52 protein-coding genes, 1 tRNA gene and 1 other RNA gene (1 of these 54 running past the window's edge) are annotated in these 57,671 nt (G+C 39.3%); 29 read left to right on the forward strand and 25 right to left on the reverse strand.

Annotated features, from left to right (window positions below):
* Positions 1-676 precede the first annotated feature (676 nt).
* Both EXE30_RS15900 and gdhA read left to right on the forward strand, forming a co-directional pair.
* Positions 677-838 carry a hypothetical protein gene (locus EXE30_RS15900; protein ID WP_005197745.1) on the forward strand — a complete coding sequence of 54 codons (162 nt, stop codon included), beginning with the start codon at positions 677-679 and terminating at the stop codon, positions 836-838.
* 603 nt (positions 839-1,441) lie between these two features.
* Positions 1,442-2,788, forward strand: coding sequence for an NADP-specific glutamate dehydrogenase (gene gdhA, locus EXE30_RS10255; protein WP_130162297.1), 1,347 nt, complete (start codon positions 1,442-1,444; stop codon positions 2,786-2,788).
* 62 nt (positions 2,789-2,850) lie between these two features.
* Here the strand turns inward: gdhA and EXE30_RS10260 are convergent, their stop codons facing one another.
* The 6 genes from EXE30_RS10260 to EXE30_RS10285 form a co-directional block, all read right to left on the reverse strand.
* Positions 2,851-3,957: an META and DUF4377 domain-containing protein gene (locus EXE30_RS10260; protein WP_130162298.1), complete on the reverse strand. Its 1,107-nt coding sequence runs from the start codon at positions 3,955-3,957 to the stop codon at positions 2,851-2,853.
* Between the two features lie 179 nt (positions 3,958-4,136).
* On the reverse strand, positions 4,137-4,910 hold the full coding sequence (locus EXE30_RS10265) for a DODA-type extradiol aromatic ring-opening family dioxygenase (RefSeq protein ID WP_130162299.1): 774 nt from the start codon (positions 4,908-4,910) through the stop codon (positions 4,137-4,139).
* Positions 4,911-5,017: 107 nt separating this feature from the next.
* The gene (gene rlmH / locus EXE30_RS10270; protein ID WP_130162300.1) at positions 5,018-5,497 is read right to left on the reverse strand and encodes a 23S rRNA (pseudouridine(1915)-N(3))-methyltransferase RlmH; all 480 of its coding nucleotides are present in this window, start codon (positions 5,495-5,497) and stop codon (positions 5,018-5,020) included.
* A gap of 321 nt (positions 5,498-5,818) precedes the next feature.
* Complete coding sequence (lon, locus tag EXE30_RS10275; RefSeq protein ID WP_130162301.1) at positions 5,819-8,248, reverse strand: endopeptidase La; 2,430 nt, start codon at positions 8,246-8,248, stop codon at positions 5,819-5,821.
* A 145-nt stretch (positions 8,249-8,393) separates the two neighbouring features.
* A complete protein-coding gene (locus EXE30_RS10280; RefSeq protein ID WP_130162302.1) occupies positions 8,394-8,981 on the reverse strand; it encodes a 5-formyltetrahydrofolate cyclo-ligase in 588 nt (195 codons plus the stop codon).
* Between the two features lie 254 nt (positions 8,982-9,235).
* A complete protein-coding gene (locus EXE30_RS10285; RefSeq protein WP_130162303.1) occupies positions 9,236-9,622 on the reverse strand; it encodes a MerR family transcriptional regulator in 387 nt (128 codons plus the stop codon).
* Positions 9,623-9,733: 111 nt separating this feature from the next.
* Here EXE30_RS10285 and EXE30_RS10290 point away from each other — a divergent pair, with 111 nt between their 5' ends.
* From EXE30_RS10290 to EXE30_RS16085, 3 genes are all read left to right on the forward strand, one after another.
* Entirely contained in the window at positions 9,734-12,253 is a 2,520-nt protein-coding gene (locus EXE30_RS10290) for a heavy metal translocating P-type ATPase (RefSeq protein WP_130162304.1), read from the forward strand.
* Positions 12,254-12,413: 160 nt separating this feature from the next.
* Positions 12,414-13,667, forward strand: a complete 1,254-nt coding sequence (locus EXE30_RS10295) for a putative solute-binding protein (protein WP_130162305.1) — start codon at positions 12,414-12,416, stop codon at positions 13,665-13,667.
* A gap of 229 nt (positions 13,668-13,896) precedes the next feature.
* Positions 13,897-14,229, forward strand: coding sequence for a four-helix bundle copper-binding protein (locus EXE30_RS16085; RefSeq protein WP_130162306.1), 333 nt, complete (start codon positions 13,897-13,899; stop codon positions 14,227-14,229).
* Positions 14,230-14,460: 231 nt separating this feature from the next.
* On the opposite strand, the gene EXE30_RS10305 is transcribed toward EXE30_RS16085, so the two are convergent.
* The 4 genes from EXE30_RS10305 to EXE30_RS10320 all read right to left on the reverse strand — a co-directional run bounded on the left by EXE30_RS10305 (position 14,461) and on the right by EXE30_RS10320 (position 16,595).
* A complete protein-coding gene (locus tag EXE30_RS10305) occupies positions 14,461-14,949 on the reverse strand; it encodes a pyridoxamine 5'-phosphate oxidase family protein (protein WP_130162307.1) in 489 nt (162 codons plus the stop codon).
* A gap of 529 nt (positions 14,950-15,478) precedes the next feature.
* Positions 15,479-15,664, reverse strand: a non-coding RNA gene (ssrS, locus tag EXE30_RS10310) — 6S RNA.
* Positions 15,665-15,750: 86 nt separating this feature from the next.
* Positions 15,751-16,038 carry a cell division protein ZapA gene (locus tag EXE30_RS10315; protein ID WP_130162308.1) on the reverse strand — a complete coding sequence of 96 codons (288 nt, stop codon included), beginning with the start codon at positions 16,036-16,038 and terminating at the stop codon, positions 15,751-15,753.
* Positions 16,039-16,040: 2 nt separating this feature from the next.
* Positions 16,041-16,595 carry a hypothetical protein gene (locus EXE30_RS10320; protein ID WP_130162309.1) on the reverse strand — a complete coding sequence of 185 codons (555 nt, stop codon included), beginning with the start codon at positions 16,593-16,595 and terminating at the stop codon, positions 16,041-16,043.
* A 66-nt stretch (positions 16,596-16,661) separates the two neighbouring features.
* Here EXE30_RS10320 and EXE30_RS10325 point away from each other — a divergent pair, with 66 nt between their 5' ends.
* From EXE30_RS10325 to EXE30_RS10345, 5 genes are all read left to right on the forward strand, one after another.
* A complete protein-coding gene (locus tag EXE30_RS10325; RefSeq protein ID WP_130162310.1) occupies positions 16,662-17,294 on the forward strand; it encodes a UPF0149 family protein in 633 nt (210 codons plus the stop codon).
* Positions 17,295-17,363: 69 nt separating this feature from the next.
* Positions 17,364-18,683: a Xaa-Pro aminopeptidase gene (pepP, locus tag EXE30_RS10330; RefSeq protein WP_130162311.1), complete on the forward strand. Its 1,320-nt coding sequence runs from the start codon at positions 17,364-17,366 to the stop codon at positions 18,681-18,683.
* A 186-nt stretch (positions 18,684-18,869) separates the two neighbouring features.
* Positions 18,870-20,081, forward strand: coding sequence for a 2-octaprenyl-6-methoxyphenyl hydroxylase (ubiH, locus tag EXE30_RS10335; RefSeq protein WP_130162312.1), 1,212 nt, complete (start codon positions 18,870-18,872; stop codon positions 20,079-20,081).
* Positions 20,078-21,310 carry an FAD-dependent monooxygenase gene (locus EXE30_RS10340; protein ID WP_130162313.1) on the forward strand — a complete coding sequence of 411 codons (1,233 nt, stop codon included), beginning with the start codon at positions 20,078-20,080 and terminating at the stop codon, positions 21,308-21,310. The genes ubiH and EXE30_RS10340 overlap by 4 nt, the downstream gene beginning before the upstream one ends.
* Before the next feature lie 173 nt (positions 21,311-21,483).
* The gene (locus EXE30_RS10345) at positions 21,484-21,735 is read left to right on the forward strand and encodes a hypothetical protein (protein WP_005197695.1); all 252 of its coding nucleotides are present in this window, start codon (positions 21,484-21,486) and stop codon (positions 21,733-21,735) included.
* Between the two features lie 21 nt (positions 21,736-21,756).
* Here the strand turns inward: EXE30_RS10345 and EXE30_RS10350 are convergent, their stop codons facing one another.
* Positions 21,757-22,206 (reverse strand): MerR family transcriptional regulator, encoded by a 450-nt coding sequence (locus EXE30_RS10350; protein ID WP_130162314.1) that lies wholly within the window; start codon positions 22,204-22,206, stop codon positions 21,757-21,759.
* A gap of 61 nt (positions 22,207-22,267) precedes the next feature.
* On the opposite strand from EXE30_RS10350, the gene EXE30_RS10355 reads away from it, so the two are divergent.
* Positions 22,268-22,906, forward strand: coding sequence for a cation transporter (locus EXE30_RS10355; RefSeq protein WP_130162315.1), 639 nt, complete (start codon positions 22,268-22,270; stop codon positions 22,904-22,906).
* A 64-nt stretch (positions 22,907-22,970) separates the two neighbouring features.
* Here EXE30_RS10355 and EXE30_RS10360 read toward each other — a convergent pair whose 3' ends face one another.
* Complete coding sequence (locus EXE30_RS10360; protein ID WP_130162316.1) at positions 22,971-23,573, reverse strand: LysE/ArgO family amino acid transporter; 603 nt, start codon at positions 23,571-23,573, stop codon at positions 22,971-22,973.
* Positions 23,574-23,679: 106 nt separating this feature from the next.
* Between EXE30_RS10360 and EXE30_RS10365 the strand changes: the two genes are divergently transcribed.
* A complete protein-coding gene (locus tag EXE30_RS10365; RefSeq protein WP_130162317.1) occupies positions 23,680-24,570 on the forward strand; it encodes a LysR family transcriptional regulator ArgP in 891 nt (296 codons plus the stop codon).
* A 92-nt stretch (positions 24,571-24,662) separates the two neighbouring features.
* Here EXE30_RS10365 and rsmI read toward each other — a convergent pair whose 3' ends face one another.
* Positions 24,663-25,499: a 16S rRNA (cytidine(1402)-2'-O)-methyltransferase gene (gene rsmI, locus EXE30_RS10370; protein ID WP_121929587.1), complete on the reverse strand. Its 837-nt coding sequence runs from the start codon at positions 25,497-25,499 to the stop codon at positions 24,663-24,665.
* A 16-nt stretch (positions 25,500-25,515) separates the two neighbouring features.
* Here rsmI and EXE30_RS10375 point away from each other — a divergent pair, with 16 nt between their 5' ends.
* The 6 genes from EXE30_RS10375 (at position 25,516) to EXE30_RS10400 (ending at position 30,505) form a co-directional block, all read left to right on the forward strand.
* Positions 25,516-26,448 carry a penicillin-binding protein activator gene (locus tag EXE30_RS10375; protein WP_130162318.1) on the forward strand — a complete coding sequence of 311 codons (933 nt, stop codon included), beginning with the start codon at positions 25,516-25,518 and terminating at the stop codon, positions 26,446-26,448.
* Between the two features lie 12 nt (positions 26,449-26,460).
* Positions 26,461-26,865 carry a YraN family protein gene (locus EXE30_RS10380; protein WP_130162425.1) on the forward strand — a complete coding sequence of 135 codons (405 nt, stop codon included), beginning with the start codon at positions 26,461-26,463 and terminating at the stop codon, positions 26,863-26,865.
* 69 nt (positions 26,866-26,934) lie between these two features.
* Entirely contained in the window at positions 26,935-27,624 is a 690-nt protein-coding gene (locus tag EXE30_RS10385) for a BON domain-containing protein (RefSeq protein ID WP_130162319.1), read from the forward strand.
* Positions 27,625-27,627: 3 nt separating this feature from the next.
* Positions 27,628-28,500, forward strand: a complete 873-nt coding sequence (locus EXE30_RS10390) for an alpha/beta hydrolase (RefSeq protein WP_130162320.1) — start codon at positions 27,628-27,630, stop codon at positions 28,498-28,500.
* A 112-nt stretch (positions 28,501-28,612) separates the two neighbouring features.
* Positions 28,613-29,194: a TetR/AcrR family transcriptional regulator gene (locus EXE30_RS10395; protein WP_130162321.1), complete on the forward strand. Its 582-nt coding sequence runs from the start codon at positions 28,613-28,615 to the stop codon at positions 29,192-29,194.
* An 87-nt stretch (positions 29,195-29,281) separates the two neighbouring features.
* Complete coding sequence (locus EXE30_RS10400; protein WP_130162322.1) at positions 29,282-30,505, forward strand: MFS transporter; 1,224 nt, start codon at positions 29,282-29,284, stop codon at positions 30,503-30,505.
* Positions 30,506-30,554: 49 nt separating this feature from the next.
* Here the strand turns inward: EXE30_RS10400 and nudC are convergent, their stop codons facing one another.
* From nudC to dnaQ, 3 genes are all read right to left on the reverse strand, one after another.
* Positions 30,555-31,307 carry an NAD(+) diphosphatase gene (nudC, locus tag EXE30_RS10405; protein WP_130162323.1) on the reverse strand — a complete coding sequence of 251 codons (753 nt, stop codon included), beginning with the start codon at positions 31,305-31,307 and terminating at the stop codon, positions 30,555-30,557.
* Positions 31,307-32,953, reverse strand: coding sequence for a chemotaxis protein (locus EXE30_RS10410; protein ID WP_130162324.1), 1,647 nt, complete (start codon positions 32,951-32,953; stop codon positions 31,307-31,309). The genes nudC and EXE30_RS10410 overlap by 1 nt, the downstream gene beginning before the upstream one ends.
* Before the next feature lie 395 nt (positions 32,954-33,348).
* On the reverse strand, positions 33,349-34,707 hold the full coding sequence (gene dnaQ, locus EXE30_RS10415) for a DNA polymerase III subunit epsilon (protein ID WP_130162325.1): 1,359 nt from the start codon (positions 34,705-34,707) through the stop codon (positions 33,349-33,351).
* Between the two features lie 279 nt (positions 34,708-34,986).
* On the opposite strand from dnaQ, the gene EXE30_RS10420 reads away from it, so the two are divergent.
* The 6 genes from EXE30_RS10420 (at position 34,987) to EXE30_RS10445 (ending at position 44,921) form a co-directional block, all read left to right on the forward strand.
* The gene (locus EXE30_RS10420) at positions 34,987-38,034 is read left to right on the forward strand and encodes a LysM peptidoglycan-binding domain-containing protein (protein ID WP_130162326.1); all 3,048 of its coding nucleotides are present in this window, start codon (positions 34,987-34,989) and stop codon (positions 38,032-38,034) included.
* A gap of 8 nt (positions 38,035-38,042) precedes the next feature.
* A complete protein-coding gene (locus EXE30_RS10425) occupies positions 38,043-39,887 on the forward strand; it encodes an extracellular solute-binding protein (RefSeq protein ID WP_130162327.1) in 1,845 nt (614 codons plus the stop codon).
* 27 nt (positions 39,888-39,914) lie between these two features.
* A complete protein-coding gene (locus EXE30_RS10430) occupies positions 39,915-40,982 on the forward strand; it encodes a microcin C ABC transporter permease YejB (protein ID WP_130162328.1) in 1,068 nt (355 codons plus the stop codon).
* A complete protein-coding gene (locus EXE30_RS10435; protein ID WP_130162329.1) occupies positions 40,982-41,992 on the forward strand; it encodes an ABC transporter permease in 1,011 nt (336 codons plus the stop codon). Before EXE30_RS10430 ends, EXE30_RS10435 begins: the two co-directional genes overlap by 1 nt.
* Entirely contained in the window at positions 41,970-43,562 is a 1,593-nt protein-coding gene (locus EXE30_RS10440) for an ABC transporter ATP-binding protein (RefSeq protein ID WP_130162426.1), read from the forward strand. Before EXE30_RS10435 ends, EXE30_RS10440 begins: the two co-directional genes overlap by 23 nt.
* A gap of 114 nt (positions 43,563-43,676) precedes the next feature.
* The gene (locus tag EXE30_RS10445) at positions 43,677-44,921 is read left to right on the forward strand and encodes an NADH:flavin oxidoreductase/NADH oxidase family protein (RefSeq protein ID WP_130162330.1); all 1,245 of its coding nucleotides are present in this window, start codon (positions 43,677-43,679) and stop codon (positions 44,919-44,921) included.
* An 84-nt stretch (positions 44,922-45,005) separates the two neighbouring features.
* On the opposite strand, the gene EXE30_RS10450 is transcribed toward EXE30_RS10445, so the two are convergent.
* The 3 genes from EXE30_RS10450 to pyrC form a co-directional block, all read right to left on the reverse strand.
* Positions 45,006-45,081: transfer RNA gene (locus EXE30_RS10450), tRNA-Glu, on the reverse strand.
* A gap of 19 nt (positions 45,082-45,100) precedes the next feature.
* A complete protein-coding gene (rnt, locus tag EXE30_RS10455; RefSeq protein ID WP_004670511.1) occupies positions 45,101-45,763 on the reverse strand; it encodes a ribonuclease T in 663 nt (220 codons plus the stop codon).
* The gene (gene pyrC / locus EXE30_RS10460; RefSeq protein ID WP_130162331.1) at positions 45,748-46,782 is read right to left on the reverse strand and encodes a dihydroorotase; all 1,035 of its coding nucleotides are present in this window, start codon (positions 46,780-46,782) and stop codon (positions 45,748-45,750) included. Before pyrC ends, rnt begins: the two co-directional genes overlap by 16 nt.
* Before the next feature lie 162 nt (positions 46,783-46,944).
* Here pyrC and EXE30_RS10465 point away from each other — a divergent pair, with 162 nt between their 5' ends.
* On the forward strand, positions 46,945-48,222 hold the full coding sequence (locus EXE30_RS10465; RefSeq protein ID WP_130162332.1) for a GGDEF domain-containing protein: 1,278 nt from the start codon (positions 46,945-46,947) through the stop codon (positions 48,220-48,222).
* A gap of 56 nt (positions 48,223-48,278) precedes the next feature.
* Here the strand turns inward: EXE30_RS10465 and EXE30_RS10470 are convergent, their stop codons facing one another.
* Entirely contained in the window at positions 48,279-49,517 is a 1,239-nt protein-coding gene (locus tag EXE30_RS10470) for a L,D-transpeptidase family protein (RefSeq protein WP_130162333.1), read from the reverse strand.
* 195 nt (positions 49,518-49,712) lie between these two features.
* Here EXE30_RS10470 and hemE point away from each other — a divergent pair, with 195 nt between their 5' ends.
* The 4 genes from hemE (at position 49,713) to EXE30_RS10490 (ending at position 54,225) form a co-directional block, all read left to right on the forward strand.
* Positions 49,713-50,786 carry a uroporphyrinogen decarboxylase gene (hemE, locus tag EXE30_RS10475; RefSeq protein WP_130162334.1) on the forward strand — a complete coding sequence of 358 codons (1,074 nt, stop codon included), beginning with the start codon at positions 49,713-49,715 and terminating at the stop codon, positions 50,784-50,786.
* A 31-nt stretch (positions 50,787-50,817) separates the two neighbouring features.
* Positions 50,818-51,612 carry a DUF817 family protein gene (locus EXE30_RS10480; RefSeq protein WP_130162335.1) on the forward strand — a complete coding sequence of 265 codons (795 nt, stop codon included), beginning with the start codon at positions 50,818-50,820 and terminating at the stop codon, positions 51,610-51,612.
* 181 nt (positions 51,613-51,793) lie between these two features.
* Positions 51,794-52,264 carry a DUF3015 family protein gene (locus EXE30_RS10485; protein WP_121929604.1) on the forward strand — a complete coding sequence of 157 codons (471 nt, stop codon included), beginning with the start codon at positions 51,794-51,796 and terminating at the stop codon, positions 52,262-52,264.
* A gap of 80 nt (positions 52,265-52,344) precedes the next feature.
* Positions 52,345-54,225, forward strand: a complete 1,881-nt coding sequence (locus tag EXE30_RS10490; RefSeq protein ID WP_130162336.1) for an Lnb N-terminal periplasmic domain-containing protein — start codon at positions 52,345-52,347, stop codon at positions 54,223-54,225.
* A 32-nt stretch (positions 54,226-54,257) separates the two neighbouring features.
* Here the strand turns inward: EXE30_RS10490 and EXE30_RS10495 are convergent, their stop codons facing one another.
* The 5 genes from EXE30_RS10495 to trpC all read right to left on the reverse strand — a co-directional run.
* Positions 54,258-54,620 carry a cupin domain-containing protein gene (locus tag EXE30_RS10495; protein WP_130162337.1) on the reverse strand — a complete coding sequence of 121 codons (363 nt, stop codon included), beginning with the start codon at positions 54,618-54,620 and terminating at the stop codon, positions 54,258-54,260.
* Positions 54,621-54,643: 23 nt separating this feature from the next.
* Positions 54,644-55,192 (reverse strand): GTP cyclohydrolase I FolE, encoded by a 549-nt coding sequence (gene folE / locus EXE30_RS10500; RefSeq protein ID WP_005197658.1) that lies wholly within the window; start codon positions 55,190-55,192, stop codon positions 54,644-54,646.
* A 90-nt stretch (positions 55,193-55,282) separates the two neighbouring features.
* On the reverse strand, positions 55,283-55,972 hold the full coding sequence (locus EXE30_RS10505; protein WP_130162338.1) for a Smr/MutS family protein: 690 nt from the start codon (positions 55,970-55,972) through the stop codon (positions 55,283-55,285).
* A gap of 227 nt (positions 55,973-56,199) precedes the next feature.
* The gene (locus EXE30_RS10510; protein WP_130162339.1) at positions 56,200-56,718 is read right to left on the reverse strand and encodes an NUDIX domain-containing protein; all 519 of its coding nucleotides are present in this window, start codon (positions 56,716-56,718) and stop codon (positions 56,200-56,202) included.
* Positions 56,719-56,938: 220 nt separating this feature from the next.
* Positions 56,939-57,671: the 3' portion of an indole-3-glycerol phosphate synthase TrpC gene (gene trpC / locus EXE30_RS10515; RefSeq protein WP_130162340.1), read on the reverse strand. Its footprint extends 74 nt past the window's final position; 733 of the gene's 807 nt are visible here — the last part of the coding sequence; the start codon falls outside the window, past its right edge; the stop codon is at positions 56,939-56,941.

The raw sequence follows: 57,671 nt of genomic DNA on the forward strand, positions 1-57,671 counted from the left end.
CAGTATGTAATATTCACTATTACAACCTTTGCATTTATTTTTATGATTTATGCATATGTGGTTGGTAATTATTTTAAATAGATAAAATATTTTTTATTATTCGGTGATATATTAATATTAATTGTCTCTTTTTTAAATGATAAAATTTTAGTTTTTATGAATATATACTGCCACTTGTTGTGGCACCATTTATGTTCACTTTTCTATTTATATTTAGTATGTTTTTCTTTTCTAGTGACCTCAAACAAGCTTGCCGACTATCCGAAAAAGTTTTTTTGGTACTTGGTTTTGAGGATGTTAAAAATCAAGATTTCTTTGGAACTACAGATCATTTTAAGGAAAATGGGCATACTTTCAAACGTAGTGTAATGTATTACCGTAGAAGTTTAAAAGGTACAGACCCATATCCAGAAAGTTACTTTGATAAGCTATGAAAAATATAGAAGTACATCTAATAAGTATTAAGGTGGTAGGATTAAAATAAGTGAATTGTAACCTTATATACATGTGTTTTTAATAAACTCTTTATTTATTAGATTATTAAGCATTCCAAAAAACTATATTTTATTCTGCTTACAACTGGACACATCTTATTGATATCAATATTTGAATTAAGCGCCTATGGTTGATAAGTGCTAGATAATTATCTACACATCATTATAAAGGAGAGACAATCATGTCTCAGAACCAAGATAACTCTAAACAACAACCTAATCAGCAAAATCAATCACCTGGTCAACAACAACAGTCTGAGCCAAATGCTAAGCCTCCAGCACAACAAGACCAAAAACAGCCAACTCCAAAGCAACCTAGCGAAAATAATGGACAACAGAAATAATCATTATTTTTATGCTTTTAATAATATAATCAGCTAAATCCAAATTTATAGGAAACTAATTTATTTAGTTTCCTATATTATTTATAAGGTTGATTTTATATAACTTTAATCATGGGTCATTGATTAATTTAAATAGATCACTGATCAATTTTAGGATGTTATATTTACTCAGTTTTAGTATAAGCATTCATATTTTTATAATTTTGCTTCTTTTTGTTGATATCGTAAAGTTAAGCATCGATATTATTTATAATTTTAGAATAAAAATGATTGGGAAAGCAGCAAGCAAGATAGAAAGAGCATAGATCATTAGGTGTTCTTGCTCCCAAACAATGCTTATCTTGTTCTCTTTGGTGCAATAAAAGAAAATGCTTGTTAGGACTAAGCGGTAGCAATGGCAAAAATAATTGAAAAGTGTTTATTTTATCTATATTTACTATAAAAATAACGAATATATATAAATTTATCTGTATGATTTTTAAGGTTTAATTGGAATTTGATTGAAAGTCGTATAAAAGTTGAATAGTAATCTATGTTCGTTGTGTGAGATATTCTATTTTGGTGCATTTCTAGCACCAAAATAAATCACTGACTCGGGGGTGAATGTTGAAATACGATAGCTTAAATGACTTTCTGGCTTATGTGAAAGCTAGAGATCCTGATCAACCTGAATTTTTACAAGCTGTTGAAGAAGTAATGTTGAGCTTGTGGCCATTCATTGAAAAAAATCCAAAGTATTCACAGTATGGTTTATTAGAGCGTCTAGTTGAGCCAGAACGAGCAATTCAATTCCGAGTTTCTTGGATGGATGATCAAGGGCAAACACATGTTAACCGTGCTTTCCGTATTCAATATAATTCAGCTATCGGTCCATATAAAGGCGGGATGCGTTTTCATCCATCGGTGAACTTATCAATTCTAAAATTCTTGGGTTTTGAACAAACTTTTAAAAATGCATTAACCACCTTACCCATGGGTGGAGGAAAGGGCGGCTCAGACTTTGATCCAAAAGGAAAGTCTGAAGCTGAAATCATGCGTTTTTGCCAAGCGTTAATGTTAGAGCTATATCGTCATTTAGGTCCGAATACCGATATTCCCGCTGGTGATATCGGTGTTGGTGGCCGAGAAGTTGGCTTTATGGCTGGTATGATGAAAAAGCTAAGTAACGATACTGCTTGTGTGTTTACAGGAAAAGGGGTTTCCTTTGGTGGAAGTCTAATGCGCCCTGAAGCGACAGGATATGGTGCAGTGTATTTTGCTGAGGAAATGCTAAAAACGCGCGGTGAAAATTTTACTGACAAAACAGTTTCAATCTCAGGTTCAGGAAACGTTGCTCAATTTGCAGCAGAAAAAGCCATGTTCTTGGGTGCAAAAGTGGTCACTCTTTCAGACTCGAATGGCACAGTTTACTTAAAAAATGGTTTTACTGATGAGTTGCTTGCCGAAGTGATGGAGCTTAAAAATATTAAGCGTGGGCGTATTTCTGAGTTTGCTTCAAAACATGGCTTTGAGTATTTTGAAGGCAAGACACCTTGGCATATTCCCGCTGATATTGCTTTGCCTTGTGCGACTCAAAATGAGTTAGGCGAACAGGATGCGGAGTTATTGCTTGCAAATGGTGTGATCTGTGTCGCTGAAGGTGCCAATATGCCATGTACATTAGATGCTGTAGAAAAATTCATTACCGCAAAAATTCTTTATGCACCAGGTAAGGCTTCAAACGCAGGTGGTGTTGCGACTTCTGGGCTTGAAATGTCACAGAATGCTTTGCGCCTCGGTTGGATGCATGGGGAAGTAGATGAGCGTTTACATGCGATTATGAAAGATATTCATGCGAATTGTTTAAAATACGGGACCAAAGAAGACGGTACAGTGAATTATGTGGATGGTGCAAATATTGCTGGATTTGTGAAAGTTGCAGATGCAATTTTGGCTCAAGGTATCTATTAATATTTTGCTGAACAAAAAAAATCCGATGCAAAAACATCGGATTTTTTATTTACAGCAACGTATTAAGGTTTTTTAACAATTTCTTGTTCAACAACCATGTCTAATACGTCAGCTAGGCTAGATTGGTCAGCCGCTGGGTTTTTAATTTCAAAACGTTTCACACGAACAATGACACGTTGGTTTGGATTGTGTTCAAAACCTTCGATTTGGCCGTAGTAAAGTGACCAGTCTTTATCTGCGTAAGTTTTTACACCTTTGTCATCATATTTAATTTCACGAACTTGCATACAAGTCTGCGGCGCTACACCTACACATGACTTAGTTTCAGGTGAGATTTCCATGAAAACAGTTTTAGGTTCTGTTTGGTATTTTGCTTCAGGTGTCATTTTACCAACGAAGCTATATTTTTGACCTTTTGCATCAGTAATCACGAGTGTTGGTTGATCAAGGTTGCTTGCATTAACTTCAAATGGAATTTGACGTTTTTGTAAAAGGTCACCAGCGAATTGCTCTTGTTTCATAAGCGCAGGTTCACATGCCATAAGTGTAGAAGCCATATCGCCTGTAACGATTGCATCATTCTCAACTTTCCAAGAGGTATTTTGACGATTACAGCCTGTATCCACAGATAAACGATCATTTGCCAGGAAACTTAATACGATTGGTTTCTTGCTATTGGTTGGTTGATAAGACCATGTGTAGTTGGTTAGTACATTGTTATCAGACACTTTAGCACCAGTAAATACGTGTTTTTGACCTTTGCTATCAGTCACAGTCAAGATTGCTTGCGCATTTGTTGTGCTGATTTGGAACGGTACTTTCTTATCGCTGAAAATCTCAGCAGACAAATGCTCTTGCTTCATTAAGTCATCAGCACACGCCATCATGGTCGATACAAGTGCTGAAGTGACAATAGTATTGCCCTCAACTTTCCACGTACCACCTTGTCCATTACAACCCGTTTGAATCGAAAGTTGTTGATTGTCATTAAAGTTTAAAACCAATGGCTTTGATGCTGTAGATGCTTGATAAGTCCAACGATAATCAGTGAGATTTTTCGCGGCAGTCGCATTGATTTCGGTCGTTACATGATCAGCAACGTTTTGTACTGTTTGGCACGCCATTAAAGAAAAAGGGAGTAAGGCAAGAATTAAATATTTGATTTTCATATTCAAAGAACACATATAATATCGCAGCCATAAGCTTAAAGGATTCTTAAAAAAAGAGCATGCAGCCAGTTTAGGTATTAAGTTCGTTAAATGTATTGATTTGTAATTTAAGATAAAAGTATAGGATTTTTAAAGGCTTGGTGCTCATTTATTGGTCTTTTTAGCACCGAGAATATTATTCAGTCGAAACGGTAGATATCCATGCCCAAGGAACCCATTGAAAAACTGCTGTGCACGATATTAAAACGATGACCTGTACCCATTGCAAAAAAGAGTGGAGCAAAGTGCTCAATTGTCGGATGGTTGCGTTGCACATAAGGGAGCGATGGCCAATCTAATACAGCATCATAGTCCTGATGTGTAAGTTTGTTGACGACTGCATTACGAAAAGTGCTTGCCCATATAGGAACATTGGCATCTGTTTGCCAAGAAAGTTCAGCTAGGTTATGGGTAATACTACCTGAGCCGATGAGCAAAATTTGTTGTTCTCGCAAAGGCGCAAGAATTTGTCCGATGTTATAAATTTCATCGGCATTCATATGCATCGGGAGCGAAATTTCGATCACAGGAATATCTGCTTCAGGATACATATGTAATAGCGGCATCCATACGCCATGATCGCGTGGTCGAGTACTGTTTGCATGAGCAGAAATTTCTGCTTCAGCAAATAAAGTCAGTATTTCTTCTGCCAGTTCCGGTGCTCCAGCAGCAGGATAACGAATTTCGTAGAGCGGCTGAGGAAAACCACGAAAGTCGTGCCATGTTTGTGGTCGGATAGAAGTACTGACTTCGAGTGCTTGGCTTTCCCAATGCGCAGACATCACAATGATTGCCCGTGGTTTAGGCAGATTTGTACGCAAACGATATAAGGCAGGTCCAACTTGTTCTGGGTCAAGTGCAAGCATTGGCGAACCATGAGAGATAAATAACCCTGGTAAAGTTTGCAAATTCATAATGAAGCACCTGACTAGAAATACATGAGTATCGTGACAAATTACGCTAAAAAAGAACAGCGCTTAAAGCTTAACAGTTTGTTCTAGAATCAGAACAATCTCTTAAATTAGGCTCGATGGTATGGATGATTATGATTGATGCTCATGGCCCGATAGAGTTGTTCGATGAGTAACACACGAACAAGTGGATGGGGCATGGTCAGTTTGGACAAGGACCAGTGCCAAGCAGCAGCTTTTCGTACCGCATCAGACAGCCCATCAGGACCACCTATGGCAAGTACGATATCGTTGCCTTCGAGCATCCATTGCTGCATGGTATCAGCAAGTTTCTCGGTACTCAGCTCACGTCCACCCACTTCTAAAGCAATCAGAGTTTCATTGGCTTTAACAGCATTTAGAATGCTGTCACCCTCGATTTGACAGTATTTTAAAATGTCAGCTTCTGAATCATTTTTCCCACGTTTCGCCATCGGTAACTCAATCACTTGAGTTTGTACAAAGGGCTGAATACGTTTGAAATAATCTTCAAATCCAGTCAGCACCCAAGTTGGCATTTTTTGACCAATCGTCACGATACGAATTTTCATAAGACAATACGTGTAAATAATATGAGCGCATTATAAACGTTGAGACTCATTCATGTGGACTCTAATGGATTTATTGTGCTTTAAGTTATGCAGGGTGGCGCTTTATTCCGCAGCATAAAAAACGCAGCTCAAAATGTGTATGAGCTGCGATCAAAGCGTCATCCGTCTGGAGTTCAGATGACACTAAAAAATGAGTTCACAAGTCAAGTTTAGCTTTTGTTTTTATCGACTCTATTTCATTATGCAAGATATTGGTTGTTTTTCAACCAAATTGTGTAACAAAAAAAGAGAGCCGAAGCTCTCTCTTTTTTTAGACATTAATTAGTGACGTGCAGCCTTTGTATCTTCTACTGGTTTAACAATAGGTGTTTTAGCCAAAGGTTTCGGTGTATCCGTTAATGCTAAAGGGAGGATTTCATCAATACTTTTCACAGCTTTGATTTCTAAACCTTCTTTAACATTTTCTGGAATCTCCGCCAAATCACGTACGTTATCTTGTGGAATAAATACCAATTTAACTCCACCACGATGTGCAGCAAGAAGTTTTTCTTTCAAACCACCGATACGCATCGCACGACCACCAAGACTTGTTTCACCTGTCATGGCAATATCTGGACGGATCGTGATACCTGTAAATGCAGATACCAGTGCCGTCGTCAATGCCAAACCTGCAGATGGACCATCTTTCGGCGTTGCACCTTCTGGTAAGTGAACGTGAACATCAGTTTCTTCAAAACGAGAAGCTTCGATCCCAAGTTCATCAGCACGCGTACGAACTACAGTCATCGCAGCAGTGATAGACTCTTTCATGACATCACCGAGCGAACCAGTGGTAATGAATTTACCTTTACCTTTCACTGCAGCAACTTCAATGGTCAACAGTTCTCCGCCCACAGAAGTCCATGCTAAGCCGTTTACACGACCTATTTGAGCTTCATCTTCAGCAATACCAAAGTCAAATTTATGGGGACCTAAGTAATCTGGAAGATTTGCAGAGGTGATATCAAGCTGTAAGTTTTTCGATTTCTTACTCACCGCTTCTTTCACAACTTTACGTGCAATTTTAGATACTTCACGTTCCAAACTACGCACACCCGCTTCACGAGTATAACGTTGTACGATGTCACGAATCGCTTCTTCATGCACAGTCAGTTCTTTTGCCCGCAGACCATTGTTCTTAATGGCTTTTGGAACAAGATAACGTTGAGCAATATTCACTTTTTCATCTTCGGTATAACCCGGTAGACGAATCACTTCCATACGATCTAATAACGCTTCTGGAATATTCATACTGTTTGCAGTACAGATGAACATCACTTCTGAAAGGTCAAGATCAAGGTCTAAGTAATGATCGTTGAACTTGCTGTTCTGAGACGGATCAAGCACTTCTAGTAATGCAGAAGCAGGATCGCCACGGTAGTCTTGTGCCATCTTGTCGATTTCGTCGAGTAAGAACAATGGGTTTTTCACACCAACTTTTGTCAAAGATTGCACAATTTTACCTGGCATCGCACCAATATAAGTACGACGATGACCACGGATTTCCGCTTCATCACGTACGCCACCGAGTGCCATACGGACAAATTCACGACCTGTTGCTTTAGCAACTGATTCACCGAGTGAAGTTTTACCTACACCAGGAGGACCAACTAAACAAAGAATCGGGCCTTTAAGTTTTTTCACGCGAGATTGAACCGCTAGATATTCAACAATACGATCTTTCACGTCGTCTAAGCCGTAGTGATCTGCATCCAGCGTTTCTTGCGCTTTACTCAAGTTAATGCTGACTTTGCTGGCTTTATTCCATGGCGTATCTAAAATCACTTCTAGATAGTTACGGACTACAGCGGCTTCGCTAGAAGCAGGTTGCATGGCTTTGAGTTTACGAAACTCTGCTTCGGCTTTTTTGCGTACATGTTCAGGCAAATCTTCTTCAGCAAGACGCTTTTCAATCTCAGCTACATCATCTTCAGCACCGCCATTCATATCGGAAAGCTCACGCTGAATAACTTTCATTTTTTCATTGAGAAAGTATTCGCGTTGATTTTTTTCCATCTGACGTTTTACGCTGTCGTGCAGTGTCTGCTCAATTTGCTGTTCAGCAGATTGATTGGTCAAATAACTCATCAACTCTTGTAAATGTTCTTCAAACTCATCGTGCTCTAAGAACTTTTGCTTTACTTCAATGTTCAAAGGTACACGTGTTGCAACGAAGAACATCAATTGTAATAAGTCTTCGATTTTGTTGGCAGCTGCAACGAGTTCGCGTGCATTACGTAATTTTGCTTCAGCATATTGAGCAAAAAGAGTACGTAATTCATTCAAGCGAGTCTCTTGGGTCTCTTGATCCAATGCAACAGTCATCGGGCTTAAATGATGTTCAGCGGTTAAGTATTCTTCACCGTCAATAATCTGTTCTAGTTTTGAACGGTGTAGGCCTTCAATTAGTACTTTAATGCAGTTTTCATCATTTTCATGATTCACGACTTGTACGATTTTAGCTACAGTTCCATATTGATACAGGTTATCGTGATCAATTTCTTCTGTAAGCGAATCTTTTTGCGCAACTACAAATACTAAATTATCACCGTTACGAGCTACGTCCACTGCATTGATCGATTTTTCACGACCCACGAATAGCGCAATTTGCATGTGCGGATACACCACAACATCACGTAATGCTAAAAGTGGTAATACACTCGGAACTTGCGGCTCTAAGATAGTTTCATCATTCATAATAAATTCGGACATGAGCACTCCTAATGAGTGACAACGGTGTTGCCATGCTTTTTATAGTGATGTGCATTTTAAAAATTACAAGGGTTTTATCTCAGAAAATATTAAAAAATAACTAAATTAGTCGGAATTCGGGCGAAATATACTAAATTTCATAGATTCAACGGCTAAAACGATATTGTCGTGTGGGTGTGAGCAGGCTATCGAGTGGTTGATCCCATTTTTGACGAAATAAAGGCTCCTCCACATATTGAAATGAATGGGCGAGTCCTAAGCGGTAGGGGCGGTATTTAGCTGTTGCTAGTGTTCGATCATAAAATCCTCCGCCCATCCCAATTCGAGTCCCATTATGATCGCAGGCCAGTAAGGGCATAATCAGTAAATCTAATGTTGATATGTGCTTGCCTCGGCTTGCCATAGGTTCTTTCATCCCCAATGGGTGATGTGAAAAACGTTTATTGAAATATTGATTTGCACTAATTTTCACCCAAACAAGGGTCTGATTCATATTGCAGATCATTGGTAGGTAAACTTGTTTTTTTTGTTGGAAACAGAGTTCTAACAGTTTTTGGGTATGTACTTCCCCAAATGCATGTAAATATAAACCAATCTTTGTTGCTGATTTAAATTTGCTCAATCGTCGAAGCTGATGTAAAACTTGAAGTTCAGCTTTTTTCTGTTCATAACGAGAAACTTGTTTTCTTTTTAAACGGAGCTGTTTTCTTAATGCGTTTAATGCGTTGCTCATAAAGCTTTAGAAAATGGTTTTGATAAAAGAATCATACTTGATTTGTTTGTTATTAGCTTGATCGACTTCTTTGTTTTCTTAGAAGAATTATGAATGTAAAATGACTATTCGTTTCGACTAGTTTGATTTACGTCATTTATCTATTGGCTATCTTTTGCTAAATTTGAATTAATCCCACAGAGGACTATATCTGTGGGATTAATTTTATGGGCGCTACGTTATTAAATTTATTTAAAAAATCATTGAGGTTCAGATTAGGCTTGCTGCTTTAACTCAATTAAAATAGGACAGCAATCATTTTCAGTGCTTTTACAGTCATCTAACCAAGTTGCAAGACGTTGTTTGAGTCCTTGTAACTCCTGAATTCTCTCATCAATCTTGCTTAAACGTTGCTCGATGACCTGACGGACTTGGATACGATCGTCTAAATTTAAGGTCAATAATTCTTTAATTTCATTGAGTTGTAAGCCTGCATCTTTGGCTTTTTGGATGAAACTCAATGTCTCCAAATCTTGTTGATGATAATAACGATAGCTTTGCTTGGTTTCGGGCACGCGCATTAAACCAATCCGTTGATAATAACGAATCGTTTCGACATTGATATCACATGCCTTTGCTAATTTACCGATAGTAAGGTCCACGCTATGCTCCTAAAATCATGCATTTAAAAATCATTCTCAAAAGTGCTTGACTCTGTACCTAGGTACAGACTTTATCCTACACTTATCGAGTAATAAAAGATAGGTCGAACCATGACTCAACATGAGACTTCATCATGCTGTTCAAAAGACAAGCAAGTTAAAAAAAATGCTAGTGACGATGCTAAAACAGCGCAAGTAAATGAATCCGTCACGGCTTCATCTTGTTGTGCACCTAAACCTAATGAACCAAAGAAAAGTTCATGTTGTGATTCTAAAACTGAATCACAACCTATTAAAGAACAAGTAAAAAAATCATCCTGTTGCGGTGGAGGACAAAGCCATCACCACCATGTAGCCGCCGATGGCCAAACCGAGATCGATCCAGTCTGTGGCATGTCAGTCAAGACCACGACTGATTTAAAAACGGAATATGAAGGGAAAACTTACTATTTCTGTAACCCATCTTGCTTAGAGAAATTTAAACATGATCCAGCGTTTTATTTAGTCCCTGTGGACCAACGCCCAGTACCCGAAGGGGCAATGGATATGGATTATACCTGTCCAATGGACCCAGAGATTGTGCAAAAAGGGCCGGGTACTTGTCCGATTTGCGGTATGGCGCTTGAGCCGATGCAACCGACTTTAGATGAAGGTCCAAATCCTGAACTGGTTGATTTTAGTCGACGTTTTTGGACAACTTTGCCTTTAAGTTTATTGGTGATGATCTTAGCGATGGGCTCACATATTCACGCTTTTATCTCACCACATATTCAGCCATGGATTGAGTTGGTGCTCAGTTTACCTGTGGTGTTATGGGCAGGTTATCCAATTTTACAGCGTTGCTTAATCTCCTATAAAACGGGTCATCTCAATATGTGGAGTTTGATCGGTGTCGGTGTGTTCGCGGCATTTATTTATAGTGTGGTTGCAACAGTCTTTCCATCAGTCATTCCTGTTGAAGCCAAAACAGGGCATGGTGTCGCTGTATATTTTGAAGCAGCCTGTATGATTGTGTCTTTGAGTTTGCTGGGACAGGTTCTTGAGCTAAAAGCACGTTCCCAAACGGCCAATTCATTAAAAGCACTGTTACGTTTACAACCTGCCAAAGCCAAATTGGTGCAGCACGATCAAGTTGTGGATGTTGATATTGCCATGGTCAAACAAGGCGATATTTTGCAAATTTCATCGGGTGAGCAAATCCCTTTAGATGGCGTCGTGGTTGATGGAAAAACCTATGTCGATGAGTCGATGATGACAGGTGAACCTGTGCCTGTGAAAAAGCAAAAAGATGATCAAGTGATTGGTGGAACGATTAATCAGCAAGGTTCTATTCGTATTCAAACAACTGCTGTTGGAACCAATACCACTTTAGCCAAAATGATTCAGACTGTAGCAGATGCACAGCGCTCTAAAGCACCGTTGCAACGTATCGCGGATGTCGTGGCGAAATACTTTGTGATTGCGGTACTTACGATCAGCGTGTTGACCTTCATCGCATGGATGGTTTTTGGTCAAGCACAGTTTGATTTGGCTTTGATGTGTGCGGTAGCCGTTTTAATTATTGCCTGTCCATGTGCTTTAGGCTTGGCAACACCAATGTCAGTGATGGCAACCACAGGTCGTGCAGCCCAAAAAGGGGTGCTATTTAAAGATGCTGAAGCGATTGAAGCATTAAGCAAAGTAAACACCTTGATTATTGATAAAACAGGCACACTGACTGAAGGTAAACCTAGCTTAAAAGAAATTCAGCCATTATCGACGACTTATACTCAGGCACAAATTGAGCTATGGATTGCCTCGATTGAGCAATATTCAAGCCATCCGATTGCTCAGACTTTGACTAAATTGGTAGATGCAAATCAATTACTTAATGTGACTGACTTTGAAGATGTGACAGGTTTCGGCGTCAAAGGCAATATTGATGGCAAAATGCTATACATTGGTAGCCAAAAATTGGTTGAGCAGCTCGATTTAACATTCAGTGACGATTTAACCAAAACGCTAGACCAAAAACGGTCACAGGGTGATGTCATTAGCTTCCTGATGTCAGAACAAGAACTAATTGCTTATGTTTCGATTCATGATGCGATTAAACAAAATGCCAAAGCTGTGATTGATCAACTCCATGCAGATGGTGTTGAAGTGATTATGGCGACAGGTGATCATGAGAAAAATGCAAAAATGGTCGCTGATGCTTTAGGAATCAAGCAGGTTCATGGCAATCTTGATCCGAAGCAAAAACTTGAGATCGTCAAACTGGCGCAAGCGCAAGGCAACATCGTCGCAATGGCAGGGGATGGAATTAATGATGCCCCCGCACTTGCACAGGCTAATGTCGGGATTGCAATGGGTACAGGCACGGATATCGCTAAACAAACGGCACAAGTCACCTTAGTCAAAGGCGATATGCAAGGGATTGGTCAAGCGCTGCATATGGCGAAACTTGGTGTGAGAAACATGAAGCAGAATCTTGCATTTTCCTTTGTTTATAATGGATTGGGTGTGCCCGTTGCAGCAGGGATCTTCTTTCCATTAACTGGGCTATTACTCACGCCGATGTTTGCAGCAGTAGCGATGTCGCTGAGTTCATTGTCTGTTGTGGTGAATGCCTTGCGCCTAAACCGCTCTTAAGCTTTCCTTTTCATTGCTGTAAGTTCGCTGTCTAGTTTTAGAGCTGGACAGCTTTTTTATGGGCTAATATGACTATTCTGCCCAAAGCTAGAGTCATTGGGTCAATTTTATTTGCTTCTGATTTGCTTAGTGTGAAATGATAATTCACAGGAGTGAAAAGATGTTTGTGCAACAACAAAAAAAACTGCAATACAACAACTGGATCCGATCATTCTCGCTTGCATCTACATTGGCAGCTTCATTGTTGATCTCATCTAGCCTACACGCTGCGCCAGCCGAGAAGCTTGATCTTACTTTATCTCAGCATTCGCAAAATAAAATCAAAACCTTGCTCAACGACCCAAAAATTTGGAAGCAGATTCCAAAACAAGTAACTTTATGTGTGTATTCACCGAATGGGGAACATGGTGAAGCATTTCAACAAGCCACCAGTTATATCAGTGAATTGCCACGTATTGTCAGAATCGCTAAACAATATGGGGTCAATATGAATATTACTCGACCTTCCAATTTACAGCTCAAGATTGATCTGGACTATCCAAAATTAAAACAAAATGCATCGACCATGGTGACACTCAAAGTTTATACCAATGAAGCTGTGTTAACGGAGGACTTTCGCAGCAAACGTTGTGATGGTGCAGGGATTAGTAATTTAAGAGCAAGACAATTTAATCCGTTTGTGGGTAGTATTGATGCGATTGGTGCATTACAAAATTACAAGCAACTTACCTCAGTGATTCAATTATTAGCACACCCTAAATTTGATGACAAAATGATTAACCATGATTATGAAGTCGTGGGCGTTGTACCGCTTGGTGCTGCTTATATCATGGTAAGTGATCGAAATATTAATACACTCGCAAAAGCCGCTGGGCGAAAAATCGCAGTATTCTCATTTGATCCAACGCAAAAGAAATTGGCTCAAAATGTAGGAGCACAAGCCATTTCAGTGGATTTAGCAACCGTAGGACCTAAATTCAACAATAGAGAAGTCGAAATCATGGCTGGCCCTGCGATTTTGTTTGATCCTCTAGAATTACATAAGGGCATGACGGATAAATCAGGAAAAATTGCAGGTGGAATTATTCGTTTTCCTGTTGTACAAGTGACGGGAACTTTGATTATGCATCGGAATAAATTCCCAGCAGGAATGGGACCGATTGCACGAGAAATCATCTCTAAACAATTGCAGCCCGCTTTTGATTTTGTGGACAAAATTGAAAAAGATATTCCTGAAAAATACTGGATGGATATTTATGAGAGTGAAAAACCCGGCTATATGCGACTGATGCGAGAAGCACGTATTCAAATGACCAAAGAAGGTTACTACGATAAAGACATGATGAAGTTGCTGAAACAAGTGCGTTGTTCACAACAACCGACCCATTTTGAATGTGCATTGAATGATGAGTAATTTTTTATCAATCGACTAATTGTTATTTAAGTCTAAGTTTAATTTAAAGATCTCAGCGCGATATCTGAGATCTTTAATTATAAAGAGCATATTAATTCAAATTTTTAATCATTATTTTGATTTAACTCAATGTCTACATTTCTTACTTTTAATAACTTAATGTTTCTAGTTCATATGCATTTATCTGAATAAATTGATAGGTAATCAGTTTTTTGTGGTGGTTTTGCCAATGAATCTAATTGATTTTTCAGCATGTAGTAAAGCTTGTATGGACTGTTCACTGACATGTACGACATGCGCTGCCTCTTGTATTGAAGAAGGTGGAATGGAAGAAATGATGAAAGAATGTATCAAGAGATGTTTGGAGTGTGCTGATATTTGTAATTTATGTGCGAGAACAAATCAAAGAGGATCAGCTTTTTTTAGTGATATATGTAGTTTCTGTGCCGATATTTGCGATTATTGTGCGGCAGAATGTTCTAAGCATACATCAAATCATTGCCAGCAATGCGCTAAAGTCTGTCAACAATGTGCATTAGAATGTCGAAAAATGGCAGTCTAATTGCTTATTTAGATCGGTTGAATATATTTCATAAGAATTGATATGTTGAATTAAAATAATGATCAAAACTCTAATTTAATATTAAATTAAAAAGAATATGGACGTAATTGAACTATATCTAGAAAAGTGGAAAATATTAGTTTAAGTAGAGTGGTACTTTTTAGATTATTAAAAACCCATTAAAAAGAAAAGCTTAAGTTTATCTATTTAATGGGTTTTTAGTATATTACTTTATAAAGTTATATTTTTAGTGGTTCCAAGTTCCTCTGAGTCACCTGTGACGGAGGCCTTAGCAAGTTTATATAAGGTGGTAAGTGTACCAGCACCTTTCCAGTATTGAGCACCATTACAAGCCACTCTAATTAATTGAATGTCCGGATCTGATTTACCATGTTCAAAGAATGCTTCATATGTGGGTGACCAAATTTCATCAAGTATCACTGGATCTACAACATTTTCAGCTATGCCGTTGATTGAAACATAATCATTGTTGCTAGGATTGCTATATCCTAAATTAACTTGAGGGTTGTAGGGGATATTTTTTACTAATTCTGATTTTTTTGATCCTAAAAACCAAACAATTCCATTAAATTCACTATTTTGTGTCGTCATCGGAATAGAATGTAAATGGCCTTCTTCGGTTATAAAGGTAATCATTGCAAATTTAATATCTTTAAGTAGCTGATTTAACTCTTGATAATCTTTATTGGTACTGTTCATTTTTGAATACTCCTTAAGCTTAAAATACTAATATCCATTAAAAGAATAAATCGAAAGGTTTTCTTTTGTGGTTTATTTGTTTTGTAGTTATAGGAGTAATTAAAAAATGTAATTTAATGAGTAAGTAGGCTGATTATTCGTGTAGTTAATTTGAATAAAATGCTTTTATGTTTTATTGGGGGTATCTTATTTTTTGTAAACTAAAATATAAGGTTTAAATTGATAAGTGGAGTGTTAATAATAATTATCTGTGGTGTTAAATATGCTTTTAATAGCTATTTTAGGTATATCTAAACGAAAGGTAAGTATATTCTTTTTAAAAAATTATGGATTAACAGTTGATGGAAGGCATCTTTTAGGTGATAGCTATAAAAAAACTTTGAATGAGCAGTAATTAGATGATGTTAATCACCAATAGCAAACAATTCTAGGGAGTTAGGTTTAAGCTACAACGAAGAAAAAGTAGCTTTTAGTAAAAGATTTTAAGTCTGTAATATTTATTATAAGTTATTGTTATTTAATAAAAATAAAGTACTCCAGAGATGCCGCTGCATGTCGTTACCCTTGAACCCTAAAGTTCAAGGTGGAGGGCGCCGCATACTTGCTGGGTTTTCTGCACGGGGCAGACATACACTCTAAATATACAGAACACCATCCTAAAGTGATGATATCGGCTCAGGGGAATCGGACCCGCTGGCGAACATCCTAGAGACAGTTTTAGTATAACTGATCTTGACCTGATGACAATGTCTGCATGTAAAGATACTTACTAATTGATGAGGCTTTGTGCAATTGTCAGATTTATTGAACAGTTTGCTCGACATCTTCCAAAATTGTTTGAAGGAGATGTTCACAGTGCGCGTATTGCTGCAAAGATTTATTTAAACTAAATACTTCCTGAGCCATTTGTAGCGCAACCATAATGACTAACTTATTGTGTTCTACACGAGGGGCACTTCGACGCATGTCATGAAACTTTTGATTGAGTAATTCAGCAGCGCGTTCTAACTCTTCACGTTTGTCTTCAGTGGTATTTAAGCGAAAAGTCTGTTCAATTAAACGTAGTTCAACAACGATAGGTTCACTCATGATTAAGACTCCTCGTGAGTTTCAGCAATCGGGTGGGCAAGCTGCTGAATCTCTTGTGCATGTTGATCTTGTGCTGTGCCTAAAATTGCGAGACGTTGAATAATTGCTTCAACTTTAGCCTTCGCTAATTCATTTTTTTGTAATAAGCGGTCACGATCTTGTTGTAGATCTTGGATTTCTTGCTGATTATTACGTTGTTGCGCTTGTAACTTTTCTTTCATTACGCGCAAATCATTACGCTCAGCCAAGATTTCTTGGAAGCGGTTTTTTAAATCAGTGGTACTTTTCTCTAAACGGCTATAGCGTTCAGCTAAAGTTGTTGCATCATTATTCAGTTGTTTAAATTGACCTTGTAACTGAGTCAGTTGTTCAGTTAAGTTATCAACTTCATCCTGTTTTTGCGTGATGATGCTATTCTTCTGCACAATTTGTGCATGATGGTCAGTTGCAGCTAATTGTTTAGCTTCAGTAAGCGATGTATTTTCTCGCTCTATATGGCGTAGGCGTGTTTTTAATACGCCAATATGCGCTTGTAGACGCTGTAATTGTTCTAACATAACGAAGGTCGCACAGAGTTGCAATCAAAGGTAATATATACAGCAGTATAGAGGTTGGATAAACGAATGCAAGACGATATTTCAGGTTGGAACGAATGGAATGCTCATTTTCAAGGGATTGAAGAGATTTCAAGCCCAAGTGAGTTACATGGGTTGCTAACAGGTATAGTTTGTGTGACACAAGCGCCGACAACTGATGAATGGTCACAAATCTTAAACACCTTAAATGTACCTGCTTTAACAGCTGAAGCATTAGAAAGTTTGACTGATGAGGCAGATGACGTATCGCATGCATTATCTGATGATGAATTGGATTATTTACCAATGCTGCCAGATGATACCCATGTGCTTGAAGAGCGTGTCACTGCATTAGCAGATTGGTGTGCAGGGGTCGTATTAGGTTTTGGTTTAGCTTGCGGTCGTATTCGTGGAGATGAACAAGAGCTGATTGAACATTTACAAGAAGTTGCAGCCGTTGAGTTTGAAGATTCAGATAATGATGAAGAAGGTGAAGAAAGTTATCTGGAACTGTATGAATTCGTGCGTCTAATTCCTGTCAGTTTATCTATCGGTCGTGCAAAAACGCCTGTAGCTGAAAGTTCTTTGTTACAAAACTTTCATGCGAAAAGCAGAAACCAAGATACCGCAGTTGATCCGCAAACAGTCGTTGAAATGTTTACCCCACATCGTCCGAGTTAACTCGGGCGCTGCCTTGAAACTTTATCATTAAAGATACTTACAATCCTTCATCTTCATCAGTAGGGCAATATGAAACTCAATCAAGCAGATTTTAAACAACGCCGCGATCTTCTCGCTGAGAAAATGGGCATTAATAGCATTGCCGTGATTGCGACCCGAGCAGAAATGTATCGTAATCGTGATGCTGATTATAAATATCGTGCAGACAGTAGTTTTTATTATCTCACTGGATTTGCAGAGCCAGAAGCAGTTGCCATTATTGAAACCTTTGAAGAAGGTGAAGAATATAGCTATAGCCTGTTCTGTCGTGAACGTAACCGTGAAATGGAAATCTGGAATGGCTATCGTGCAGGAGTCGACGGTGCAATTGAAATCTATGATGCAGATGAAGCTTATGCAATTGATTTATTAGATGAAGAAATTATCGAGAAGTTGTTAAATAAACAGCGTCTTTACTATCGTATGGGGCAAAATGCTGAATTTGATGCGAAAGTAAGCCAATGGATTCAGAAAGTGGACGCACAACAGCGTCGTGGTGGTACTGCACCTGCGGAAATGATCCAACTTGATCGTATTATCGATGAAATGCGTTTGAAAAAATCAGCGCAGGAAATTGAGCTGATGCAGATCGCATCGAATATCAGCGCAGAAGCGCATACCCGTGCCATGCAAACGGTTAAACCTGAGATGATGGAATACGCACTCGAAGCGGAATTGAATTATATCTTTGGTAAAAATGGCTGTGTGCCTGCCTACAATAGCATTGTGGGTGGTGGTGAAAATGCCTGTATTTTGCATTACGTTGAAAATAATAAGCCGTTAAAAGATGGTGATCTGGTTTTAATTGATGCGGCTTGTGAGTATGAATGCTATGCCTCAGACATTACTCGTACATTCCCTGTAAATGGTAAATTTAGTCCAGAGCAAAAAGCACTTTACAATATTGTTTTAGATGCCCAGCTTGCTGCAATCGATGCCACTCGTATTGGTAATAATTATAAATATCCGCATGAAGTCGCTGTAAAGATTTTAACTCAAGGTTTGGTTGATCTTGGTCTACTCAATGGTGATGTAGATGAGTTGGTTGAAAGCGAAGCTTTCCGTCAATTTTTCATGCATGGGACAGGTCATTGGCTCGGTATGGATGTGCATGATGTCGGTGCCTACAAAACAGGCGAAGACTGGCGTGCTTATGAAGCAGGTATGGTGGTCACAGTTGAGCCGGGCTTATATGTTGCACCCGATGATGAAACGGTTGATGCCAAGTGGCGCGGTATCGGTATTCGTATTGAAGATGATGTTGTCGTGACTGAAAATGGCCCATTGGTTTTAACCAAAAATGTAGTTAAAACCGTTGAGGAAATTGAAAGTTTGATGGCGGGTCATTAGTTCGATATTTATCAAAGAGGCTTATCAATTGATAAGCCTCTTTGTTTTCGTAGATATACAAAACAGCTTTTGAAGATCATTTATAAAAACACAGACCAAACAAAGTACAAATTCCCTTCCTGAGTTGAGTTAGAGTAAGATAGTCCCGAAACGTCAAATCATGAAAAACTGATAAGGAATAATATTATGCAGCAACAAGTCATCATTGTCGGTGGGGGTATGGTTGGACTCAGCCTTGCTTTAATGTTGGCAAAATCTAATATCGAGGTAAAGCTATTAGAAGCTGTGAAATATCCAAATTATGACGATGAAAACCTTGCGCCTTATCATTCTAGTTTTGATGCGCGGAATACCGCATTGTCACGCCGTAGCGTGCAGATTTACCAAAAACTAGGTTTGTGGGATGCCTTGCAACAACATGCAACGCCAATTCTTCAAGTCCATATAACTGAACAGGGCAGCTTTGGTAAGGCGCGCTTAGTTGCAGAACAAGAAAAAGTAGAAAGCTTTGGACAAGTGATTGAGAATGCTTGGCTTGGTCGAGTATTGTTGACCCAAGTCCGTCAACACCCATTGATTGAATTGATTGATGGTGTGCAAGTCACTTCATTGGTCCAAGATGCAGATCATGTACACATTGAAGCCATGCGAAATGGCGAATATATCCATTCATTGAAATCAAAATTAGTGATTGCTGCTGATGGACGTGATTCGTTCTGTCGTCAGGCGATTGGTGTGGGTGTGGATGAACATGATTATGATCAAGTTGCGATTGTCACCACCGTACAAACATCGAAGCCACATCAACAAGTTGGTTTTGAACGTTTTAGTGCGTTAGGACCTTTGGCACTCTTACCTTTACCGGGTGAGTACCGCCGTTCTGTGGTATTTCCTGTAAAAAAAGGTACAGAACAGCCATTTTTAGGTGAGGAAAATGATCAATATTTCCTTGATACCTTGCAACAAACCTATGGTGATCGTGCAGGAAAGTTTGAAAAAACTGGTAAACGTTTCTGCTACCCATTGTCACAAGTTTTAGCGCATAAACAAGCTGTTGGGCGAGTGGTGTTGATGGGCAATGCAGCACATACCATTCACCCCGTCGCAGGACAAGGTTTTAACTTATGTTTGCGTGATGCTGATGTCTTAGTTCGATTCTTAATGGAACAATTGGCGAAGTCTGATGATATTGGTCAGCCAGATAATTTACTCGCTTATGAACAAGCGCGTTTAAAAGATCAGCAACGTGTGATTAAGTTCTGTGATTCCGTGGTACGTGGTTTTAGCAATCAAAACCCAATCCTCAAATTAATACGTAATACAGGATTGGTTGCCTTTGACGTGATTCCGGGCATTAAGCCGTTGGTTGCCAATTATGCAATGGGGCTGAAAGCATGAGTGAAATGTTAGATGTGGTCATTGTCGGAGGTGGCTTGGTTGGTGGCTTAACAGCTTTGCTATTGGCGCAAGGAGGCGTGCAAGCCACAGTATTGGACGCTGCCCCTGTACTGGATCAAGAAAAAACACTTGCGGTGATGAATCCTCGGGTACTGGCACTCAGTCAAGCCACCATTCATTTACTAAAAACGGTCAATGTGTGGGATGATTTAGCACGTCAAATGCCATATTCAGGCATGCAAGTCTGGAATAAAAATGGCTATGGTGAAATCAATTTTGGACATGCATCTGAGCAACCACCACAACCTGATCAAGCTTTAGGTTCGATGGTGGAGCCAAGTGTCCTGAATGTTGCGATTCAACAAAAGATGCTACAGCAACTCAAAGACTACCGTACCCAAGTTAAAGTGATTCGGATCGAGCAAATTCCGCAAGGTTGGTCCATTGAATTGGTTGATGGGACTACGCTTAAAACCAAATTATTAATTGGCGCAGATGGTGCGAACTCATTTGTGCGTGAACAGGCTTATATCGATTTAGATGTACTGGACTATCAACAAGCTGCGATCAGTTGTGCAATTAAAACCACACAACCTAATCACTATGTGGCACGTCAAATTTTCTTGCCGACTGGGCCTCTGGCTTATTTACCAATGGCAAGTTTTGATGCCCAAGAAAATGGCTATTGGCAGTCGATTGTGTGGACTTTGCCTGATGATTATGCCGATGAATATTCAGCATTCTCTGACCAAGAGTTTATGCAATTGCTGACTCGAGAAAGCTTACAAATGCTTGGTGAAGTGGTTGAAGTGCGTTCACGCGCACAGTTTCCACTCAAAGCTCGTGCTGCACAGCGCTACATTAAATCAGGCTTGGCATTGATTGGGGATGCAGCACATGTGATTCATCCTTTAGCTGGGCAAGGTGTCAATATTGGTTGCTTAGATGCAGCGGTGCTTTGTGATGTTTTGCTGCACGATCTAAAACGTGGTGTGTGGGCAAATGAGCAGACTTTGTTGCGTTACGAGCACCAACGTAAAGGGCAGAATGACGCCATGATGCATAGTATGTCTGCGATTGGTTGGTTGGAAAGTTCTGAGTTATTTCCATTCGTATGGGCGAGAAACTTTGGTTTAAAACAGGTCGAGCAATTCGATTGGTTTAAAGATCGTTTTATGCAGCAAGCGAATGGTTTAAAGACCTTACAAGCAACGCGATATGCTTGCTAAAAAATAGTAGATATTTTTTAAACAATCATTTATAAATCAGAGTGAATTTGGTCGAAAAAAACACGATTTAACAAATATTGTGCTTTGCGAAATGATGAGAGCTTGTTAAATTTCACCAAGTTCTGATGACCAAATAACGATGATGAAAGATCAGTCATTGTGGGGAGAGTAATATGACGGAAATGAATGATTACGACGAAAACACAGAAGATTCTGCTGTTGACGATGATGAGGCAAAAGCTGCCGAAGATGGTGCAGATAATGAAGAATCTTCTGCTGCCAATGATATTGATCTTGCAGAAGCAGAAAGCTTAACCGTGACTGCCAAGCAAAAACAACGTCAAGCATTAGAAGATGAAGTTGCTGCATTTTTGGCACGTGGCGGGCGAATTGTTGAAGTCCCACCAGGCGAACACGAAGATTAAGTCATCTTTGACTCAAAAGCATCACAAAGGTGATGCTTTTTTGTGTTGATGCGATTCATGTTCACATTCAAGCGGATGATTTAATTCTTTTAAAATCCCACATTGTTCAATGGTGCGATGCTGTGAACATTGCTGTTTGAGATGGGTTAAATCTTGCTTGAGATGTTCTAGGTTCTTAATTTTTTGGGAAACCTCTGCAAGGTATTGATCAATCAGATGATCGACTTCCTCACAGGTTTGATTTGGACTTTTTGCTAAATCTTTTAACTTTTGAATATCCTGTATGGTGATTCCGAGCTCTCGACAATGTTTAACGAAAAACAAATCTGAAAGTATCTGTTCAGAATAATAACGATAATTTCCTGAGGTGCGTTGTACTTTTTCTAAAAGCCCAATTTTTTCATAATAACGAAGTGTATCTACAGATACCCCTGACTTTTTTGCTAATTGTCCAATTGTAAAATTTACCATGCTTGACTCTGGAGTTACTCAAGGGTTTTAAATCACTATAAAACATAGTGTGAGAAAAGTCATGGCAGGATGTGGGTGTAATACAGCTCCTTCAACGCAAATCATTAGTCCAAAGTTTAGAAAAGCATTGTGGATCGCGTTATTGCTAAATGCATTGATGTTCTTTGTGGAAATCATCGGCGGGTCTCATGCACGTTCAGTCGCTTTATGGGCCGATGCACTTGATTTTGCTGGAGATGCGGCAAACTACGCAATTTCTTTGGCAGTGCTCTCTATGAGCTTGTATTGGAGAGCAACTGCGGCATTACTTAAAGGGATTACCATGGCGGCATTTGGCCTGTTTGTAATCGCTAAAGTGCTTTGGTCATGGTGGCTGGGTGTTGTTCCTGAGCCTATGTTGATGGGCGTCATTGGCATACTTGCATTGATTGTAAATGTAAGTGTCGCTTGGATGCTTTATGCATTTCGTGAAGGTGATGCGAATATGCGTTCAGTTTGGCTTTGTAGCCGTAATGATGCAATTGCGAATTTAGCGATTATTATTGCCGCAGTTGGGGTGTTTGGAACTGGAACGATGTTTCCTGATTTAATCGTGGCATTTATTATTGCCTATCTGGGTGTGTCTTCTGGATATTCTGTGATTAAACAGTCGCTTCGAGAAAGAAAGCAGTCAAAAGTGGTGATGGGTCATAATGTATAAATAAATTAAATATAGTCAGCAAAAAAGTATCATACCGACATGATACTTTTTTCTTTGCAATGAATTAGAGCAACAAAGATATGGCAATACTCCACATCATACAGCCGATCATAAAATCTAAAACTTTCCATGCTTTCGGATTACTAAACAGCGGTTTTAAGAGCTTTGAGCCATACCCTAAACTAAAAAAGAAAATCCATGAAGCCACAATACTCCCGAGCGCAAAACTGATTTTGTCTTCAAATTGAGTTGCCACTGATCCAATAAGCACGATGGTATCTACATAAACATGTGGATTTAACCAAGTAAAGGCGAGACCCGTTAAGAGTACCTGAGTCAAAGTCTGTTGATGGTTACTATCAAGTTGCATACTTTGGGTGGCTTTAAATGCGCCATAAAAGGCTTTAGCGCCGTAAACCAATAAGAAAGTCGCACCTAAATATTTGGCGACTGTAATTAACAGCGGGGAGGTTGTCATAATTTCAGCAAAACCCAAAACACCAAGTGCAATTAAGATGGAATCAGAGAGTGCGCAAAGTAAGCACAACCAGAAAACGTATTGTTGCTTGAGCCCTTGTTTGAGGACAAATGCATTTTGAGCGCCAATTGCAACAATGAGGCCGCTGCCAATACCAAAACCTTTCATAAAAACGCTAAGAGAGAGCATAACAATAAAACGAAAAAATCAGATGTGAGAATTATCTGACTTTTAAATACAAAATAAGTAAAATTAAGAATATTTAGGTTTGGATAAAAATAATTTAGGTTTGTCTATGTTAGATAGTAAGCAATGTGAAGCCTTTCTTGCAGTCGCAGAAGCAGGAAGTTTTGATGCTGCTGGCGAGCAATTATATATTACGCCTTCCGCCGTCTCGTTACGCGTACAGGCTTTAGAGAAATATTTAGGTCAGATTTTAATTATCCGTGGCCGACCAAGTGTGCTCACCAAAGCTGGGCAAACCTTATTGCAGCATTTACGTCATACGCGGCTCATGGAACAAAATCTTTTACAAGGTTTGATGGGGAAAACATCTGACTCCGAATTTTATAAGATTGCGTTGGCTTCAAATGCAGACTCATTAGCAACTTGGCTTTTGCCGAGTATTCAGCCCACACTGTTTAAAGAAAAAATCGTATTGGAATTAAAAATTGACGACCAGTCGCATACGCACACGTTATTAGAAACAGGTCAGGTCAATGCCTGTATCTCTGCGGAAGAGCAGGTCATGTCAGGTTGCTTGGCTCAGCCATTAGGCAAAATGCGTTATAAAATGTTGGCTTCTGCTGATTTTGCTGCGTATTGGTTTCGACAGGGAGTGAATAGGGAAAGCTTAAGAAAAGCACCTGCGGTGATTTTTAACCATAAAGATCTGATGCACTCAGAGATGCTATTGAAGTGTTTCGGATTGCCAATGCAAAGTTATCCTTATCATTTTATACCTTCAACAGATGCATTTGTGAAAGCAATTCAACTCGGTTTAGGTTTTGGAATGGCACCTGAAATTCAGGTTCAATCTTTATTAAGCAGTGGTGCATTTGTAGAGATCATGCCAGAAGCTCAACTCGACATACCTTTATATTGGCACCACTGGAAACGGCAGTCTAAACAACTTGATATCTTGACCGAAACGATTGTTCAGGCAGCTAAAAAATTATTGATATAGTTGTTCGGGATTTTCTAAGAAATCTATGATGTTGTATGTGGGATGCAAGGTAATGCTATGTAGTGTTCATTACCTTGCATGAATTTACATAACTAAGCTTGGGTCAACTCCAAAGCACGTTGATAAGCAACTTTCTTTTTAATCCCTGTTAGATCCGCAGCCAATTGTGATGCAGCTTTGACCGAGAGATCTTGCAATAAACGCTTGAGTAACTCATCTAACTTTTCTTGCTCCATGTCTTTAACTTCTAATGCTCCACCAACAACAACGACAATTTCGCCTTTTTGTTGGTTGTGATCATTTTCAATAAAACTGACCAATTCTTTGAGAGTCATTTTTTTGATGGTTTCAAAGGTTTTGGTAATTTCACGTGCAAAGCCAACGGGTCGATCTTCACCAAAGACCTGAGCCATATTTTTAATACTGTCTAAGATTCGATGCGGTGCTTCATAGAAAATCAAGGTTTGCGTTTCATTTTTAAGTTTTTCGAGTTGGCTGATACGCTGCGATGCTTTCGAAGGTAAAAATCCTTCAAAACTAAAACGATCGCTCGGCAAACCGACGGCACTTAAAGCAGCAATAGCCGCACATGCACCCGGTACAGGAATAACGCGAATACCGTGTGCTTGCGCAGCACGAACCAATTTAAAACCGGGATCACTAATGAGTGGCGTGCCAGCATCACTGATTAAAGCAACTGATTCGCCTTTTAACATTTTTTGGAGAAGTTGATCAATTTTGTTACTTTCGTTGTGATCATGACACGCCGTAAGCGGAGTTGCGATATTATAGTGCTTGAATAACTGAGCAGATTGACGAGTATCTTCTGCTGCAACCACCGAGACGGATTTTAAAATATCGATTGCACGGAAAGTCATATCATCCAAGTGCCCAATCGGGGTTGCTACAACAAATAATTGAGCACTCATAAAAGGTAACTCCATAATGTATTTAAAAAAATATTGGCTGCTACTCAGTTTGGCAGCATTGATTAGCCCCGCTTATGCGGACGTGTTGGTGATTCTACCTGAATCTGGTGCAATGGCGCGAGCTGGTGACAGCATCAAACGAGGTTACTTGAGTGCTTATACAGCATCGGGCAGTAAAGAAAAAATTATTTTTGTTGATTCAGCAAAAAGTAGCATCGAACAGATTTTTAAAACAAAAGTGAATAAGAAGACGCGTTTGGTGGTTGGACCATTAGCACGATCTGAAATTGAAACAGTCATGAAGTTAAAGCCTAAAATTCCTGTCTTGGGATTGAATGATGTCAATATGCAAGCTGACAATGTTTGGCAATTTAGCTTAGCCAAACAACATGATGCAGTGGCTTTAAACAAATTGCTTGAAAAAGATCAAATCAACAAACTATTGATCCTACGCCAAGCTGGGACAGAGTCTGCTACTGAACTATTTATGATGGCATTAATGTCTGAGTCCAGAACTAATATAGAGGTTATCAGTCAGCTGCCGAAAAAATTAGCAAAAAAAACAGGATTGCTATTGCTTGGTGATCATCAATGGATGGAACAATTAGGTCCATTACCTAAACAAAATATTTATGCGACACCACTCAGTATCGAGCAGGGTAAGCATATTCCAAATGGATTACGTTTTTGCGATACACCAGCTCTCTACAATGGGCAATGGGCCGATTTAATTGAAGCCTATAAAGAGCAACCCGAAAACATGGCATTTCAAAGACTTCTTGCCTTTGGTGGAGATGCATGGACGATCAGTCAACAGTTTTTATCTAGCCCAGATAAACAATTTTCTTTTGTAGGGCGTACTGGTGCAATTGATGTGAAAGCTGGCATCATCAACAGACAGCCATTTTGTTATGAACAACAAAAAAATGGTATTCATAGCTTAAAATAAGATGTCTGAATGATGAAACAACAGTCAAATTTATTGGGGCAATGGGCAGAACAAACTGCAATGTCATTGCTCCATTCACATGGTTATCAATGTGTAAATCAAAATTATCATTCACGTTTTGGAGAAATTGACTTAATTGTAAAACGTGGGAAAGAGCTTGTTTTTGTTGAAGTAAAAGCAAGATCGGCTGGGAGTTATGCACAAGCTTTCGAAGTGATTTCAAACGCACAGCGACGTAAGATTATTAAGACTGCTCAGTTCTTTTTGCAAAGATATCCAAGTTATGGAGACTTTGATTGTCGTTTTGATGTGATTTGTTTTGATTTTCCACAGAAAATTGCAAAAACAGTACAACCAGATTTTTCAAAATTGCAGTATGATCAGCAATGGATTGAACATGCATTTATTTTAGATTAATCGTGGCAAAAATGGTCTGAAGATAAATGTGGAAGATTGAGAAAATGTGTGAATAGGGAGTCTGGCCAAGTGTTAAAACGTTTATCGATTACGCTGCTTTGTGCTGCAAGTTTATCTGGATGTGCAAGTTTTATTTCTGGTGGAACAGGAACGGCACCTGTTGGAACAAGCAGTGGTGAGCGTAGTCTAGGGCAGGTTTTTATTGATTCTTCAATCAAACGTACTGCAAATGTCAATTTATATAAACTCGATCATCGCTTTCGACAGTCTCGGATTAATATCGAAAGCTTCCACAGCAATGTTTTATTGACTGGACAAGTACCTGATCCTTATTTGAAACAATTGGCTGAAGACAATGTTCGTGCAATGACGGATGTAAAAGCAGTGCATAACTACATTACTGTCGGTGATAAAGTCGCTTATAGCACCATTATGCAAGACTCTACGGTGACTGCGAATACACGTGGTTTATTGATGAGAGCCCCAGTTGTTTCTGACAGTAAGGTTCTTGTACATACTGAAAATGGTGTGCTGTATGTAATGGGACGTTTGAATACTGCTGAAATCCGAGATTTAGATGATGTTTTACAAAAAGTCGGTAATGTAAGTAGAATAGTTACCTTGGTTGATAATATCGATCAATCTTCAGGAGCTGCAACGCCGATGATGGGTTCAGCATCAACACAGTCTTTAGTTGAAACACCAGTTGCCATTGATCCTGATCAGGAATCTGTGACTATTACGCCAGTTAATCCTTAATTTATGAAACAAATTATTCAACAAGTGCAACAAAACGTGATACGGGCGAAAAACTTTTATCAAGAATTTCGCCTGTATGATTTTGCAAGTTATTCAATTAACTATTTGACGCCTAAAGATACTTTTGAAAAAGAAGCGCATCTCGCGTATGGATTAAAGGCAAGACAGCGTCTAGATTTATATCGCACCAAAAATCCTAAAAAACAGCGACCTTTGATTGTATTTGTACATGGTGGCTCATGGCAGCATGGCAATAAACGTGATTATCTATTTATTGGAGAAACATTCGCGCGGGAAGGTTATGATGTTGCCGTGATTAATTATCATCTTGCACCTGAACATATTTTTCCAACATTTATTGATGATATTGCTCAAGCTATTCATTATTTAAATCAGAATCAAAGCAAGCTGGATATTTCGACTGACAATATTATTTTGATGGGACATTCGGCTGGTGCTTTTAATGTGATGTCGGTGGTGTATTCAGCCCAAGCACAAAGTTTTAAATATAAAGATAAGATCAAAGCGATTATTGGCTTGGCTGGGCCTTATCATTTTGATTATGTTGGTGATCCTTTATCGGAACATGCTTTTAATCTAAATATTCCCTATCAACAAGTCATGCCTTGCTATTTTATTGAGCCAAATCAGATTAAACATTATTTGCTAATGGCTGAACAAGATCAGTTGGTTGGTAAAGAAAATAGTTATAAGCTTGATAATGCTTTAAGAGAAAAGGGGAATCATAGTCATATCGCGGTGATCCCGAAGACGGGGCATGTTACGATTTTGGCGACATTGGCAAGTTTGATGAGTCATTATTTTAAGACGAAACGGACGATTTTACATTTTATGGAAGAAGCTATTGAAGACTAGGGCGCTTTGCTTATTCTATTCTCAGGATCAAACTATATAATCAAAACACGTTTTGACATTTACTGGAAGATTGGTTACCTTATGTGGAACGATTGTTCCATATTGGATGGTGATGCGTACTAAAGAATTTGATCCTGATATAGTCACAGACGCTGCTATGCAAGTTTTTTGGTTGAAAGGATATGCTGGCACTTCTGTACAAGATCTTGTTGATGGAACAGGTCTGTCAAGAAGTAGCTTATATGGAACATTTGAAAATAAACATACATTATATCAAAAAGCGCTTGATCGATATTCAGCCATCACAACAGCGAATATACAATGTTTAGCAGATAAAGATACCGTCAAAGAAGCTATTAAAAACCTACTGATGAGAATTGCAGAAGATGAATTAGCTGATCCCCTAAGTAGAGGGTGTTTCGTAGCTAATGCAAGCTTGGAACTTGCAGGTCACGATGATGTCGTAGCAGAAAAAGTTATATTTAATCTGCAGCGTATTCACAGAGCTATTTTAAAATTACTGCAAAAGGGTCAACAGCGAGGAGAGATTACCAGTGAAAAAAATGCAGATGCTCTCGCATATTTCTTTGTAAACACGATACAAGGTATGAGAGTTTTAGCAAAAGGTACGCCCGTTGATCAACGTCGTCAGTGTCTATTTGATGTCATTGATACCGCTCTGTACGTATTGTAAAAAGAACAAACCCGTAATGTTAGACAGGTTACGGGTTTTTATTTGGCTTATATTGGAATGATCATTCCATAATTCAAGAGTGAAGTTATGAACAGCCAGTTACCCGCGAAGAAAGTTGGGTTTATAAAGCATTCACCACCAGATCAATTAGCAGAGAAACTTCCTATTTGGCAATTACTTGCTTTTTCATCAATAGGGTTTATTACGATAATGACTGAAACTATGCCTGTAGGTTTGTTACCTCAAATTAGTATGGGGTTGAATGTTTCTGAAGTATGGGCAGGACAGCTTGTAAGTTTTTATGCTTTGGGCTCAGTATGTGCCGCTATTCCTATCATTGCTTTAACAAGTAATTGGAATAGACGTAGATTATTATTATTAACAATTGGTGCTTTATGTATTTTTAATTCAATTTCCGCAATTTCAACAAATTATATTTTTACATTAATTGTTCGTTTTTGCGCAGGGATGGCTGCAGGAGTTATTTGGGGGTTATTCGTCGGCTATGTACGTTATTTGGTTGTGCCTCATTTACAAGGGCGTGCATTAGCAATTGCAGGTATAGGGCAACCGCTAGCTTTATGTTTGGGAGTGCCTTTAGGTACATTACTTGGAACATTGTTTGATTGGCGTGGTGTATTTTGGATCATGTCTATTTTTTCATTGTTGTTATATGTATGGATTAGATTATATATACCTGATTTCAATGCTCATCTTGTTAAACAAAAAACATCGCTTAAACAAGTTTTTCTCATTTCTGGTGTGAGGTCTGTATTGCTAATATTGTTTATTTGGATATTGGCCCACAATATTTTATACACATATATTGCCTCATATTTAGATATAGTAGGTTTGAGTGAAAATACTGATGTGATTTTGTTGTTATTTGGGGTGTCTGCAATTTTTGGAATTTGGATAACAGGTTGTTTTATAGATAAGTATTTGCGAAATTTATCCCTTATTAGCCTATTGATTTTTGCTTTGGCTGTATTGAGTCTTGGCGTGTTTGTACATTCACCTTGGATGATTTTAGTGTCGATTATACTATGGGGGATTTCATTTGGAGGAGCACCAATATTACTACAAACAGCTCTTGCTGATGTTGCAAAAGAACATACCGATGTTGCCCAATCAATGTTGGTCACCATATTTAACTTTGCTGTGGCTGGTGGCGGAGTTGTAGGTGGTTTTTTACTCAAATGGTGGGGCGTGAGGGCTTTTCCATGGAGTATGCTTATATTATTACTTCTTGCTTTGGTTTTAGTATATCAAGCCAAAGATAAAGGTTTTAATTCAAACAGGACAATATAGACATTTATACTAATGCCATAAACACGATTTTAAAAATAAAAAAGCATCACTAGGATGCTTTTTTATTTTCGATCATTTGCATAATCATCGCATGCGCAATACTACCTTTGAACGGGATCTCTGGTAACTGATCAAATTTAAAGAATTGAGCATCACTGATCTCTTCAAGCTGTAATTCGATTTCACCAGAATCGTATTCCGCATGAAAAGCAATCATGAGATTACTTGGGAAGGGCCAGGGTTGGCTCGACATATAGCGAATATTTTTGAGTTTTAAACCCACTTCTTCTAAAGTTTCTCGCTGTACTGCCTCTTCTAAAGTTTCACCAACTTCAACAAATCCAGCAATTAACCCATACATATTGCTCTTGTTATGCGCTGATTTAGCCAGTAACACTTCATCATGACCTCTGGTAATAATCGTAATGATACAAGGTTGCACACGCGGATACTGGTGATATGCACAAGCAGGGCAAACCATTGCATATTCTTTGGTATGAATATCGGTTGGATGCCCACAATGACTACAGAATTTGTGATTACGTCGCCACTCGAGTAGCTGAACGGCACGACTTGCTTGCAAAAAGTCTGTGGTAGACCAGCTTTGGATTAGTTCCCGAATAGGAATAAGTTGATATCCTTCGGGAATAGACTCACCTTCAAGAAGATCGCGTGCAATGACACGATCATTGTGATGTATCGGCAAGTCACTTGCTAATTTTTCAACCTTGGGTAGTTGGAAGTTTTCATCTACTAAAAGTTTTTGATGTTGAAAAATATAAGCAAGTGATAGTTGAGACATTAGGCTGCTAAAGTTTGTAATTGCTGACTATTTGATAATGCCACATCGAACATGGATTGCAATACAGGTTGTTTGTTTCTTAGGTTATCGACCAGTAAATCTAAACCTGCAACGACATTTAGAATACAGTTAATTTGTTCCGCATCGAACACTAGGTTTTGTGCTAAACGATTTTCTGCAAAATGTGCTGCGCCTAAAAGCGCTGTTTGTTGTGCTGAGCTACCTAAGAATTGAGCAGCGCCAGAGAGCTCTTTTAAGTATTTAGGCAATGCTTCTAAACTGTGTGCAGTTGGGTCTTGAACATACAGACTTAAAGTTTGCGTCAATGTTTCCACGAGTGATTTTGTTTCAGTCAATAACGCTTTATGTGCTTCATCCAAGCGGTCTAAAGAGATATGCATATTATTGACGCGTAACTGTAGACGGCTAGAGGTGTAATTACGCTCCAAAATTCCAATTGAATTCATGGATGCTAAAATACTATTCATCAATTGCTGAACTGAAGTTGCATCCGTTAGAGTGTTGGATTGGCTTAATTTTTCAGCTTGTTGCGTTAACTCTCTTGCTGCCTCATTTAAATTCAACACCTTGAATACATTAGAAAGCTGATTTAATTTTAGCTGAATCTCTTGGGTTTTTTCATTTGACATATTTTGGTGATTGTACTCAATTTCATTGCGAATTTGAGCCATTTCATCCGTCATCAATTGGCTGATGGTGTGAATGGTTTCATAGTCAGGGCCGTATAAATGACGACTTAAAACCTGTAGCTGTGTATCACTCAATAGTTCATCACCAATATTGAGTTGTTCTCGAATATGCTGAGAAACATTGTCTTCTTGGCTGATGCAAATAGATAGAATATCTGCAAGATCTGCGAGGTTACTTTGAAACGCAGGAGGGGCAGCTAAAAACTTTCCAATATTGGTTTCGATTTGAATCAGGGTGCGCAGACGAGCTTCTGTAATCGAAAGTTCATCAATGAGACCTAAGCCAACATTCACCAATTGCCAGTATTGTTGACTTGGAAGGTTGGAAGCTAAGCCCGCTAGATAAACGCCAACCAGTTTAATTCCTTGCAAATCTAATGGTGTTTCGACTTGTTTAATCAGTTTATTTAAACATAGCTTATAAAGCTGATGAATATATTGCGATTGTTCTAAGCTTGGTGCTTTAGGAAGGTTAAAGCTCGGTGTGATAAACCCAAGTAAGGGTTGGATGGTTTGACCTTCTTTAGTCATCGGTTTGCCTAGAGCGAGCTCTAAACGATTAAGTGTATCTAGCAAGAATTGCGGAACTTTAACCTCGCGGAGACAGATAAATTCAATATAACGTCTCAACATCGTTGTTCCTTCACTCAGTGCAACGACATCACTGATTTTGATTTGTTCAGGTTGAGCCATGATTTTACGCATAAGCTCAGTAGAATATTGAGTAATTTGTGACAAATGCGGCATATCAATCAAGGCAAGTACTTGCGTACATTGTTCAAATTGATTCAGTGCGTCATCAATCCCAAAGGGTAGGGCTTGTTCTTCGGCAAGCGTATTTACTGCGGTTTCTACCAATTTAATCGAATTATCGATCTCATTTTTTATTATTAATAATGCCGTTGGGTCGAAATGAATCGAGGTTTGGTAAGACATATGACCTACACCTTTCCTGAGTTGTTATATCCATGTACCTCCTTTTCAGGAGGTCTAAATCATTTAGGGGCTGCTGACATTTCATATATGTCTTGCGTTATAGGCTAAAACGACTCAAACAAGGCATGAAACGCAGGTAATGGATATCCCCTTATCAAGTTTCATAACGAAGTTTGGGGAGGTTTTAGCCATAACCCTGCGGGACAGGGATATTTTTTGTCGCTACTGCGTTATGCTTTGCTTATTTAGAATGACTAAATTTCACAAACCATGCCTGGTATCGTCTAAAAAATGTCTTCTGTCGCAAGCATCTATGAAACGTCATCAGACCCTAATCGTTAATATAACTTAACTTTGAGCACTTAAAATATAAAAACCAACCTCGATCAAAAAAATTATTTGGCGAAAAGGCAAGGTTCTCCATGTTTTTCTTCAAATTGTTTGACCCATGTCTCATGTTCATTTAACTCATGTTCTGATGGTTTAATGATGACTAAGTCAACTTGAACACTTTGACGGGTTATTTTCTTTTCATCTTGTTCTGCTTGGGTCAGGGTGTCCATATCAAATGCGACTTGTCCACCGGTCATCGCGAGATAGACATCTGCTAAAATTTCAGCATCGAGTAATGCGCCGTGGAAAGTACGGTCACGTGCAGGAATTTCATAGCGTCTTACGAGTGCATCCAAAGAGTTCTTTTGTCCAGGATGTTTGTTTTTCGCTAGCGCTAAAGTATCTGTAACCTCACAAACTTCAGAGAGTAAAGGTAAGCCAGCGCGTTTAAACTCCATATTCAAGAAGTTCATATCGAATGCGGCGTTGTGCGCGATAATTTCAGCACCTTTTAAAAAGGAAAATAGCGTATCGGCAATTTCTGCATATTTAGGTTTGTCTTTTAAAAAGTCATCGCTAATACCATGCACATTTTCAGAATCACCGACAGGTTTTTCTGGGTTGATATAGATGTGAATCGAGCTGCCTGTGAGTTTGCGATTGATCATTTCAATCGCGCCCACTTCGATAATGCGGTCACCATCTTGAAAATAAAAACCTGTGGTTTCCGTATCGAGAATTAGCTGACGAGGGCCTTGCAGATGTACTTTCGCCTCTGTAATAACAATATGCGGGTGTTGATTTGTCGGTGAGGCATCTTGCACGATAGCTGTAGATACTTCGATTTCATCTACACTGTCCAAGATTTCTTCAAGTTCTGACTCTTCAATCATTTCATCCGTATCAGCTTCTATATCCAATCCCAAAGGATCATTTAAGAGCCAATCAGCTTCAGGCTTTTTTATATCAGCGTTAGCCTGTGTGGGGGATTTCAGTTGTTGAGCAATTTGATCAGCACCTTGATTGGCTAACTGGTCGGCCATTTCATTGCCAGCATGTCCAGCATGACCTTTGATCCAGTTCCACTCGATATCACGATTGGCACAAACTGCATCTAATTTTTTCCACAAGTCTGGGTTTTTTACGTCTTTCCAGTTTTTCTTTTTCCAACCATGAATCCACTCGGTAATGCCTTGTTTGACATAATTAGAGTCTGTCCAAATGACAAGGTGAGCATCCATTGGACAAAAAGAAACACCTTCAATGGCTGCTTGAAGCTCCATTCGATTATTTGTGGTTTCAGGCTCGCCACCATAGAGTTTATGTTCACCTTGTTCGGTAATGATATATGCCCCCCAACCCCCTAGACCTGGGTTACCTTTACATGCGCCATCAACATAAAGCGTGATTGTCTGTGACATATTTGAACCTGAACAATAAAACGGATAAAAGCTTGACGTCTTTCCCATGCAACTACGCATAAATAGACATTCAAGTGGATAGAGAATATTAGCATTCCCATATGTGAACTTGCATTGTAAAGCTAAATTTTGATTGTGAGCGTTACAAAACTCATCTTTTTTAATTTCTTGTAACATTTCCATGCAAATCACGTTAAATTATTGCCTTGTCTAAGTGACATGCTTTACTACAATGGCAATTCAAAGTAATAAACTAGCGTAAGTGGACTGGAAGATTTTATGTATAAATCGAGCACATTGGTGTGGCAAACATCTGCAACATCATTATTCAAAATTACTGTACTTACTTCTGCTCTGGCTGCGTTAGGAATCACGACGGGATGTTCTACTACTCCTCAATCAAATAAGGCTTCATCTTCTAAGCAACTTGGCTCAGGTTATTTAGATGCGAGTAGTTTAGATTCACTCGAAGATTTACTTTCTGCGACGGATATGCGAGCAGTGGAAGGTGATCGATTACTGGTATTGAAACACGGTGATGTGTGGAAACGAATGACTGTAGGCTTCAAGATGGACCTGAACCGTCGGGACTCTCGCATTGAAGCACAGCGTGGTTGGTTTATTTCTCGTCAGCCTTATCTGGATCGTTTGAGTGCACGTGCCAGTCGATATTTATATCACACTGTGAAAGAGGCAGAACGTCGTGGCATGCCAACCGAACTCGCATTATTGCCTGTGATTGAAAGCTCCTATGATCCAGCAGCAACCAGTAGTGCTGCGGCAGCAGGCTTGTGGCAGTTTATACCAAGTACGGGACGTATCTATGGTTTACAACAGACCAGCCTATATGATGGTCGTCGTGATGTTGTCGAGTCAACACGTGCCGCATACGAATTTTTAGGTAGTCTTTATAATCAATTTGGTTCATGGGAACTGGCATTAGCCGCTTATAATGCTGGGCCAGGACGTATTCAACAAGCGATTAACCGTAATAAAGCTGCAGGTTTACCGACGGATTACTGGTCTTTAAAACTTCCACAAGAAACCATGAATTATGTGCCTCGTTTCTTGGCAGTCGCACAAATTATTAAAAACCCAAATGCTTATGGTGTCGCATTACCGCCGATTGCCAATCGACCTCACTTTCGTGAAGTTAACTTAGCTGCGCCTTTATCATTGAATGAAATTTCATCGATCACGGGTCTCAGCCGCTCTGAATTATATGCATTGAATCCTGCGCACCGTGGCGAGACGATGGACCCAATGAGTCCATTGCGTATCTTGATCCCTGCGGATCTAAGTCCTTCAATCGATGCGAGATTACGTTCTAATAAATCAGGTTCAGGCGGTTTCTGGGCGAGTAAAACGCCACCACCTGTGATGAATAATACATCAGGGGCTTCGACAACAATTCGAACTACAACCACTCCGGCACAGACAAATAGTACAACATCGAAGACAACAGCGCCGTTGACCACCAGTAACACCTCCAAACCAACGTCCGCTCCAACCACGACCAATGTTAAGGTAAATACTCCGCGTGGATCTGATGCGTTGGCCTCGTTTGCTGCTGCAGCGAATGTACCAAGTGCACCACGTATTCCTGTCGCAATTACACCAGCCGCAAATGTTAAGCCTGTGAATATTGAGCCGCCAATTTCAAATCAAGAGCGTGAGCAAATTGTTGCTGCGATGAAAGTCGAAGGTGAGCCGAAGTCAGTTACACAGGTATTAGAACCACAGGCAACACAAGCTGAAAAAGATCAGGTTGTTGCTGAAATCAAAGCGATTGCTCCGAAAGGCACCGAAATCATAGATCCATTTGATGGCAAAATTAAATTAACTGCGATTCAGACCAGCCAATCTGTCTCTGACGAAAAAGGCCAAGAGGTGACTCGGGGTTTTGCTTACCCGAAAAACTTGGTTGAAGACAAAGCGACTGCCAATAGTGATGACGCGAAACGTAATCAAGGCAAACCTTATATCAGCACTGACAATGATGTAGTCGTTGTCCCACCAAAAGGCAAGCGCAGTACTTATATGGTAATGCCGGGTGATACTTTGGCTGTGATTGCTCAGAAGAATGGGGTGAGTTGGCGTGATATTGCCAAATGGAACCAAATTGATCCGGCAGGGACTTTATTTGTAGGTACAAGTTTGTATTTATATGATGCAAAACCACAAGTCGAAGCCGTAAAAGCAGTTGAGTCGAAACCTGAGAGCTATGTAGTGCAATCAGGAGATAGCTTGACAACCTTAGCTACTCGTTTTGATTTAACGCTTAAACAATTGGCCGATTACAATAACTTGTCGGTGACAGACGGCTTATTTGTTGGACAAAAATTAACGCTTAAAGAACCAAAGAATAATACGCGTGCTCCGCAACAAACAGCCCGCGCCACTGAAACAAAAGCTGCGGCCACACAAAAAATTGCCACGACATCTTACACTGTTAAACGTGGCGAATATTTGAAATTGATTGCTGATCGTTATGCATTATCCAATCAAGAACTTGCTGATCTAACATCAGGTTTAACTGCAAGTAGTAGTTTGTTGGTCGGGCAAAAAATCAATGTCCCTCTGCAAGAAGTTGCTGAGACTAAAAATACCGTTAAATATGAAAATGTAACCGCATCGACCAGCTATAAGACTGAAAATTATACTGTGCAACGTGGCGATACATTATCCAGTATTGCTGCTAAGTCAAAAATGACATTGAGTGAATTAGCTGAGCTGAATAATTTGAAGTCAAATAGCGGTGTGCGTTTGGGTCAAAGTTTAAAGATTCCAGCTGGTTCAACGACACCTGATCAGTATGTGGTTCAGTCTGGCGATAGTTTGAATGCGATTGCAGGTCGATACAATTTACAAGTGAGCTATCTGGCGGACTTGAATGGCTTGCAACCAACTTCGGGTGTGCGTATCGGTCAACGTTTAAAATTAACTGGCGAAGTGACTAAAGCAGAAACACCAGCTCAACCAGAAGTTAGCAGAGCTAGTAACGCAGCAGCAAACCGAAATACTGCAAATACAGAACAATACACCGTTAAAGCAGGTGAGTCGTTAAATAGTATTGCAAGCCGATTAGGTCTGTCTGGTCGTGAACTTGCTGATTTAAATCAATTACGTGCCAATGCAGGTTTACAACGTGGTCAAACCATTTTGATTCCTAAAACCGTGACTGAATATAAGGTTAAACGAGGAGATACTTTGATTGGTTTAGCCAGTCGATATGGTATGCAAACTAATGCTCTCGCGGAAATGAATGATTTGACACCAAACACTCAACTCCGTATTGGTGATGTTATTAAAGTACCAAATTTATAAGGATATATATGAATTGGTCTCATGGAAGAGCACAAACTCTCATCCTTTTATTTGGTTTGGGATTGAGTAGTCAATTCAGTTTGGCTGCTCAACAAACCACACCTTTCTTGGCTGTACATGCGAGTCCTCAATACTCGCATTTACAGGTTATGCCTTATGCAAATGCACAAGCACCAAAAGGCGGCGTGCTCAGTCAATCCAGCAATGGAACATTTGACAACTTAAACAGCATGAATGGCAAAGGCAGCTCAACCGATGGTGTGAACTATTTATTTGATACCTTGATGGATTCTTCGTTAGATGAACCAAATGTCATGTATCCGTTGCTTGCAGAAAAAGCGACCTATGATCCACATAAGCCTAAATTTGTTGTTTTTTATCTGAATCCCAAAGCGCGGTTTAGTAATGGCGATGAGTTGACCGCTGTGGATGTCAAGTTTACCTTTGATACCTATCAACAAAAAGCCAACCCTGGCTTGAAAATGTATCTATCAGATTTAGAAAAGACTGAGGTGTTGTCGAAATACCAAGTCAAATTTACTTTTAAGTCTGATGATAATGCCGAAATGCCTTTGATCGTCGCTAGTCTACCTATTTATTCCAAACAGGATTGGAAGAACAAGGATTTTACTCGTGTGACGATGCAGCCGATTTTAGGTTCAGGGCCGTATTTGATCGACCGAATAGATGCTGGGCGAAGTATCACTTATAAACGTAATCCAAATTATTGGGCAAAGGATTTACCTGTCAATCGTGGCCGCTATAATTTTGATCGTTTAAAGTATGTGTACTATCGAAATTTGGATGTGACTTTTGAAGGATTTAAATCAGGTCAGTTCACATTACACGAAGAAAATATATCGCGTCGTTGGGTCACTGAATATAAATTTCCCGCAGTTCAATCAGGTATGGTTCAGCGGTATAAGGTAAGCTTAACAAGGCCGTTAGATTTTCAAAGCTTTGTGTTTAATACGCGGCGTGCTCCATTAAACGATATTCACTTGCGTAAGGCGCTCAGTTACGCTTATGACTTTGAGTGGCAAAATAAAGCACTTTTCTACGGACAATATCAACGTCTGCAGAGTTATTTTGCCAACAGTGAGTTGGCGGCAGTCGGTCGACCATCTGCAGCAGAAATGTCAGTAATCGATCCGTACTTATCTAAATTAAATCCATTGATGCAAAAAGGGGTCTTGGCGGATTGGAAGTTTCCAGCTTCCGATGCCAGCGGTTTTAATCGACAAAATTTGCTTTCAGCGCGTCAGGTGTTGCTTGATGCAGGTTATGCGGTAAAAGATGGCCGTTTGTTAGATCCTAAATCTAAACCTGTGCAAATTGAACTTTTAATTCATCAAGATGGTTTACAACGGACATTGATGCCATTTGTCCGTAATTTGAAACGATTAGGGATTACGGTCAATATTCGACATGTGGATGTACCACAATACATTGAACGTATGCGTCGCAGTGATTTTGATATGACCACCATGCGGCTACCACAATCAATTTCTCCGGGTAAAGAGCAAGCACAATTCTGGGGAAGTAAGGCCGCTGATGAAGAAGGAAACTATAATTTCGCGGGTATTAAAAACCCAGCCATCGATCAAGTAATCCAAAAAATTATTGCAGCCGAGAGTCGTGAACAAGTGGTACTCCATACACGGGTATTAGATCGGTTATTACGAGCGGGCTACTATCACATTCCGACCTATGGTAAAGCTGAAACGTGGTTAGCGTATTGGGACATGTACCAGCAACCTAAAGTCAAACCTAAATTATCACTAGGTGTTGATTACTGGTGGGTAGATGCTGAAAAAGCGAAAAAAGTAAGTCAATATTTACGAAAAAAATAATCAGTCTAGACAATAGGGATAAGATTGATGGGAACATATATATTAAAACGGCTACTCCTGATTATTCCAACTTTGTTTTTGATTTTGTTGATCAATTTTGCGGTGATTCAGATTGCGCCAGGTGGGCCAGTTGAGCAAGCAATACAACAAGCTCAAACTTTTCAAGGAATGGGCGTATCAGGCGCTGAAACGGCACAGAGTTCCCAAAGTCAGTATCAAGGGGCAAGAGGCCTGAGTGCTGACATGGTTGAGCAAATTAAAGCGCAGTACGGCTTTGACAAATCAGCACCAGAGCGTTTTTGGCTCATGCTCAAAGGATATTTAACATTTGATTTTGGTACCAGTTTTTTTAAAGATAAACCTGTTACCCAATTACTTTATGAAAAAATGCCAGTCACTATTTCGCTGGGTTTATGGAGTACGCTGTTAATTTATTTGGTATCTATTCCATTGGGAATACGTAAGGCCAAACAGCATGGCTTGATTTTTGATAAATCTACATCGTTATTATTGGCAGTTGGCTACGCTGTTCCTTCTTTTGTCTTTGCCGTGTTATTGATCGTATTTTTTGCAGGTGGCAGTTATTTTCAATGGTTCCCACTACAAGGTTTGGTATCAGAGAATTTTTCCCAACTCAGTATGCTCGACAAAATTAAAGATTATTTCTGGCATATGAGTTTGCCATTATTAAGCATCGTGTTGGGCGGTTTTGCAGGTTTAACCTATCTGACTAAATACTCTTTTATGGAAGAATTAAACAAGCAATATGTACTCGCTGCTCGTGCTAAAGGACTGACTGAAAATCGCGTGTTGTATGGTCATGTCTTTCGTAACGCCATGTTGATTGTGATTGCTGGATTGCCTGAAGCATTGGTTGGAATCTTTTTCGTTGGTAATTTATTTATTGAGATTATTTTTAATCTTGATGGACTTGGGCTGCTCGGCTTTGAAGCAATTGTTCAGCGCGATTATCCTGTGATTTTTGGGACATTGTTCTTATTCACTTTACTTGGATTGATTCTGCGTTTAGTCAGTGATGTACTGTATCAGGTGATTGATCCTCGTATTAACTTTGATGCGCGAGGAGTGAAATAATGTCACCTGTAATGCAAGCACGATTAGATCGTTTTAAGAAAAATAAACTTGGTTTTCGCTGTTTTGTTCTTTTTATGATTATTTTTATTTTGTCATTGGCTGCTGAGTTTATCGCCAATGACAAGCCTTTGATCGTGAAGTATCAAGATAGTTTTTATTTTCCTGTCTTTAAAGATTATCCAGAAACCACGTATGGTGGTGTTTTTGAAACAGCAACAGATTATCAAGATCCTGTGGTACGTGAGTTAATTTCGGCTCATGGCTTGATGCTTTCGCCCATCGTTCCTTTTTCATTTCAGACCCCGAACCTTGATTTAACTGTCCCCGTGCCATCTAAACCGACTGCACAAAACTGGTTAGGAACGGATGATCAAGGACGGGATGTATTGGCGCGGGTACTGTATGGTTTACGTGTGTCCTTGCTATTTGGCTTTGCTTTAACTATTTGTGCGGCGATTCTAGGAATTATTGTAGGTGCGGTTCAGGGGTATTATGGCGGCTGGATTGACTTACTTGGGCAACGTATTCTTGAGGTTTGGGGTGGTTTGCCAATGTTATTTATGGTGATGATCCTCGTCAGTATGTTTACCCCCAATGTATATTGGCTTTTTTTGATTATGTTGTTATTTGGCTGGACGGCTTTAGTCGGGTTGGTACGCGCCGAATTTCTCCGAGCACGAAACTTTGATTATGTTCGTGCAGCAAGAGCACTTGGCGTCACGGATCGGACGATTATCTTTCGACATATTTTACCCAATGCCATGAGTTCGAGTTTATCGCAACTCCCATTTATGTTGACTGCGAATATTACGGCATTAACTGCTTTAGATTTTTTAGGTTATGGTTTACCTCCAGACGCTGCTTCGTTGGGTGAATTACTCTTACAGGGTAAAAATAACCTGAATGCCCCTTGGTTGGCATTGTCTGGCTTTTTTACGCTTGCAATTGTGTTGTCATTATTAATTTATATCGGGGAGGCGACACGTGATGCATTCGATCCAAGACAATAAACCCATCGATCATGATCTTTTAAATGTTCAACAGCTTTCTGTTTCCACCGCAGCAGGACAGGTCTTGGTTGACCAACTCACGTTTAGTCTAAAAGCTGGAGCAACTTTAGCTATTGTAGGGGAGAGTGGTTCAGGCAAATCAGTGAGTAGCTTAGCTTTATTAGGTTTATTGCCAAGCCATTTAAAAATACAAGGGCAAGCATGGTTCAGTGGTCAAAATCTATTGGCTATAGATACTCTCGCTTTACGACAAATTCGCGGACAGAAAATTGCCATGATTTTCCAAGAACCGATGACCGCTTTGAACCCTTTACATCGGGTAGAAAAAATCATTGGAGAAAGTTTGTTATTGCAAGGATGGTCGCAAACTAAAGTAAGAGAAAAAGTCATTGCTCTATTAAATGATGTTGGAATAGCTGAGCCTGAACAGAAATTAAGACGCTATCCACATGAGTTGTCCGGTGGACAACGTCAACGGGTGATGATTGCGATGGCTTTGGCGCTAGAGCCCGATATTTTAATAGCAGATGAGCCGACAACTGCGTTAGACGTTACCCTACAAACACAAATTTTGAATTTGCTGAAACAGCTACAGCAGCAACGCAATATGGCGATGATTTTGATCAGTCATGATTTGAATCTGGTCAAGCGCTATGCGGATGATGTAATTGTTATGAATAAAGGGCGGGTTGAGGAGCAGGGTACAGTTACTACAATTTTTGCTCGACCAGAAGCGGCGTATACGCAGCATTTGCTTGATCATGACTTTGGTGAGGCACTGCCTTCTACTGAGCAGCAAATTATTCTGGAGTTGAAGCAACTCGCAGTTAAGTTCCCGATTAAACAAGGCTTATTAAACCGAATTAAAGATTATTTTATTGCAGTTGAACCACTGGATTTGGCGCTGGCACAGGGTGAGTCTTTAGGTATCGTGGGGGAAAGTGGTTCGGGTAAATCGACCTTAGCATTGGCAATTACACGTTTGATAGACAGTGACGGCAGGATTGTTTTCTTAGGAAAAGATTTAAATCAACTCAATGAAAAAAGATTACGCCCTTTACGAACCGATTTTCAGATTGTGTTTCAAGATCCATTTAGTAGCTTAAATCCTCGAATGACGATTGGACAGATCGTTGGTGAGGGATTGGCGCTCAAAGAGCTGAATCAAGCGGTTGTAGAGCAACAGATTGAGCAAACGCTTGAGAAAGTGGAATTGCCCATTGATTTTAAAAATCGTTATCCACACGAATTGTCAGGAGGACAACGGCAACGTGTCGCATTGGCACGCGCATTGGTTTTACAACCTAAACTGATGATTTTAGATGAACCAACTTCAGCTTTAGATCGCACCACACAACGTGCAATCGTGAAATTGCTTAGACGATTACAACAGCAAGAGCAGATCAGCTACATTTTTATTAGTCATGACTTGCAAGTCGTCAAAGCATTGTGTCAAAAAGTGATGGTGTTACGCCATGCAAAAGTTATGGAATATCAATCTACTGAGTTACTTTTTTCACAACCTCAAACTGAATATACCCGTCAGTTGATTGCTGCGAGTCAGTACTAGTATTGCAATTAAATTGACATATGATATTGTCAATTTGTAGGAAGATTGCTTGACAGCATAAAAAAATAGATTAAATTAGAGTAATTGCTCTAATTTTTATATCAGAGGATGACCATGAGTCAGATCGCAGACAGTATCACGATTCGTAATACCACTTTTAAAAACCGCATCATTAAGGGTGCGATGAGTGAAGCTTTGGCCAATTATGAAGGGCAACCTAATGATTTACATATTGGCTTATATGAAGCATGGGCGAAAGGTGGTTTAGGCTGTGCCATTACGGGAAATGTAATGGTTAACATTAATGCCAAGAATGAGCCAGGTGTCGTTGCAATTGAAACTGAACGTGATTTGGCAAGATTACAACAATGGGCTGCGGTTGGTAAAAAATACGGAATGGTGCAGTTGATTCAATTGTCTCATCCTGGTCGTCAGTGTCCTAAAGGTTTGAATAAAGAAACAGTTGCGCCTTCTGCTGTTCCATTTAGCCCAATGCTCGCCACCATGTTTGGTACACCACGTGAACTCAAGCATGAAGAAATTTTAGATATTATTCAGCGCTTTGCCACAGCTGCTGCGATTTGTGAGAAAGCGGGTTTTGAAGGCGTGCAGTTACATGGTGCACATGGTTATCTCATTAGCCAGTTTTTATCACCACTGACCAACCAACGTACCGATGAGTGGGGTGGTTCGGTTGAAAATCGTATGCGTTTCTTGGTTGAAGCATATAAGGCTGTCCGTGCAGCAACCTCTGATAACTTTATCATTTCTGTAAAGCTCAACTCTGCGGACTTTCAACGTGGTGGGATTACTGAAGAAGATGTGATTACGGTATTCAAGGCTATAGATGCTGCTGGTATTGATATTATCGAAATCTCTGGTGGTACTTATGAAGCGCCTGCAATGGCAGGTGCTAAAGCGAGTTCTCGTAAGGCAAGTACGATAGCGCGTGAAGCATATTTCTTAGAGTTCTCTGAAAAAATCCGTCAGCATGTTTCTTGTAAATTAATGGTGACAGGTGGCTTCCGTACTGTTGCAGGTATGAATGCTGCGCTTGAAAGTGGCGCATGTGATTTTATTGGTATTGCTCGTCCATTGGCTGTTGAAACAGATTTAACCGATCGTTTGATTGCGGGGCATGATGTCCGTTATGCGGTAAATCAAATCAAAACAGGTATTCCTTTTGTCGATAAAATGGCAATCATGGAAATTATTTGGTATGCGGCACAGTTTAAAGCGATTGGACAAGGTAAAAAACCAAATCCTAAGTTATCACCATTGTTGGTATTCTTGAATTATGCAAAAGGGAATATCAAAGCAGTGGTGAAAGGGCGAGTTAATTCTCGAAAATCAGCATAATGTTTTAAGGACTCTTCGGAGTCCTTTTAAATTTAGGTAATAAAAAAGCCACTGTCTTAAAAGATGCAGTGGCTTTTTTGAATTTGGCGTCCCTACGGGGATTCGAACCCCGGTTACCGCCGTGAAAGGGCGATGTCCTAGGCCTCTAGACGATAGGGACTTCTTGAGGTGGGTGTATATTAGGGTTCTGTCACCAAACTGTCAAGAAGATGAGGAGACAGTTTGTTCAAAATATAGCAAAACAGTTCAGCAGTCTTCTGTGTATCGTATAAAGCAGAATGCGCTTCTTTACCATCAAACTCGATTCCAGCCTGAATACATGCTCTTGCTAGAACGGTTTGACCGAACATCACAGCGCTGAGCGTAACGGTATCAAAGACTGAGAAGCTATGAAACGGATTCTGATTTTTAGTGCCAGTACGTGCAATAGCAGCTTGCAAGAAACCCAAATCAAAGTGCGCATTGTGACCAACCAATACGGCATGTGTACAATGTTGTGCTTTACGTACTTCAGTGAGTGATTTGAAAATACGACGTAAAGCACTACGCTCATCTTCAGCCATCGCTACACGCATTGGATTAAAAGGGTCAATGCCAATGAAATCTAATGAGCGGCGATCAAGATTAGCACCTTCAAAAGGATTAATATGCGCTTGAAAAGATGGGCCAGGTACAAACTGCCCTTGTTCATCATAGACAATTGGAATGCATGCAATCTCAAGTAGTGCATCGGTCTGACAGTTAAAACCTGCTGTCTCAACATCAACAACAACAGGTAAAAAACCACGAAAGCGCTGCCCTATGACGGGAGCTTTATTTTCTTGTGTCACACTTTTCTCCATTGCAGTGTTTTACCTGCATGAAGTGGAATGATTTTCTGGTCAGCAAGATAATCAAGCGACTCAGGAACGGTGTGTTCTTCTTTGACTAAGGTGATCGTCGTGGTATTACGTGGTAATCCATAAAAATCAGCCCCAAAATGGCTTGCAAAGCCCTCAAGACGTTCTAATTTTCCGACTTGATCAAAAGCTTGAGCGTACAATTCAATTGCAGTCGGTGCACTATAACAACCTGCACAACCGCATGCATTTTCTTTGGCATCTTGCGCGTGTGGAGCGCTGTCAGTACCCAAGAAAAATTTAGGGCTACCACTGGTTGCAACTTCTAACAAAGTCGTTTGATGTGTTTGACGTTTTAAAATCGGCAAGCAATAGAAATGCGGCTTTACACCACCAACCAACATATCATTACGATTAAATAATAAATGTTGAGGCGTAATCGTGGCTGCAACATTGCGATCTTGTTCAACGACAAAGTTTGCGGCATCACTGGTGGTAATATGTTCTAAAACAACTTTGAGTTTCGGAAATTGTCTAAGTAATGGTGAGAGCACCTCATCCAGAAATCTTTTTTCACGATCAAAAATATCAACATGATTGTGAGTGACTTCACCATGAAGCAGTAAAGGAACTTGATGTTCCTCAAGTTGCTCAATCACAGCATAGACTTTACGAATATCACTTACACCATTATCTGAGTTAGTTGTAGCACCAGCAGGGTAGAGTTTAATAGCATTTACATGTTCAGATTCTTTGATTTTACGAACTTCATCAGGAGAGGTATGATCAGTAAAATAAAGCACCATACGTGGGTCAAAATTAAGCCCTTCAGGAACATGGGCAAGAATACGCTCGCGATACGCTAAAGCTTCTTCTACAGTTTTGACTGGTGGAACAAGATTTGGCATACAAATCGCGCGGGCAAATTGTTTTGCTAAATCTGGTACTGTGCGTTTTAAAGCTAAACCATCACGTAGGTGTGCGTGCCAATCATCTGGTTGTAAAAGTGTAAGAGTATTCAAGGTGTACTTCAAACTTAAAAATAATACAAATAATAATGCATAAAGTGTGAAAATGGTAACTACAATTACGGATAAGTGGTTAAGTAAAGTGCACGACGGAATGAGAATTTGTGTTATTTTTATCCAGCATAAAAATACCGTATTATAAGAAGAGTAAAAAGGATGGAAAATCAATATGATCTTGAGCAGTTAAGGAGGTCTAAAGAAGCACTGGAGCAGCTTGTTGTCCAGCATTTTAAATCAAAAAAAACGCATCAGGCTCTACCAACAAAATTAGAAAATGAGTTTTGGAAGTTTAATCTCGATCGAACACGGGTCAATGCGATTCAATTTTTTGGTCAAGGTGTAATCACCTATGCGATTTTTATATTACTCATTCTTCCTTCTAACTATGTTGTGATTCGTGAAAGTATCGATTTCATTCCAGATTTTATCTACAGTATTTTGAGTTTAATCGTGGTTGGTGCTTCACTTTTTCTATTTTGGGTGTTTGCACGCTTTAAAAATTTAAACGCTTTGTTTTATCCAGCATCATGTTCAATTGTTTTTTGTACTATTGTTTTCTCTTCATTGCTGATGATGAGTGTTTCAAATGTGGTTCTTCAAAATCAGGCAATGGTCCTGATTGCCTTCTTATATATGTTGGGTTTCATTCTAAGTGGTATTAAACCATTACATATGCTGGTGATAGGCACTTTTGCTGCTCTCGTGATTCTGCTGTTCCTGTATTTATTTAATATTCCTTGTGATTTTCTCATGATTGGGCGAACTTTCATTGGCAGTATATTGCTGGGTTTCTCAATTAGTGTAATGCTTACTTCTAAAGAGCGAAGAATATTTTTAAAGTCAAAAATCTCAGAAATAGATGAAAAAATTCTACGTTTGCAGGCCTCCGAGTTGTTGCATTTGAGTCAGCATGATGAACTCACCAATGTGTCAAATCGCCGTACTTTTGAAGAGATGTGTTCTTATTATTATGATCTAGCATGTCAAGAACAGACATCCTTATCAGTATTGTTTATCGATATTGATTATTTTAAAAATTATAATGATTTTTATGGTCATCAGATGGGTGATCAAGTGATTTCTGAAATCGCTAAAACAATAAAAGGTTCAATTAGACATATGGACTTTGTTGCACGTTACGGAGGAGAGGAGTTTGTGGTCCTTTTACCGCAAACGTCTGCACAAGGTGCTTATGCAGTTGCTACGAATATCTATCGTGCCATCGAGCGACAGATGATTCCGCATGAAAAATCCTTAGTTTCAAATCACGTCACCATCAGTTTGGGGATCACGGTTTTTAATGGCAATCCAAAAATTAGCCAAGACGTGTTAATTCATACTGCTGATAAAGCATTGTATCGCGCTAAGCAATTAGGGCGGAATCAGATTTATTATCAACCTTTACCAAATATCGAAGAAAAAATTAAAAATTAAAAAAACCGAAGATCAAATGAATGATATTCGGTTTTATTTTATTCAAATGATTTGAATTACTCTAAGAACCTTACTGTTACCCCAGAGCGGACTTTATTACCCAAATCATTGGCATCCCAGTTGGTTAAACGAATACAACCATGTGATGCAGTTTTAGAAATGAGAGAAGGGTTTGGTGTACCATGAATACCAAATGATTTTTTGCTTAAACCAATCCAGATATTACCAACTGGACCATTTGGACCAGGTGGAAGTGATAATGGCTTAAGATTTTTTCCTTGGACAAAGTTCGATGGCGAATAGCTGTACCAAGGGTTTTTCGCAACGCCCGTTACTTTGTAAGTACCCGTCGGAGAAGGCGTACTTGTACTGCCAATTGTTGCAGGAAATGATGCAATCATTTGGTTACGGCTGTTGAATAGATAAAGTTGTTTGGCACCTTTATGTGCCACAATCAAATGAATATCTTCAGGTAAATCATTGCGTACATTTGCAACAACGATTTTTTCGCCCACTTTATTAAAGTTTGCTTTAGGGTTTAGCTGTCTAAGGAATCGTTCATCCATGTGAAACTTTTCACCTAACATTTCTGTTACGCGAGTGTAGTGCAACCCTTTCATTTTCGCTTGTAAGGCATAATCTGAAGGGATTGAGTCAACATACGGAACTTTTAGATCTGCTTCTGTAATGGTGTATTCGACATATGCTGGTTTAGTTTGTTTGGCAACCAATGCATCCCACGTTTCTTTGGTGAGTTGACCTGTTGGTGTTAAACCGTTCATTTGTTGAAATGACGCAATTGCTTTTAATGTGTTTTGACCATTTGCGCCGTCAATTGCACCTGGTGAAGCATGTGCATTGTTTAACATTACATGTGCACGTGCATAAGCAGGCAATTGGCGTCGTGGCATATCTTCATACCATTCAGCAGAGTTAATAGCGTCCATAGTCCATGAGGCAGGAACTTCTGGGGCTTGTGATGGCGTTTTTGATACAGTTGTTGCTGCATCCAATGTCGCTTCACGAGCTGGAGCTGCTGTTACAGCAGTTTCTGGTGTATTTTCTATTTTTTGAGCGACATCTGCAGCTGGATTTCGACTAAGCTGAGGTTCAGATGCAGCGGATGTAACAGCACTGCTACTCGGTGCTGCGTAATCAATTGCCAAAGGATCAATCGGATCTTGGACTGCAGAAATCTTTTGGGGATTTAATGCTTGCTCAGTTGTTGGCGCAGCAAAAGCAACATTAGCAAGAATACAACTTAAACTCATAGCGAGTAATGAGCGAACAAACATGTAATTCAACCTTAAGAATTATTCATTTAGGAATATAAGACTTTGCAAGTATTACAGAAAATGATCAAGCTTGCAGTAGCAATTTTGTGACCAAGCGATTTTTTCGTCAGTTCAAGACATGTATGGCATAGAATTATATATCTTGGGCGATTTTTGCTATTATGCCCACCACCTGAAAGAATTTAGAGATTGGTAATGACAACGTTGAAAAATGATCGTTTTTTACGAGCTTTGTTACGTGAACCTGTAGACACCACGCCAGTATGGATGATGCGTCAAGCAGGGCGTTATTTACCAGAATATCGTGAAACTCGTGGGCAAGCAGGGGACTTCCTTTCCTTATGCAAAAATGCTGAATTTGCTTGCGAGGTGACTTTACAGCCTTTGCGTCGCTATGAGCTAGATGCTGCGATTTTATTTTCAGATATTCTCACTGTGCCTGATGCTTTAGGTTTGGGACTATATTTTGAGACTGGAGAAGGTCCAAAGTTTCATAAAACCGTTCGTACTGAACAAGACGTTGCCAATTTACCGAAGTTAAATGCAAAATCTGATCTCGCTTATGTGATGAATGCCGTATCGACTATTCGATCTGCATTAAATGGACAAGTTCCTCTGATCGGATTTTCAGGTAGTCCTTGGACTTTAGCCACTTATATGGTTGAGGGTGGTTCGAGCAAAGAGTTTCGTTTCATTAAGCAGATGATGTACGCTCAGCCAGAAGTGTTACATGCTTTGCTTGACCATCTTGCAGATTCAGTGATTGATTATCTCAATGCGCAAATTGATGCAGGTGCACAGGCGATTCAGATCTTTGACAGTTGGGGTGGTGCACTTGCCCATCGAGAGTATGTTGAGTTCTCGATGAATTACATGACCAAAATCATAGCTGGACTGCAACGTGAAAAAGATGGGCGTCGTATTCCGATTATTGTGTTTACAAAAGGTGGTGGCCAATGGTTAGAAACCATTCTTACGACTGGTGCAGACGCAGTTGGTTTGGACTGGACGACACCGCTTTATACAGCGCGTGATGTGGTTGCTGGTCGTGTTGCTTTGCAAGGAAACTTAGATCCAGCTGTGCTTTATGGCTCGGCAGCTTCAATTGAAAAAGCAGTGAAAGCAATGCTTGATGATGCTTATGCCAATGGTGAAAAAACAGGTTATGTTGCAAACTTAGGTCATGGTATTACCCAATGGGTAGACCCTGCACAACCTAAAATCTTTGTTGATACTGTACATGAATACAGCCACAAATATTTAGGCTGATATTTTTAAACGCATTTGAAGGGCGGGTTTTGTGCAGTTAATTGTATTGTTGCTCAGTTTTTTGACTAAGGCAGTTTCGGCTGCTTTATTCGGTATATTGCTTTTAATTGCATTTGCATTAACCGCCCCGATGGGTAGCCATGAGTATTATGGTTTCTTTCGCTATGACTATCTGCTGTTTTATGCCTTAGTGATTCAGATTTGCTTGTTGTATTTAAAGCTCGAATCATGGGAAGAAGCCAAAGTCATTGCTTTATTCCATATTATGGCCATGGGAATGGAAATTTTTCTGACCCATCCAGCGATTGCATCTTGGCACTATCCGCAACCTGCCATTTTAAAACTATTAACAGTGCCTCTATTTGCTGGTTTTATGTATTCGGCTGTAGGCAGTTTTTTTGCACGATCATTGCGATTATATGAAGTTTCATTTGAGAACCTACCCACTTTCGGCAATATGCTGTTATTGGCTGTGTTGTCGTATATTAATTTTATGAGCAAATTTTTTATTCCAGATATTCGTATGGGGCTGTTTATTTGGAGTGTGTTGATTTTTTGGAAAACCAAATTGTATTTCCAGCTGGATCAGCATCGTTTTAAAATTCCGATGTTACCTGTTTTACTGTTGCTTGCATTTCTTATATGGATTGCGGAAAACATCAGTACTTTTTATAAAATTTGGCTTTATCCAAGTCAGATCAATAATTGGCATATGGTCGGTTGGGGAAAACTTGGTTCTTGGTATTTATTGCTCCTATTAAGTCTGGTATTGGTACTTAAAATCTTAGGGACTAGAGGCAAAAATGGAACTTGGCGATTGAACTAAATAAGAGTCGCTTTAACTTAATCAATTTATTTATAAACGGATCTGTATAAATATTTCAGCGATATTTCAAATTTCATTTGCTAAAAAAGTTGAACCTCGCTATTTTATTTTGTGTGTGTGACTTTCACGGCACGATAGCAATAACAAATATTGAAGAATAATTGATACTGGAGACTTTCTTATGTTAAAAAAAATTGCATTAGCTGCATTACTCGCTGCTGGTTCAACCATGGCAATGGCTGATAATGATGTTGGTTGTGGTGTTGGTACACAGGTGTGGGCTGGTAAAAAAGGTGTTGGACCTAAAATTCTTGCTGCGACCACCAATGGTATTTTTACTAACCAATTACTAGGTATTACTTTTGGTACTTTAGGTTGCCGTCAAGGTGGAACTGTTACTGCACAAGTTGTGACATTTACCAATGAAAATGCTGAGTCTTTAGCGCGTGATATGGCAGTAGGTCAAGGCGAAAGCTTAAATGTACTTGCTGAACTCATGCAAATTAAATCAGAAGACAAGGCGCGCTTCTTTGCAGTATCTAAAGCAAACTTCGCTGAGATTTATTCAAGTAAAAATCAACACTCTCTTCAAGTTTTAGACTCTTTACAAAATGTGATGGCAAATGATGACGTATTAAAAGCATACGTTTAATTTGTTGCATGACGAAACCCTGTCCTCGTGACAGGGTTTTCTTATACTTATTTTCTTATTATTTTAATATTTGTTGCTGAATGAAATTTTTAACTTTTGCGATTACTGCCTTTTTATCTCATATTGCACATGCTGCAATTGAGCCAAATATTCAAAACTACCTGCAACTTGCCGAACAAAAAAAATTAGATCAACAGATTACTTGGCAACGTTTAATGTATGCAGACTCATCTGGAAAAAGTGAAGTTGACTATCAAGGTTATTTTTATGCAGAACAAGGTAAAACGAATTTAAATAAAGAATTAGAAGCAGATATAAAAGCATTATTTCTAGAGTCGGCAGATAATCAGTCTTTTCGATGTAAATTTCCTGCACGCAGTCGTTGGTTAATGCAGCAGTTAAATATTGATGTTAAACATCTACCAGCGGTGAATTGTCCTGAATTTGACGAATGGATTAATCAGATTAATCCTTATAAAGCGACATTGATTTACGCAACCGATTTTATGGGCAATCCAAGTTCAATGTTTGGACATACATTATTGCGTTTAGATCCAAAAGATCAAAAAGAATTAAACTTAGTTTCTTATGCAGTGAATTATGCTGCAACGGTAAATAATCAAGATAACTGGTCTTATGCATGGAAAGGTTTAACAGGACAGTATCCTGGTGAGTATTCTTTGATGCCATATTATCGAAAAGTAAAAGAGTACGGTGACTTTGAAAGTCGTGATTTGTGGGAATATGAGCTGAATTTAACCGCTGAAGAAACGCGTTTCTTGGTTGAGCATATTTGGGAAATGCAGCATGTGAGCTTTCCTTACTATTTTGTCAGCGATAATTGTGCGTATCGCTTACTCGGTTTAATTGATTTGGTTCGTCCAAATTTAAACTTAAAAGCTCAATTTAATTATGCTGCTATTCCGATCGAAACATTAAAAGCGGTCGATCAGCAACAGTTGGTCAAAGAGGTAATCTATCGCCCAGCTTTAGAAACACAATTGCTGGCTCAAGCAAAACAACACGGTACAGCTTTAGCCAAAGTTGCTCATGAAGTCGCTTTTTCACCGATTGAACAAGTCTCCGCTGTCTTGGCATCATATAGTGCGCAAGATCAGGCTAAAATCTTAGAAATGGCATACGATGATTTGTATTTGCAATATATTAGCCATAAAGCCGATGGTGATGTCGCCCAAGTTCATTTACGACAATTACTTGCCAAGCGCAGTCAAATCCAGATCGATAAACAACGCCAAGAACCTGAACGTCCAAAAATTCAACCTGTTGAAGGGCATGATGCACGCAATTTTTCTATGAATGTTGGTGAGGTACAAGGACAAAAGTTCGTTGAGTTAGGGCATCGACAAGCCTATCACGATTTAATAGATCCATCTGGTGGCTATCGATTAGGAACACAGTTGCTCTTTTTAAATGGTGCATTGCAATATCGTGATGACAAATTAAAACTTGAACACTTAGATCTATTGGCTGTGAATTCTTATAACCCGATTCAGCCATTTAAAGCGCCACTCACATGGGGATTTAATTTAGGTTGGAAGCAAGAGGCAGTCGAAAAAGGGCAGTTTAGTGAAGATCAGCAACATGGTGTTATGAATCTGAATATGCAGGCGGGATATAGTTTGGCGGATTATGATCGTCAGCATCTCTGTTATGCGCAATTGCAAGGGCATCTGCAAGCTGGAAGCGCGCTAGACAAAGGTTGGCGTGTCGGAGTAGGACCAACGTTGGGTTGTATGAATCAATGGTCCGATCAGTGGAACAGTTTGCTACAAGTTGAGTTACCTTATTGGCAGCATCAAAGTCAATGGAATCTAAGAGTAGGGACACACGTTCAGTATAGTTTGAATGCGAATAATGCGCTGCGTTTGAATTGGAAATATGAACAGCAAGATCGTAAGGATTGGACGAAAGTAGGGTTGGGGTATGTTCGCTTTTTCTAAAGGTTTAATTGGATGAGTGTGGTTTTAAATAATCACACTTCAACTATGACATAATATTTTTTAACCGCCTCAATCACTTCAAATGTACCAATAAATGCAGGAGGAATAATTCCCGCATTGCCAGCAGTCACCTCAATAAAAGAGTGGTTTTTTGCATCATGAATGCGCACCACACCTTCAAGAACCTGAAAAAATTCTTGTTTGTTGTCTGCAAATTGGATGTTCCAAGCACCCACTTCACATTGCCAAATGCCACAGCTCATATGTGTATGTTCATATAGGCTGTAGGTCAGACGTTCAGGATTACCTTTAACTAAGCGATCAGGGCGAGGATAATCAACATTGGCTTCAGCTTGATTTAATTCACCATGACCCGCTAAGTAAACAAATGACATGTTATTCATGCTCAAATCGGTTATTAATAACTTTCAGGAACTGCACTCAAAAACTCACGACGCGCATCTTTATCCGTTTTAAACTCACCCACGAAAGAGACGGTACGAGTAGTTGATTCTTGTTTGCCAACACCACGCATCATCATACACATATGTGCTGAGTCGATGACCACAGCTACGCCACGCGCTTGAGTAACTTCAGCCACGGCTTCTGCGATTTGCTGGGTCAAGTTTTCCTGAATTTGTAAACGACGTGCAAACATTTCAGTAATACGCGCAAATTTTGATAAACCCAAGACCTGACCTTCAGGTAAATAAGCGATATGTACACGACCATAAAAGGGAAGTAGGTGGTGTTCACAAAGCGAGTAAAACTCGATGTTCTTCACCAATACCATTTCATGGTTATCGGAAGGGAAAACCGCATTATTGGTCACTTCTTCAAGCGTTTTACTATAACCAGAGGTTAAAAAAGAAAAAGCTTTAGCCGCACGCATAGGGGTATCTTGTAAGCCAGGGCGAGTTAAATCTTCACCAACGGCAGTTAAGATGTTTGCGTACGATTGCTGCATAGACATATAAATGTTCACTTAGGTGGGTTGAACAAAACGGGAATTGTATCAGAAAACGATTAAAAAAATTAATTTTGAACCAAATGCCGATTATTGTTTGTACTTTGGGTTCTTTTCTGCACGTTTAAGCAGCACAAGAACCGCGCCAGTACCGCCTTGGGTCTCTGGTGCACTGACAAAAGCGAGTACATCACGATGCTGTCTGAGCCATCCATTGACATAGGTTTTTAAAATCGCTTCTGGACCTTTGCCGTGTACTATTTTAATAACATTTTGGTTTTCATCTTTTGCCATTTGGATAATCTGTAACACCGCAGCGCGTGCTTGTTCAACTGTACAACCGTGTAAATCGACTGCTTCAAACCAGCGAATTTTACCTGCTTTGAGGTCTTCGAAAACTTTGTGTTGCAAAGTGGCGATGCGATAGCTGAGCGTGGCTTGGCTTGCGACAGGGTTTAAGATGGCTTGGGTATCAGAGATTTCTGCTGACTCATGTTCAATTGAACCTTCAGCCGCAGCACGTTTTGCCAATGTTTGTGCATCTACTTTTTTGCGACGAGCTGGTTTAACATCGGCAATATTGTCATTGGCGATCGGTTTTACACCCTGTAGTGCTTTTTTAAAAAGCTCAGTATCTTCCAATTCTTCAGCAAGAGCTTGAGCCTTTTTCGATTCAGCTTGTTGCACGATCTTGCTGACCTGTGGCTGTGAGATCTGCTTTTTAAATTGCTTCAGTAAATTAAACTGATCTTTAGAAAGCGATGAATCATGTTTGCTCATAATTTCAGTAAAAGATGCACGATAGGTGATAGATGCAAAATTATAGTCTGAATCTGCTGAGATTTGAACTGAATTGCATTCATTGGAATGTTTTAGAAAGTTTGATGGGACAATAGTTTTTAAAATGGTTGCTATTCAATCTATTATAAAAGAGTCAACTTGTTGTAAGTTAACTTTTTATACTTGAAAAAAACATTGAGTTTTGGGATTGGAAATTAAAAGACTACTCATAGTGTGGACACATCCATACTAAATAAGCCCTGATTCACACATTCTGAAATTATATATTCTAGTAATTTCATAGGACCTACATCCAATAGTTTTAGTTCATCTAGTGTTAGTAGTCGAAATTCATCAATTTCATCGCTAAGAGAAATTTCTCCCTCACATTCAGCAAACATAGCGATAATTAATTGATTCATTTCTTTATATGTAAAAGCATCTATAATTTTATTCTTAATAATATTTAGACCTAATTCTTCTTTAGTTTCTCTAATAGCACATTCATAGATGGTCTCTTTTTCTTCTAAAAAACCTGAAATAGTCGAATATAAGCCTTTAGGCCATTGTCTATTGTGTGCAATTAAGTATTTATCTTTATATTTTATTAAAATAGCAATGACTGGTGTTGGATTGTTCCAATGAATATAACCACAGTTTGAGCTACAAATAAGTTTTTGATAGCTATCTATTTCTTTTAAAATTAAACTGCTACCGCAATCCATGCAAAATTTTTGTTTAGACATTCTAATCTCCTATTTAGTAAGTTATTAATTTTAAGAGTTAGCGAAATATGAGATATGAGTGAACTATTTCAATATTTTGAATATCATTCATAAGACTACTTTTAAAATCTAATTCTATTGGAATAGTTTTTTACTTGTTATTTATTTAATAAAAACCTATATATTTTAATGAATAAATGTTGGATTCAGGGCAAAAATTTTTACCCTGAACCTTATTAATTTAAACCAACTCAGGCTCACCAAACAGTTCAGCAAACGCCTGATCAGGATGAGGCTGTTTCATAAAGCTTTCACCAACAAGGAAAGTATGAATATCATTAGCTTGCATCATCTCTACATCAGCAGGCGTGGCGATACCGCTCTCAGTGACCAATACACGAGAAGCAGGCAGCAATTTCTTTAAACGTAATGATGTATTTAAATCCACATCAAAAGTTTTAAGATTACGGTTATTCACGCCCAAAATACATTGCTCAGAAAGCCTTAATGCGCGTTCAAGTTCATATTCATCATGTACTTCAACTAAGACATCAAGCTGATGCTCAAATGCAGTCTTAGACATTTCTTCAAGCTGTTGATCAGATAAACATGCCACGATCAATAAAATACAATCCGCTTGTAACGCACGGGCTTCAACGACATTATACGGATCAACCAAGAAATCCTTACGTAATGCAGGCAAGGCACAATGATTACGTGCGATTGCGATATTTTCATCAGCACCTTGGAAGAAATCCACGTCGGTCAGAACCGATAAGCAGGCGGCACCTGCTTGTTCATATTGTTGTGCAATTACAGCAGGATTGAAGTTTGCACGAATGATGCCTTTTGATGGAGAGGCTTTCTTAATTTCAGCAATTACAGCAGGGCGTTTATGCTGTAAAGCCTTGGCAAAACCACGAACAGGAGTTGCTTCTTTTGCCCATTGCTCAACATCATGCAAACTACGTTGT

The organism is Acinetobacter halotolerans (assembly GCF_004208515.1).
GTDB classification, from domain to species: domain Bacteria; phylum Pseudomonadota; class Gammaproteobacteria; order Pseudomonadales; family Moraxellaceae; genus Acinetobacter; species Acinetobacter halotolerans.

What these genes read in the sequence shown, in the direction of transcription:
- EXE30_RS15900 (WP_005197745.1), top strand. Translation starts at nt 677, where the DNA reads ATGTCTCAGAACCAAGATAACTCTAAACAACAACCTAATCAGCAAAAT.
- gdhA (WP_130162297.1), top strand. Translation starts at nt 1,442, where the DNA reads ATGTTGAAATACGATAGCTTAAATGACTTTCTGGCTTATGTGAAAGCT.
- EXE30_RS10260 (WP_130162298.1), bottom strand. Translation starts at nt 3,957, where the DNA reads ATGAAAATCAAATATTTAATTCTTGCCTTACTCCCTTTTTCTTTAATG.
- EXE30_RS10265 (WP_130162299.1), bottom strand. Translation starts at nt 4,910, where the DNA reads ATGAATTTGCAAACTTTACCAGGGTTATTTATCTCTCATGGTTCGCCA.
- rlmH (WP_130162300.1), bottom strand. Translation starts at nt 5,497, where the DNA reads ATGAAAATTCGTATCGTGACGATTGGTCAAAAAATGCCAACTTGGGTG.
- lon (WP_130162301.1), bottom strand. Translation starts at nt 8,248, where the DNA reads ATGTCCGAATTTATTATGAATGATGAAACTATCTTAGAGCCGCAAGTT.
- EXE30_RS10280 (WP_130162302.1), bottom strand. Translation starts at nt 8,981, where the DNA reads ATGAGCAACGCATTAAACGCATTAAGAAAACAGCTCCGTTTAAAAAGA.
- EXE30_RS10290 (WP_130162304.1), top strand. Translation starts at nt 9,734, where the DNA reads ATGACTCAACATGAGACTTCATCATGCTGTTCAAAAGACAAGCAAGTT.
- EXE30_RS10295 (WP_130162305.1), top strand. Translation starts at nt 12,414, where the DNA reads ATGTTTGTGCAACAACAAAAAAAACTGCAATACAACAACTGGATCCGA.
- EXE30_RS16085 (WP_130162306.1), top strand. Translation starts at nt 13,897, where the DNA reads ATGAATCTAATTGATTTTTCAGCATGTAGTAAAGCTTGTATGGACTGT.
- EXE30_RS10305 (WP_130162307.1), bottom strand. Translation starts at nt 14,949, where the DNA reads ATGAACAGTACCAATAAAGATTATCAAGAGTTAAATCAGCTACTTAAA.
- EXE30_RS10315 (WP_130162308.1), bottom strand. Translation starts at nt 16,038, where the DNA reads ATGAGTGAACCTATCGTTGTTGAACTACGTTTAATTGAACAGACTTTT.
- EXE30_RS10320 (WP_130162309.1), bottom strand. Translation starts at nt 16,595, where the DNA reads ATGTTAGAACAATTACAGCGTCTACAAGCGCATATTGGCGTATTAAAA.
- EXE30_RS10325 (WP_130162310.1), top strand. Translation starts at nt 16,662, where the DNA reads ATGCAAGACGATATTTCAGGTTGGAACGAATGGAATGCTCATTTTCAA.
- pepP (WP_130162311.1), top strand. Translation starts at nt 17,364, where the DNA reads ATGAAACTCAATCAAGCAGATTTTAAACAACGCCGCGATCTTCTCGCT.
- ubiH (WP_130162312.1), top strand. Translation starts at nt 18,870, where the DNA reads ATGCAGCAACAAGTCATCATTGTCGGTGGGGGTATGGTTGGACTCAGC.
- EXE30_RS10340 (WP_130162313.1), top strand. Translation starts at nt 20,078, where the DNA reads ATGAGTGAAATGTTAGATGTGGTCATTGTCGGAGGTGGCTTGGTTGGT.
- EXE30_RS10345 (WP_005197695.1), top strand. Translation starts at nt 21,484, where the DNA reads ATGACGGAAATGAATGATTACGACGAAAACACAGAAGATTCTGCTGTT.
- EXE30_RS10350 (WP_130162314.1), bottom strand. Translation starts at nt 22,206, where the DNA reads ATGGTAAATTTTACAATTGGACAATTAGCAAAAAAGTCAGGGGTATCT.
- EXE30_RS10355 (WP_130162315.1), top strand. Translation starts at nt 22,268, where the DNA reads ATGGCAGGATGTGGGTGTAATACAGCTCCTTCAACGCAAATCATTAGT.
- EXE30_RS10360 (WP_130162316.1), bottom strand. Translation starts at nt 23,573, where the DNA reads ATGCTCTCTCTTAGCGTTTTTATGAAAGGTTTTGGTATTGGCAGCGGC.
- EXE30_RS10365 (WP_130162317.1), top strand. Translation starts at nt 23,680, where the DNA reads ATGTTAGATAGTAAGCAATGTGAAGCCTTTCTTGCAGTCGCAGAAGCA.
- rsmI (WP_121929587.1), bottom strand. Translation starts at nt 25,499, where the DNA reads ATGAGTGCTCAATTATTTGTTGTAGCAACCCCGATTGGGCACTTGGAT.
- EXE30_RS10375 (WP_130162318.1), top strand. Translation starts at nt 25,516, where the DNA reads ATGTATTTAAAAAAATATTGGCTGCTACTCAGTTTGGCAGCATTGATT.
- EXE30_RS10380 (WP_130162425.1), top strand. Translation starts at nt 26,461, where the DNA reads ATGAAACAACAGTCAAATTTATTGGGGCAATGGGCAGAACAAACTGCA.
- EXE30_RS10390 (WP_130162320.1), top strand. Translation starts at nt 27,628, where the DNA reads ATGAAACAAATTATTCAACAAGTGCAACAAAACGTGATACGGGCGAAA.
- EXE30_RS10395 (WP_130162321.1), top strand. Translation starts at nt 28,613, where the DNA reads ATGCGTACTAAAGAATTTGATCCTGATATAGTCACAGACGCTGCTATG.
- EXE30_RS10400 (WP_130162322.1), top strand. Translation starts at nt 29,282, where the DNA reads ATGAACAGCCAGTTACCCGCGAAGAAAGTTGGGTTTATAAAGCATTCA.
- nudC (WP_130162323.1), bottom strand. Translation starts at nt 31,307, where the DNA reads ATGTCTCAACTATCACTTGCTTATATTTTTCAACATCAAAAACTTTTA.
- EXE30_RS10410 (WP_130162324.1), bottom strand. Translation starts at nt 32,953, where the DNA reads ATGTCTTACCAAACCTCGATTCATTTCGACCCAACGGCATTATTAATA.
- dnaQ (WP_130162325.1), bottom strand. Translation starts at nt 34,707, where the DNA reads ATGTCACAGACAATCACGCTTTATGTTGATGGCGCATGTAAAGGTAAC.
- EXE30_RS10420 (WP_130162326.1), top strand. Translation starts at nt 34,987, where the DNA reads ATGTATAAATCGAGCACATTGGTGTGGCAAACATCTGCAACATCATTA.
- EXE30_RS10425 (WP_130162327.1), top strand. Translation starts at nt 38,043, where the DNA reads ATGAATTGGTCTCATGGAAGAGCACAAACTCTCATCCTTTTATTTGGT.
- EXE30_RS10430 (WP_130162328.1), top strand. Translation starts at nt 39,915, where the DNA reads ATGGGAACATATATATTAAAACGGCTACTCCTGATTATTCCAACTTTG.
- EXE30_RS10435 (WP_130162329.1), top strand. Translation starts at nt 40,982, where the DNA reads ATGTCACCTGTAATGCAAGCACGATTAGATCGTTTTAAGAAAAATAAA.
- EXE30_RS10440 (WP_130162426.1), top strand. Translation starts at nt 41,970, where the DNA reads ATGCATTCGATCCAAGACAATAAACCCATCGATCATGATCTTTTAAAT.
- EXE30_RS10445 (WP_130162330.1), top strand. Translation starts at nt 43,677, where the DNA reads ATGAGTCAGATCGCAGACAGTATCACGATTCGTAATACCACTTTTAAA.
- rnt (WP_004670511.1), bottom strand. Translation starts at nt 45,763, where the DNA reads ATGGAGAAAAGTGTGACACAAGAAAATAAAGCTCCCGTCATAGGGCAG.
- EXE30_RS10465 (WP_130162332.1), top strand. Translation starts at nt 46,945, where the DNA reads ATGGAAAATCAATATGATCTTGAGCAGTTAAGGAGGTCTAAAGAAGCA.
- EXE30_RS10470 (WP_130162333.1), bottom strand. Translation starts at nt 49,517, where the DNA reads ATGTTTGTTCGCTCATTACTCGCTATGAGTTTAAGTTGTATTCTTGCT.
- hemE (WP_130162334.1), top strand. Translation starts at nt 49,713, where the DNA reads ATGACAACGTTGAAAAATGATCGTTTTTTACGAGCTTTGTTACGTGAA.
- EXE30_RS10485 (WP_121929604.1), top strand. Translation starts at nt 51,794, where the DNA reads ATGTTAAAAAAAATTGCATTAGCTGCATTACTCGCTGCTGGTTCAACC.
- EXE30_RS10490 (WP_130162336.1), top strand. Translation starts at nt 52,345, where the DNA reads ATGAAATTTTTAACTTTTGCGATTACTGCCTTTTTATCTCATATTGCA.
- EXE30_RS10495 (WP_130162337.1), bottom strand. Translation starts at nt 54,620, where the DNA reads ATGTCATTTGTTTACTTAGCGGGTCATGGTGAATTAAATCAAGCTGAA.
- folE (WP_005197658.1), bottom strand. Translation starts at nt 55,192, where the DNA reads ATGCAGCAATCGTACGCAAACATCTTAACTGCCGTTGGTGAAGATTTA.
- EXE30_RS10505 (WP_130162338.1), bottom strand. Translation starts at nt 55,972, where the DNA reads ATGAGCAAACATGATTCATCGCTTTCTAAAGATCAGTTTAATTTACTG.
- EXE30_RS10510 (WP_130162339.1), bottom strand. Translation starts at nt 56,718, where the DNA reads ATGTCTAAACAAAAATTTTGCATGGATTGCGGTAGCAGTTTAATTTTA.